This window comes from Bacteroides sp. 90-K9/2 (genome assembly GCF_047310725.1).
Lineage (GTDB): Bacteria > Bacteroidota > Bacteroidia > Bacteroidales > Bacteroidaceae > Bacteroides > Bacteroides vicugnae.
The window spans coordinates 85226-137865 of the sequence record NZ_JBCGVL010000012.1; the positions used below are offsets into that span (position 1 = coordinate 85226).

At 43.0% G+C, this 52640-nt stretch carries 28 protein-coding genes (1 of these 28 cut by a window edge); 6 read left to right on the top strand and 22 right to left on the bottom strand.

Annotated elements, in window-relative coordinates; all coding sequences use genetic code 11:
• From AAHJ11_RS20045 to AAHJ11_RS20110, 14 genes are all read right to left on the bottom strand, one after another.
• A protein-coding gene (locus AAHJ11_RS20045) for a RagB/SusD family nutrient uptake outer membrane protein (RefSeq protein WP_413580064.1) crosses the window boundary here: on the bottom strand, positions 1 to 1125 show its 5' portion. Its footprint begins 642 nt before the window's first position; the window shows 1125 of its 1767 coding nt (coding positions 1-1125); it begins with the start codon at positions 1123 to 1125; its stop codon lies beyond the left edge, outside the window.
• A 17-nt stretch (positions 1126 to 1142) separates the two neighbouring features.
• The gene (locus AAHJ11_RS20050; RefSeq protein ID WP_148365481.1) at positions 1143 to 4175 is read right to left on the bottom strand and encodes a SusC/RagA family TonB-linked outer membrane protein; all 3033 of its coding nucleotides are present in this window, start codon (positions 4173 to 4175) and stop codon (positions 1143 to 1145) included.
• 12 nt (positions 4176 to 4187) lie between these two features.
• Positions 4188 to 6026, bottom strand: a complete 1839-nt coding sequence (locus AAHJ11_RS20055; RefSeq protein ID WP_148365482.1) for a RagB/SusD family nutrient uptake outer membrane protein — start codon at positions 6024 to 6026, stop codon at positions 4188 to 4190.
• 19 nt (positions 6027 to 6045) lie between these two features.
• Positions 6046 to 9300 carry a SusC/RagA family TonB-linked outer membrane protein gene (locus AAHJ11_RS20060; protein WP_148365483.1) on the bottom strand — a complete coding sequence of 1085 codons (3255 nt, stop codon included), beginning with the start codon at positions 9298 to 9300 and terminating at the stop codon, positions 6046 to 6048.
• 28 nt (positions 9301 to 9328) lie between these two features.
• On the bottom strand, positions 9329 to 11077 hold the full coding sequence (locus tag AAHJ11_RS20065) for a hypothetical protein (protein WP_258978992.1): 1749 nt from the start codon (positions 11075 to 11077) through the stop codon (positions 9329 to 9331).
• Between the two features lie 37 nt (positions 11078 to 11114).
• Positions 11115 to 14624, bottom strand: coding sequence for an alpha-galactosidase (locus AAHJ11_RS20070; RefSeq protein WP_148365485.1), 3510 nt, complete (start codon positions 14622 to 14624; stop codon positions 11115 to 11117).
• Positions 14621 to 16720 carry a glycoside hydrolase family 36 protein gene (locus AAHJ11_RS20075; protein WP_148365486.1) on the bottom strand — a complete coding sequence of 700 codons (2100 nt, stop codon included), beginning with the start codon at positions 16718 to 16720 and terminating at the stop codon, positions 14621 to 14623. Before AAHJ11_RS20075 ends, AAHJ11_RS20070 begins: the two co-directional genes overlap by 4 nt.
• Before the next feature lie 12 nt (positions 16721 to 16732).
• Complete coding sequence (locus tag AAHJ11_RS20080; RefSeq protein ID WP_148365487.1) at positions 16733 to 17887, bottom strand: MFS transporter; 1155 nt, start codon at positions 17885 to 17887, stop codon at positions 16733 to 16735.
• 48 nt (positions 17888 to 17935) lie between these two features.
• Positions 17936 to 19537 carry a hypothetical protein gene (locus AAHJ11_RS20085; protein ID WP_148365488.1) on the bottom strand — a complete coding sequence of 534 codons (1602 nt, stop codon included), beginning with the start codon at positions 19535 to 19537 and terminating at the stop codon, positions 17936 to 17938.
• A gap of 22 nt (positions 19538 to 19559) precedes the next feature.
• The gene (locus tag AAHJ11_RS20090; RefSeq protein WP_148365489.1) at positions 19560 to 20138 is read right to left on the bottom strand and encodes an SIS domain-containing protein; all 579 of its coding nucleotides are present in this window, start codon (positions 20136 to 20138) and stop codon (positions 19560 to 19562) included.
• A gap of 5 nt (positions 20139 to 20143) precedes the next feature.
• Complete coding sequence (locus AAHJ11_RS20095) at positions 20144 to 21112, bottom strand: ROK family protein (protein WP_148365490.1); 969 nt, start codon at positions 21110 to 21112, stop codon at positions 20144 to 20146.
• A 5-nt stretch (positions 21113 to 21117) separates the two neighbouring features.
• Positions 21118 to 23520: a glycoside hydrolase family 2 protein gene (locus tag AAHJ11_RS20100; protein ID WP_148365491.1), complete on the bottom strand. Its 2403-nt coding sequence runs from the start codon at positions 23518 to 23520 to the stop codon at positions 21118 to 21120.
• Between the two features lie 125 nt (positions 23521 to 23645).
• Complete coding sequence (locus tag AAHJ11_RS20105; protein WP_148365492.1) at positions 23646 to 26282, bottom strand: family 78 glycoside hydrolase catalytic domain; 2637 nt, start codon at positions 26280 to 26282, stop codon at positions 23646 to 23648.
• 125 nt (positions 26283 to 26407) lie between these two features.
• The gene (locus AAHJ11_RS20110; RefSeq protein WP_148365493.1) at positions 26408 to 27418 is read right to left on the bottom strand and encodes a LacI family DNA-binding transcriptional regulator; all 1011 of its coding nucleotides are present in this window, start codon (positions 27416 to 27418) and stop codon (positions 26408 to 26410) included.
• 187 nt (positions 27419 to 27605) lie between these two features.
• On the opposite strand from AAHJ11_RS20110, the gene AAHJ11_RS20115 reads away from it, so the two are divergent.
• Positions 27606 to 28247 carry a carbohydrate-binding family 9-like protein gene (locus AAHJ11_RS20115; protein ID WP_148365494.1) on the top strand — a complete coding sequence of 214 codons (642 nt, stop codon included), beginning with the start codon at positions 27606 to 27608 and terminating at the stop codon, positions 28245 to 28247.
• A 132-nt stretch (positions 28248 to 28379) separates the two neighbouring features.
• Here AAHJ11_RS20115 and lpxA read toward each other — a convergent pair whose 3' ends face one another.
• The 5 genes from lpxA to AAHJ11_RS20140 all read right to left on the bottom strand — a co-directional run bounded on the left by lpxA (position 28380) and on the right by AAHJ11_RS20140 (position 38481).
• Positions 28380 to 29150 carry an acyl-ACP--UDP-N-acetylglucosamine O-acyltransferase gene (gene lpxA / locus AAHJ11_RS20120; protein WP_148365495.1) on the bottom strand — a complete coding sequence of 257 codons (771 nt, stop codon included), beginning with the start codon at positions 29148 to 29150 and terminating at the stop codon, positions 28380 to 28382.
• Between the two features lie 18 nt (positions 29151 to 29168).
• Positions 29169 to 30560 carry an efflux transporter outer membrane subunit gene (locus AAHJ11_RS20125; RefSeq protein WP_148365496.1) on the bottom strand — a complete coding sequence of 464 codons (1392 nt, stop codon included), beginning with the start codon at positions 30558 to 30560 and terminating at the stop codon, positions 29169 to 29171.
• 11 nt (positions 30561 to 30571) lie between these two features.
• Positions 30572 to 34000, bottom strand: coding sequence for an efflux RND transporter permease subunit (locus AAHJ11_RS20130; RefSeq protein ID WP_074558191.1), 3429 nt, complete (start codon positions 33998 to 34000; stop codon positions 30572 to 30574).
• 16 nt (positions 34001 to 34016) lie between these two features.
• Entirely contained in the window at positions 34017 to 35192 is a 1176-nt protein-coding gene (locus tag AAHJ11_RS20135; protein WP_148365497.1) for an efflux RND transporter periplasmic adaptor subunit, read from the bottom strand.
• A gap of 181 nt (positions 35193 to 35373) precedes the next feature.
• Positions 35374 to 38481: a glycoside hydrolase family 2 TIM barrel-domain containing protein gene (locus tag AAHJ11_RS20140; RefSeq protein ID WP_148365498.1), complete on the bottom strand. Its 3108-nt coding sequence runs from the start codon at positions 38479 to 38481 to the stop codon at positions 35374 to 35376.
• A 486-nt stretch (positions 38482 to 38967) separates the two neighbouring features.
• Here AAHJ11_RS20140 and AAHJ11_RS20145 point away from each other — a divergent pair, with 486 nt between their 5' ends.
• From AAHJ11_RS20145 to AAHJ11_RS20160, 4 genes are read left to right on the top strand one after another with little or no spacing between them, the layout of a single operon-like run.
• Entirely contained in the window at positions 38968 to 42093 is a 3126-nt protein-coding gene (locus tag AAHJ11_RS20145; protein ID WP_148365825.1) for a SusC/RagA family TonB-linked outer membrane protein, read from the top strand.
• Between the two features lie 11 nt (positions 42094 to 42104).
• On the top strand, positions 42105 to 43901 hold the full coding sequence (locus AAHJ11_RS20150; protein WP_148365499.1) for a RagB/SusD family nutrient uptake outer membrane protein: 1797 nt from the start codon (positions 42105 to 42107) through the stop codon (positions 43899 to 43901).
• A gap of 27 nt (positions 43902 to 43928) precedes the next feature.
• Positions 43929 to 46700, top strand: a complete 2772-nt coding sequence (locus tag AAHJ11_RS20155; protein ID WP_148365500.1) for a SusC/RagA family TonB-linked outer membrane protein — start codon at positions 43929 to 43931, stop codon at positions 46698 to 46700.
• A gap of 8 nt (positions 46701 to 46708) precedes the next feature.
• Positions 46709 to 48364 carry a RagB/SusD family nutrient uptake outer membrane protein gene (locus AAHJ11_RS20160; RefSeq protein ID WP_148365501.1) on the top strand — a complete coding sequence of 552 codons (1656 nt, stop codon included), beginning with the start codon at positions 46709 to 46711 and terminating at the stop codon, positions 48362 to 48364.
• A 217-nt stretch (positions 48365 to 48581) separates the two neighbouring features.
• On the opposite strand, the gene AAHJ11_RS20165 is transcribed toward AAHJ11_RS20160, so the two are convergent.
• Complete coding sequence (locus tag AAHJ11_RS20165) at positions 48582 to 49061, bottom strand: HU family DNA-binding protein (RefSeq protein WP_148365502.1); 480 nt, start codon at positions 49059 to 49061, stop codon at positions 48582 to 48584.
• A gap of 359 nt (positions 49062 to 49420) precedes the next feature.
• A complete protein-coding gene (locus AAHJ11_RS20170; protein ID WP_148365503.1) occupies positions 49421 to 49765 on the bottom strand; it encodes a hypothetical protein in 345 nt (114 codons plus the stop codon).
• A 444-nt stretch (positions 49766 to 50209) separates the two neighbouring features.
• Here AAHJ11_RS20170 and AAHJ11_RS20175 point away from each other — a divergent pair, with 444 nt between their 5' ends.
• Entirely contained in the window at positions 50210 to 51616 is a 1407-nt protein-coding gene (locus tag AAHJ11_RS20175) for an ATP-binding protein (protein WP_148365504.1), read from the top strand.
• 120 nt (positions 51617 to 51736) lie between these two features.
• Here the strand turns inward: AAHJ11_RS20175 and AAHJ11_RS20180 are convergent, their stop codons facing one another.
• Entirely contained in the window at positions 51737 to 52348 is a 612-nt protein-coding gene (locus AAHJ11_RS20180; RefSeq protein WP_148365505.1) for a DNA-binding protein, read from the bottom strand.
• Between the last annotated feature and the right edge of the window lie 292 nt (positions 52349 to 52640).

The window sequence follows — 52640 nt, forward strand, 5'->3', positions numbered from 1 at the left end:
AGCTTGATTGTAGAGATTCTGGACAGCCGAATTCAGATTGGGCTGCAGGTGATTGGCGTCTTGATAGGGATTTTCAAGATTGAGAAGGGGATAGGCTTCTGTCATATCCGCATTCACAACTTCATAAGCATCAAGTAATTCTTGGGACGGACAGGCTCCAGCATCTGTCTGACCATCAGTAGCTGGCAGACCGGCATAATTCCACATATACATCTGTCCAACTTCCATAATAGTTTCTTTGTCGTTTACTACTGGAAGGTCAGTACGTGAGTAGAAATAAACATCATAAGGAGAGTAACCGGCAGTGGCATTCGGCTGTTTCTTATAAAGTTCATAGTCGTTTGCCAGGCAGTCGTCCAAAGATTTCTTCGTGATTTCTGCAGCTTCTTTCCAGGTGATTGTTCCGTCATTGTACAGGGGGCTGGCCGCATAGAGTGCTATTTGCGAACGGATGGCTGCACAGATGGCTTTCGTCATTACATGACGGTAGTTTTCCTTGTCCAATGAACGCCACCCCCATTCTTCAACAGTGGGAATGTCGATGGCATCCTGACAATCGGTCAATATTTGACGGGCACATTCGCCGAATGTACCTCTCTTGACTTTGGTATAATCGTAGTCAGGAGTTGTTATGACAGGAACGCCTCCATAACGCTTTACCAATTGAAGATAATAGAAAGCACGTAATGTTAGTACCTGTGCTTTGAAACTGTTACGTATCTCTTCCGAGTAGACACTGGCAGTAGGGATATTGGCAAGGAAGATGTTGCAAGCGCGAATCCCTTGATAATAATGGTTGTAATTTTCCGGATTACCTTCGATGTTTTCCAATGGATTGCTGAAGGGGGATAATTGTCCTTCATTCCATTTGCGGGTAGCTCCGTTCTGTAGTTCCCAAGCATCTTTTGCTTCGTCCGTACAGCCTGCAAGCATGGTATAATTATAGTTCATTCCATAGTTTAGAATCCATCCGTAGCATTGGTTCATATAGGCATACGTTTTGCGATTAGTGGTAAACAAATCACTGTAATCTGTACGACCGTCCGGGTGATCCTCAATATCGGCGCATCCGTTCAATGCTGGCAATACAAATAGGGAGAGCACTCCTAATATAAGTTGTTTCATTTTCATAACTTTAGTCTTTAGAAATTCAAGTTAAGTCCGATATTAAATGTTCTGTAAATAGGATATGCGGTATAAGCATATTGTTCAGGGTCCAGATTGTCAAACTTAAGAGATGAAGTAGTCAGTAGGTTGGCACCGCTGATATAAAATCTCATCTTCTCCAGTTTTAGTTTACTGCTCCAACGTTTTGCCAATGTATATCCTAATACTACATTTTTTACTCGCAAATAGTTATTCTTAGAATAGAAGAACTCATTGCTTTGGAGGCTGGAAGAGTTTCCGGTGGTCAGAGCCGGGTAGGAAATCTCTTCATTGGCAGCATAACGTTCTGCTGTCCATGCATTACGGTGCAGGTCGGTGTACACGCCTTGATAGCTATTGTCGAAGATACCGCACCCACTATAATAGGCGGCTGTGCCCGACACGCCCTGCAACTGAACATATAAATCAAAGTTCCTATATTCTAATTGGATAGATCCGCCATAGGCGATGGTCGGTAGCGTTTGTGCTTTATCCATTGGGGCTTGGTCGCGTTCGTCGATATTTCCGTCGTTGTTCAGGTCCTTGTAGATAAAGTCGCCCGGACGGGGAGAAGCTCCGGAGAATCGGAGTCCGCTCTTGTCTATTTCTTCCTGACTGTTATAATATCCGTTTCCGTTGGAGTAGTCAATGAGATAGCCAAACTGCTGTCCGGCAGAATAACCGGTCTTACGATATGGATAGTAATATCCGCTGGTTGTACGATTTAACTCTTTGACATCAATCACTTCGTTTTTATTGTATCCCATGTTGCCTCTGAATGTCATATTTAATCCGCATTTTAGCTTCTTGGTGTAAGATAATTCGACATCGAATCCCTTGTTATTCATCTTACCTAGATTTTCGAAGGGCAGATAATTACTGGCAATACCTTGTGCAGAAGAGATACTATTGTCTTGGATAGCCATATTGGTCTGCTTTACGTTCCAGTAGTCAAATGTGAAACTTAATGAATTGAGCAGAGTGATATCAATTCCGTAGTTTTGCTGGAAAGACTTTTCATAGTGGATATATGGATTACCTTGCATACCTTCTACTGTTTGAGCTGCATAGTAGTTACTTAACAAATAGCCTTGCAACTGATAACGTACATCGGTAGCATACAGGAAACGTGTTGCGGATATTTGGTCATTTCCCAGCCAGCCCGCAGACGCACGTATTTTGAGGAAAGACAACCAGCCACTGTCTTTCAGGAAACTTTCGTTGGATACCACCCAGGCGGCGGATACCGTCGGAAAGAATTTAAAACGGTTGCCCGGTTTGAACTGTTCCGTACCGTCATAAGTGAAATCTCCCTGTATATAATACCGTGAACCATAACCATATTTGAGATGTCCCATCAGTGACAAACGGTCGTATGGAAGATCTCCGTTTTTCATCATATTCTCATTGAAATAGCTGATAAATGCGTCTACTTCATGCTTTTCTCCAAAAGTACGGTTGTAGTTGACAAACCCCTGGAAGTTGATAAAATAACGCATATTGGCAGTCTTACTTAGGCTTAGAGGAAGAGTGGTGTGTGTACCGAAAAGCCCGTTGCCATTGGCTGCGTAACGTGCATAGTCGGTAGAACCGTAGATTGTACCGTCATAGTTTGCTTCGTAACCTACTATTCCTTTTACGCTTAATCCTTTGGTCAGGAATCCCAGATCCAAGTTCATTCCATAGGCGACATTCAGGTTGATACCTGTCCGGTGGCTATATCCGGAACGGTTGATAAGTCCGTAAGTAGGGTATTCGTTATATTCTGTGGTAATTACCTTTCCATCTTCGGTGACAGGTCCCGGTACGGTGGGAGCCATCTGATAGATTGAATTCATAATATCTCCTGTTCCATTATACCCTTGGTTCATCCGGTCGATAGTGACATTAGTATTGAGGAAACAATTCAGATAACGGTGCAGAGTAACGTCTACATTGGCTAGGATATTGAAACGATGCAATTTGAGCGCGGGGTTATAGTTGTCGTTCTTCTCTGCGTCAATCAGGCTGTTTTGGTGAAGATAGCCGGCATTAACAAGATACTTAACCCGGTTATTACCTCCGCTGATATTGATGTTGTAACGTTGCATACTGGCTGCATCATTCATAAAGGTGTCATACCAGTCATGTCCGGGTATAGTCCCATCTGTGAATCCTGCTATTTCATATAAAGAATAAAGCGAAGTGCCACCATCATTGAGTAGTGCCTGATTACGCATCTGTGCATATTCACCTGTACCTACTGTTTTGGGGCGCTGGGTAGCCTGCTGTATAGAGAAGTCCATGTTTACATTTACTTTGGTACGTCCTATTTCTCCTCTTTTGGTAGTAATAAGAATCACTCCGGAGGAAGCCCGGGGACCATATAATGCTTTAGCTGCGGCATCTTTCAGAATACTGACAGATTCAACAGCATTGGCATCAAGTGTGTTCATGTCGAACAGTGGAGCCGGAATTCCGTCGAGCACGACCAAAGGTGAATTACCATTTATAGAGTTCAGGCCACGTATATACATCGTTGTTGCATCGTCGGCCGGTGTGCTGGTTGACTGGATAGAGGTCAACCCGGCCAAACGTCCGGTCAGTGTGGCTGAAAATCCGCTATTGGGCGTTTTTGCCAATTCGTCTCCCTGAACAGTAGAGATAGCTCCGGTATAACTTCCTTTTTTCTCTTTTTGTAGCATAGCTACTTCGATAGGTGTATCCTGACCGGCGATATCTGATACCAGGCGAAATTCAACCGGTTTGTTCAGAGTGAGTTTCATTGTCTGGTTCCGGTATCCCGGAATCTTACAAACTGCCATATTGGCTTCTGACGGTATTTCCATGATGAACTTTCCGTCTTTGTCACTGCTTGTGGTGTATTCGGGATTGTCCGGAACAGAAATGATTGCACCCTCTAAGGGTTCGTTGCTCTCATTCCGCACCACACCGGATATTACTTCTTGCACTTGTGCCCGGCATACTTCGTTGCCCGCAAACAGGCATACGATGCACAAAAGTGTGATTATTCTGTTTTTCATATACATTCTGTTTTATGATTACCATCCTGCATTTTGCCACGTCTGTCCCGTTGTGCCTTCCAATACGGCTGCTTCACTGGCAGGGATAGGATATACGTGCCATTTCTTTTCGTAACTCATTTTACTCGGCTTGCCGCCGTCTGTTCCTAAAATAATTCTTTCATAAGAGAATGAATTTCCATTCTTGGTGATTTTCATACCTGTGGTAAACTTCTCGTTTTCCATGTTCTCATTTGCTGGTGTCCAGCGGCGGATGTCGAAATATCTGTCTTCTTCGCAAGCCAGTTCTACCTGACGTTCATGGCGTACTAACAAGCGTGCTTCGTTCTTATCATTTGTAGACAAATCAACCGAGGGATCAAAGCCTGCCCGGTGGCGGATTTCATTGATCCATCCCAGACCTTCGGTGAGATGACCGCTTTCAATGGCTGCTTCGGCTGCGTTCAGATAGATTTTGCCTAACCGATAGAAACGGAAACGTCCGTCATATCCAGCCACTCCGGCTGCTTTACAGTTACCGTTCACCATTCTCTTTCTCCAATAATAACCGGTACGTGTGTTGGTATTTCCACTGGTACGGATTTCGCTGTTTCCTCCTACATATGTTTCTACAACTGCCGGTTCTTTGCCTAACAGAACTGGACTGTTATTGTAAAAAACAGTAGCCTGTAAACGTAAATCGCGTCCATTATAGGGATTTGCAGGATCATAACCACTATTGGGATTGTAATTAGGAGACAGATGCTTCTCATCATTATAAGGTTTTGACAAATCCAATATTGGTTTTCCGGTTGCTAACATATCATAGGCGTCTACTAACTCCTGAGAAGGCACAATGGTGAGTTGGGCATTCCCTAATACCGGTGCTCCGATAACATCATACAAAGGATTTGTATACGGGTCGGGCCAATAACCTTCTGTGCTTTGCCAGATTGTTTCTTTGTCACTGGGATCTGTTCCAATGTAGTTATTGAGCGTGAAGTACTCCATATAAGCATTGTTATAATACTTTTCCGTATCCGAACATTTAGTATAGAGTTCGTAGCCGTTGGCTTTCAATTGTTCCAAACAGTCTTTATTGATCGTGTAAGCCCATTCCCATAGATCCTTTCCACCATTGTTATAAGTGCTGGCAGCAAACAAAGATGCTTCGGAACGGATAGCCATTGCGATGCCTTTGGTCATTCTGATCTTTTCGTTGAGCGTTGTCAGCCTCCAGGGAAGATTGGCTGATTTAAGGGCTGTTTCGCAATCGTCTACAATGAAGCGGGCACAGTCCTCAAAGCTGGGGCGTGATAAGGTTGAAAAATCATAATCCAGCCCGTAAGGCTCCTTTTCAATAGGTACAGGACCATACCATTTCAACAGTTCCATATAGAAATAAGCGCGGAGTACATGAGCTTCCGCTACCCAGCGGTCACGATCTGTTTCGCTCGGGATGGCAGCAGTGGCTGCCCGTTGGAGGAATGTGTTGATGGTGCGGATTTGTCCCCAGTATAATTGCCAGTATCCTCCTTCCGAGTAGGTATCACCCATGTCTCTACGAACATCAAGATAGAAGTCTGTAGTAGTACAGTTACCTGATGCGGCATGTGCAAAGCCACCGCCGGAACCATCTGTGCAATCCCATGCTTCGTCACTAAGTGCCACAGGATAGTTGCTCCAGAAGTGATATCGCAAACTCTTTTTGGGCAGGTAGTCAAAACAAGTGCTGAAATAAGCTTTGGTCAGATCAGGATCTTGAAATACTTCATCCAGCGATAATCTTCCGTCAGGAGCTACATCCAATGCTTCGTTACAAGAACTGAATGTGAGCAGAGAAGCAAACATGCATATATAAATAAATCTTTTTTTCATATTGGGTTTGTTTTAGCCGTTAAAATGTAATATTTAAACCTACATTGTAAGTGCGCATTGTCGGATAAGCTGCCGGACCGTTCTGTTCCGGATCGAAGCTATCGGTTTTGAGGTGAGTCCATGTATACAGATTGTTACCGCTTAAATAGAAACGTACATTCGATGCACCGATTTTCTTGCTGATGCTTTCCGGTAATGTATATCCTACTTCTGCATTTTTCAGACGTATATAGGAGGCATCCATGATAAAGAAATCATTGGGCTGTAAGCTTGGCCCGCCACTGCTGGATAAACGGGGATATGTAATCTTTTCATGATTATTATAGCGTTCTTCGCTCCAACGTCCCATGTGCATTTTGTAAAAGTTGCCACTGCTTTCGTAGATACCGGCTCCCGAATAAGTCTTGCTGTATTGGCCTACTCCTTGCAACATGATGGAAACATCGAATCCTTTCCAATTGGCAGATAAAGAGAAACCGTAGTTGATGCGGGGTAACAGAGATGAATAGCCGATAGGAGCTTTGTCACGGTCATTGATCACACCGTCTCCGTTGAGATCTTTATAAATAAAGTCTCCGGGTTCCGGTGTTCCTACACCTTCGTAAGTCAGTCCGCTTTTGGCGATACTTTCATCACTGTAGAAGAAACCGGTTCCGTCACGGCCTTTTTCGGGATCATAGCTGTGGTCGATAATATATCCCCAGTTTTGTCCTAATGAAAATCCGGTGGTGCGGGTGCGGTATGCATAATCCTTACCTAATAGCGGTTCGTCATATTCCAAAACTTTGTTTCTGGCATAACTGAAGTTTGCATTGGCAGAAACGGATAGTCCATTCTTGAATTGCTTCTGATATCCGAGTACCATCTCAAATCCCTGGTTCTTGACTTCACCATCGTTCATCAATGGAAGGGCAGAGGAGGGCAGACCTTGAATCATAGGAGTAGTTTGAGGGATGATCAAGATGTTCTTTCTTTTTTCAACAAAGTAGTCGAACGAGAAAGAAAGATCATGGTACAAAGATATGTCTATACCATAATTTTGTTTTTCAGCTGTTTCCCATGTGATACTTTTGTTTCCTATGTAGTTTTCGGCGATTTTGTAACCTTGTCCCCAGCCGGAACCGTTGGAAGCGTACCCCAAACTAGGAGATAACCAGTGGTCTCCTTTACTGTCTGTTACTACGGAATATTGACTGATATTATCCAGATAAAGGAAGCGGGCAGGCTTTCCGTCACTGGTTGTAAATGCATCATTTCCTACTTTTCCCCAAGAAGCTCTTAATTTCAGATTCGTCAGGACTGGATTATCCTGAAGAAAGCTTTCGTTAGTTACTAACCAACCAAGAGAGGCGGCGGGGAAGAATCCGAATCGTTTGTCTGGAGAGAATTGCTCCGAACCGTTGTAACCCATATTTACTTCTACAAAATAACGCCTGTCATAATCATAGGTTGCACGTCCTGCAATACCGATTACATTATAAGGCAGTAGCAGATCACCTGATGTCTCTTTAGATTCTTTAACATCCCGCTGTGCCAGGAACATGGCAGTAATATTGTGTTTCTCAGCAAAACTACGGTTGTAGTTGATTTGCGCTTGCAGGTTCATTGTCCAATAGGACTCGGAAGACTTGGTCAGCTCGATTGGACCATCTTCATCTTCCAGGCTAGGATGCCGGTTGATAAACAGATGTTCTCCTGAAGCTAACGTCTGATAGGTATACCAGGTGTAGGAACGTTTTCCTATTGTTTTGCCGAATCCTTTGGAGTCGAAAGATACTTGTCCTTTGACAGAGAGCCCTTTGGTGATAAATCCCAAATCAATTTCCACTCCTCCGATGACATTGATTCCCGATCTGGTCTCCAGTTGATAACCCGAACGGTTGATTAAAGGATATGCGCTCAACGAATTGTTGGCAGGATCTTCTACAGATAATCCGGCTCCGATAGGGAAGGTGCGTATAGCGTCGGTGGCGTATGCACCTTCCGGAGTCAGATACATGGAAGTAGGCCGTGAAGTCAGAGCACTATTGAATACACTTGTCATGCTTGCAGAAGTCCCGTTGATCCGTTCCAGATAAGAGGAGGCATTTAAGTTGATCTTCACTGACTTATTGACTTTATAGTCAATATTTGAACGGAAGTTGTATCGGTCTAATGAAGACTGGGCATTGTAACCTAACTTGGATTTAGGTTCTACGTTGAACATACCTCCCTGATGCAGGTAGCCTGCACTTACAAAATACTGAAGTTTGTCCGAACCTCCGGAAACGTTCATGTTAGCTCTGGTCATAGGTGCATAATCTCTGAATAAGATATCTTGCCAGTTATTATTCGGATAGAAATCAGGATCTACGGGGTTACCTGTTTTCCATGAGTCGAACTTGTCGATGTCCGGTCCGAAGAACTCGGCAGAGTTCCCATCGTTAGTGAGTGCTTCATTGCGAAGTCTTACCCAATCCCATGAGTCCAGGCGTTCGGGTTTGAAGGCCATTTCCTGCATACTGAATTCTACATTGGCACTGATACGGGCAGTTCCTTTTTCACCTCTCCGGGTGGTGATCATTATAACTCCATTGGCACCTCGTACACCGAATACTGCCGTTGCGGAAGCATCTTTCAATACGGAAATATTAGCGATTTCGTTCGGATCGATGGAACGCATATCGTCTACAGCTACTCCATCTACCATGATTAATGGATTTGTACCGTTTGTGGTGGCTGCACCACGAAGGAACATGGTCACTTCGTCACGTCCCGGTTCACCGGAAGTCTGGATAGTGGTCAGTCCGGGGAGCTTTCCGGATAAAGCGGAGCTTAAGTTGGGCGATGAAGACTTCATCAATTCTTTTCGGTCGATGGAAGCAACGGAGCCAATGACAGAAACTTTTTTCTGGGTACCGTAAGCCACTACTACAACTTCTTCCAGATTCGCTACGTCCGGATGCATAATGATGCGCATGTCTTTTTTTGCAGGTACATCTTGTTTTTGATAACCTACATAACTGATCTCCAGTATTGCGTTGGGAGCAACCGATAAAGAGAAACGACCGTCTATGTCTGTAATAGTACCATTCGTTGCTGCTCCTTTTTCCATGACGGAAGCTCCGATCAGGCTTTCACCGGACTCGTCCACGACGACTCCGGAGGCTGTTATCTTGGACTGTTGCTGTATCAGGGTAGCATCTCCAATATCTGATGCATTTCCTGTAACGGGAATACAGATTCCCAACCCGAGCAACAGGCACATTTTGTATAGCCAATAACTTCTTTTCATAACTATAACGTTTAAGATTATTTTCTGTCTAATTAAATGAACTCAACATTTTGTCCTTGTCGTATCCTATGTATTCATAGCGTTCTATCCGGACACCTTGGTCTTTTGCGGTAATACAAGGACTTGTGCCATTCCATGAGCTATCCATCCACCACTCTTCTACTAATAGTTTTCTTTGAGTTGAAGAGTTGTTAGTAAATGAGAACTGAACTTTCGAAGGATCTATTGTTCCTCCGGAATAACCTAAAACAGAATAAGTGCCTGCCAAATTACGCAGATCGACATAAACGAGCGGACAACCGGATGCATTTAATGTTGTGATGGACTTGCAACGGTTTATATCCAGATATGTCAGCCCCGGATTATTGCTTACATCAATAGAGGTTATCATATACTGGTCTCCGGAAATAAACTTGGTCAATCCTGCGTTCTTAGCACTGAAAGATTGAATGCCTTTCTCATCTACCGGACCTGCTGTATAGCTGGTGCTGATTGCATATTTACTTAGGTCGATCTCTCCCAGATTATTACCGTCCAAGATGAGGCTCTTATATCCGCAGAAGTATTGCAACCCTTCCAGATTGGTGATTCCCTTGTTGCTAAGATCAAGAGTTGTGTTGTTCTTGAAGTATTCTGTATTCAGAGCTGCCACTGTCAGAACTTTATCCCCTTCGAAGACATCCGGAACCAAGGCTTTGAGGGCATTCCGTAGGTTTATATCAGGAATTTCCCCGTACTTTTTCAATGTTTTCTGATATTTTCCGTAACTGTAATAGTAGTTGTTGTTTCCATCCGGATAGTCGTGCATCCAATCGTACCCTTCCACTGTCACTCCATTATTGATGGCATCTACGATAGAACCGCTATTGCTATAGTATGAGTCCATCCACCAAGATTCCATTTTCAGAAGTCGTTCTTTGCTTGCATCGTCACTGAAAGTAAATTTGAAGTCTGTACTGTTATAGTTCAGACATCCGCCATAGATGCTGTGGTAGTTACGTACATCCAAATAGACCAGTTTGCAGTTTAGAGCAGAGAATCTTTCAATGGTATAACAGTAATACAGATCGATAGATTCTAGTTGGATGCTTCCGTCTATGTTGAGAGAAACCAATGTGCTATTCGGATGTTCTACAGTAGCCAGTTCCAGTTTAGTCAATCCTGTGTTTTGTGCAGTCAATTCGGACAGCCTGGACAGAACTTCAGCAGGAATTTCGCTTATATCATTGTTGTTGCAGATCAGTTTACGGATGTTGCTGAAATACTCGAGTCCTTCCAAAGAAGTGATATTCTTATCGCTGATATCCAGTGCGCCATCAGTGAATGTGACATACTTCGCACTGGAAGAAATCTTCTCTCCTTTGAATATATCGGGGAAGAGAGCAGAGAGGGCATTGCGCAAGTTCTCATCGGGCATTACTCCTACAGTACTGTTGATGACTCCCAATGTTCGCATTTTACTACCACGTACTAATACAAGTCCATAAGAATCTTTGTTTGCAGTAGAGGGGTATAGTACCGTAATATGGTCGGAGGATACTTCTCTGGTTTCCATGTAGATGGGCTGTTCTGTCCCTCCTGATAAAGGAGAAAGTGCCAGTACATCACAGTCAATAAAGCCATTTCCCTGAATGGTAATCTCTGTGCCTAGGGATTCTTCCGAAATGTCCGGAAGCACTACATTGGTTACTCCCAGGTCTGTGCCTAACTTTTCGTCTTCACATCCCAAAAGGAATACCATTCCAAGCATTAATAAAATGTAGAAATGTGTTTTCATAAATACTATTTGTTTAATGAATAAATAGAGTACATCGTTATTCTTGTTTTAAGACAACCACTGAATGAGGTGGTATAGAGCATTGAATTTCATCTTTTACCTTTAGAGGTTCGGCATCCGGAGGCAGCATTTGGTCTGTAACAGGCAGACTGTCTTTGGTATACCGGTAAACCTTGTAATTCCCATTGGTTTGCGCATGTTTGTTGATGAGGCTTATTGTTTTCTCCTGATCCATTCCGTTGGCAAAGACATACACCCATTTGCCGTTTGTGTTCCGGACGGCAGTTCCTGCATACCATTCCTCCGGTGTTGCTATCGGATAGATTTCAGCTCCCGGGCGTATGAAACGTGTCAACAGAGAATAGGCATAGTACTGCGGGCGTACCTCGTAATCACTTTTGATATCGTTGTAGTATGGTTCCGAAGCGTATGTCTTTTTTACATACTTCCATAAACCCAGTTGCTGCATTGCTCCGTAGTCTGCATCTTTACCGTAGTATTGGTCTATCAGGCTCCAATAACTAACACCGCTTGCTCCTGCATTGAGTAGATTGATGACTATGCGTGTCATGAGTACTCCTCGTTCATACAAGTCGATATCTTTTTGTCTGGTGGCACCTACGCATTGATTACCTCCGAATTCACCGATGAAATGGACTTTTCCAACTGAAGCGGCCAATTGAGAGTTTTGTTTTTCCCAATCCAGAATTGTGGAGTTCGGAGTTTCGTAGCCGAAGATATAGGTGTGGGAGTTGAATACGTCAGCAACGTTCGCCAGTCCTTTCGTGCAGGCTGCCAGATATTTATGCGTTCCTGTACCTCCGTCCGAATTGTCAGAAAGACTGAAATGTACTTTATGTCGTATTCCATCCTCTTTGAAACGTCTGTCGAGTACTTTACACATTTCAATATAGTCGGCGGTGGGAGCAGCTTTACCTTTGATGATATATGACCAATCTGGTTCGTTGATCGGAGTAATCTCTTTGATGCACGTGTATTTTTTGTTGTTGAGCAGGTGTTGTACAAGTGCAGAAAAGTTCTCGCTCCATTCTTCATAGTTAGTCGGGGCTACTACCCAGTTACCATAATTCCCTTCGGCCAGGAAATGTCCCGGAGGGGCTCCCCAAAGTACAAGGGTGACTTCCATTTTCTGTTCTTGTGCCATATCCAATACTTTGTAGAGTGATTGCATTTCTAAAGAGTCGAATGTGAAATTATGCCACTCGATTTTGGATGCGTCCGGATTGTCATTCTTTGGTTCATACCATTGTGGCATCACCATCACCCGTAAGCTTTGCAGTCCCATTTCTTTGACACGCTTCACAACGATGCGATCCCAGTCTTCAGCTTTGGCTCCATCATTGCGGGTCACATTTTGTGAGAGGAAGTGAGGATCTAGTTCTGCACCTATAGCACGGAGGTTTACACCGGTTTTCTTTCCTACAGAAAGTTTCTGTATGGCAGTTGTTGAACTTTGGTATTTGATTATCAGACTACTTTGCGGGTTATCCAGTGTCAGCGTGAAGCCGTTAGCCAGTTCTTTACCGGTTTTCTTTATAGCCTCTCCTGTATCTTTATTGGTGAGTATATAAGTGTGGTCAGGGTGTAGTCCTGATAAATTGACAGTATAGCTCTTGTCCGGATTGTCTTTGCGGCGGAAAGCTACGATGTATCCGCTGTCATCCGACGGGCGATAAAGTTGGTATACTAGCCAGATATTTTCTGAGGTAATGTTGTTTATTCCACTCAACGGATAGTAATCTTCATAGAAATAGGGACGGAGCTCTTTGAACTCTGCCTGGCGGTCGCGCATATCATAGATGGATTGTCCGGCTTCGGTTATTTTCCAGTTGTAGATAATAGAGGTTCCGAGGCTGGAACGGAAAGTGAATTTATCGGCACTCACAGTTCCTGTACCATGCAGGGGAAGGTATAAGTTCAATCCGTAGGTATGGCATTGATAACCGATTGGTTCTCCATAACTGTAGTCTGTTCTCCACATCGGTGCACTGCGTGAGATACTTTCGAGGTCGATACGGCGTCCGCCACTGGCACAATTATCAACCAGCAAGCCCGGAAAGCGGTTCAGCAGATATTCCCAGAAAGAATAAAGTCCTTCAATGTATCGGATTTCGCAGATACCTTGTCTGCCAGGTTCATCATTGGCAGCCCAGAAACCCTCCGGCTCTATATTGAAATCCTGGCGGTAGTAGTCTATGCCATTTTCCTCGAGGAAGTCTCCGATATATTTACTCATCCATCGACATGCCTCCGGATTTCCGAGATTAAATAGATAAGAGTCGTGCTCACCATCTTTTGTCCAGTCTTCCTGTTTGGCTTTTCCTCTGGCATCCAGCATCCATTGAGGGTGTTGCAGTGCCCAGGCTGATCCTTTCATAACACGCTCCGGTTCAAACCATACCATGAACTTGGAACCAACTCTATGTACTTCGTCGGCGATGGGGCGTAACCCTTCGGGGAAACGAATAGAGTCGACGGTCCAGTTTCCTACGGTGTTCGCCCAATTCTTATGATTGGCTACATCTGCCGAGTGATTGTACCATCCGGCATCCAGCCAGAATACTTCGGGTACTAATTTGAATTGTTCATACCGTTTCACCATAGCAATGGCATAATCTGTAGTCAGGCAGGTATATTCATTACAGGGAGTAGGATCACCGTAGTTGAAACTGGTCGATATTGGATATACGGTCGGTTTACCATCTACTTTCCAAGTGTGGTGGGCTTGCACGAAACGGCGGAACTGGTTGTGTCCTTTCATCCGGTCGGAACCGTTCCAGAATGACAGGCATACACTGGAAGTGCGGATGCTCTCTTCCGGATACAGATAGGTTTTCAAACGTTCAATTCCGGAGGTAAGCGCTACGCTTTGTTGGTCTGCACAGCACACATCGGCAAACCAGGTTCCTGTCCATCCGATGGCTACGATAACTCCTTGATTGGCCGGAGATTCAATATTGAAGAATGGCATACGCATTTGTGAAGAGCGTCCACCTTCCGGTCTCATATAAAGATTATCACCCGGAGACAAGATTGTAAGTTGCTGGCTGAAATCTGATTTGGATGCATGGCTGCCTTCGGAATGATGAAGGTTGAATGCTCCCGGATGCTGGTAGCGGAATGTGATATCAGACACTTTTACATTGGCAATCTCCGGCGTGTTTTTCTTTCCCTGGTTGGTGAAACGGAGTACCCATTCCACCGTATTGAAGTTGGTAAAGCCTTTCACTTCACATTCTACTTTTAATCCTCCGGATGGTTCACGATAAGTATAAAGGTATTTCAGAACCTTAGGATCGTCACTTTTCTGACGCGTAGCCGTATAAGACCAGCTTTTGATAAATTCCTGTGAAGGTTTACCTCCATATTCGAAAGAGAAAGGAGGGACCACACCGCGGGCAAAGTGGGTGGTTATCCATTGGCTGGTGTTTACCGGGCGGTCGCTCATGCGGGTTACCGTCTGTCCTGTTCCATTATGAGGGAACAGAAGCAGAATGAATAGATAATATAGTATTCTTTTTTTCATTCTTTATTCGGTTTTTCGTTGGTAACTTTATATTTTAGTAGTAAGGAACTATGTGGCTTTTCGAGGATCAGTGGCAATTGACTGGCCAGTTCTTTTCCCTGATAGATTTTGCTCTGTCGGCTATCCATGTCTGTCACTGTATAGTATTTTTCCGGATCCACTCCTGAAAGTCTGACGGTGATTTGTTTGTCTTTGGAGGTGGTTCTGCGGAAAGCAACGATAATACCACTGTCGTCCGACGGACGATGCATTTGATAGGCTAGCCAGATATCATCCCGTGTCATGTCTTCTGTACCCGTCAGTGGGTAATAATCTTCGTAATAGTAAGGTCTGATTTCGTGGAATTCTTTCAGACAACGTTGCATTTCGTAAACGGAGGCATTTTTATCGGTTATTTTCCAGTTATAAATCAAAGCTGTGCTGACGCTTGAGCGGAAAGAATACGGATCGGTCTGTAAACTACCTGTTCCATGTAAAGGCAGGAAGAAATTCAGGCCATACGTGTGACATTGGTAGCCGTCCGGATCGTCGTAATGATAATAATCACTCCTCCATAGTGGTGCGCTTCGGCCGATTGTTTCCCAGTCAATACGTCGTCCCCCACTGGCACAGTTGTCTATGAGCAGGTTGGGGAACCGGTTCAACAGATAATCCCAGAAGTTGTATAGTCCTTCGATGTGGCGTATCTCTTTCATTCCTGTACGTCCGGGCTCATCGTTGGCTGCCCAGTAGATATCCGGCTGCATATTGAAATCCTGACGGTAATAGTCTATGCCGTTTTCCTCGAGCATATCACCTATATATTTACTCATCCAGCGGCAGGCTTCCGGATTTCCCAGATCGAACAGTAGGTAGGTGTCATTGTTGTGTTCGGGAATGTCGAGCATCCAGTCGGGATGTTCTACCGCCCATTGGGTACCACGGATGACACGCTCGGGTTCGAACCAGACCATGAATTTAGCTCCTACTTTGTGTATTTCGTCGGCTACAGGACGAAGTCCTTTGGGGAAGCGCAATGTATCTACAGTCCAGTTACCGGCTGTGTTGGCCCAGGTCTTGCCATGTTCGAAGTCTGCAGCATCGGTGTTCCATCCGGCATCCAGCCAGAATACTTCGGGCTTCAATCCGAACTGTATGTAACGTTTCACCATGGCAATGGCATAATCGGCTGTCAGGCATGAGTATTCCGTACAAGGTGCGGGGTCCCGATAGTTGAATCCGCTGGAAAGAGGATATTCGGCAAATTTTCCGTTGATTTTCCGTGACTTGTGTGCCAGGACAAAACGGCGGAATTTATTGTGTCCTGCCATCCGGTCGATATTTTCCCAAAACATCAGACTGATACTTGGGGTACGAATTGTTTCTTGTGGACGTAAGTATAATTTCATGGTTTTCATTCCCGAAGCCATGGATATTGTACGATTATCTTGTGCGCATACATCTGCATACCAGGTGCCCGACCAGCCTACTCCTAATATGACTCCCTGTCCGGCAGGTGATTCAATGTTGAAGAAAGGAAGATAGTCCCCTTCTGAAGAGCGTCCTCCTTGTGGAGACATCTGTTTGGTTTCACCCGTTGCCAGAGTAACCGAACGTGGATGGAAATCATATTTGGAGATATGGTTTCCGTCTGCATAGTGTAACTTGAATTTTCCTTTAGAAGCGTATTGCATGGCAAGGTCCACCACTTTCACTTGTTCCAGAGTGGGAGAGTTGCTCGTACCTTTGTTGGTGAAGTTCAATACCCATTCGGCAGCCTGATAACTGGGATAGCCTTTTACGGTACATTCTACTTTCAGTCCGTTGGTAGGATTGTAGTAGGTAAAGAGATACTTTATCACATCCGCTTCTTCGGATTCTATCTTTTGCTGGGAATAGTCCCATTGGCGGATAAATTCTGCGGAAGGTTTCCCGTCACATATAAACGAGAACGGAGGTGTTTTTCCTTTAGCGAATTGTTTCTGAATCCATTTTTCGATTTCAGGAATGTGTTTGGAGATTTTAGCCGTCGTCTGACCCACGGCTATGATGCTCCACACACTCATAATCAGTAATGAGAACAGGAATTTCGATTCGATTTTCTTGAAATGTTTCATTAGAATATAGGTTTATGTGGTTTTTACTTTTCTCATTATTCCGATCAGATAGCACCATACAATGGCAAGTACTATAATTGCAGATAACTGACTGTGGAATGAATCAGTGATTACCCCTAAAATAGGCGGGAGGACGGCACCGCCGGATACACCGACGATAAGAAGTGCAGATACTTCGTTCGCTTTCTCGGGAACACGTTTCAAAGACAGAGAGAAGATGATGGAAAACAGATTGGCATATCCTATCCCGAAAACTGCTACACATCCGAGGATAAACCAGAGATTAGTGCTAATGGTCATCAGTATCAATCCTGCGAGAGCTATCCAGACGCTATAAATATAGAATTTGCTTTCTGAATATTTCATCAGTAGGAGACCACCCAAAAAGGCTCCTACAGTGCGGGCGAAGAAATACACACTATTTCCCATTCCTGCATCTGTCAGTGGTAGATCGCAACGTTCCATCAGGAATTTAGGGAAAGTCATATTGATACCTACGTCTACACCTACCAGCACGAGAATACCGATAAAGAAAGCAAGAATGTATTTGTCTTTGAATAATTCAAGAGTGACTTTGAAAGAAATGTTCTTCCGTTCCTGTTGTTTTTCTTGTATAGGCGTAAGCCATAGCCATATCAAAGCGAGCAGTGACAGTCCGGCATAAATGGGGAATATCATTTTCCATCCGAAAAAACTACCAGTCACCCAAGCTGCCAGGATAGGACCGAGGAATGAACTGACTGCTTTGACAAATTGCCCTAGGGTTAATGTACCTGTCAACTTATCGTTTGCAACGACATCCGTTACTAATGGATTGAGTGAAACTTGCAATAGAGTGTTACCGATACCTATCAAGGCAAATGCGATTAATATGGCGGTAAAGTCGTATGCAACGAGTGGAAGGCACATGGCTAATACATGGAATGCGAAGCTAAGTAGTACGGTTTTCTTGCGTCCGATGCGATTCATTAACATTCCGGTGGGAATAGAAAGCACCAGGAACCACAAGAAACAGGATAGAGAGATGAGATTAACCATCGTATCGGTGAGATGGCTGAAATCATTCTTCACATAGCTCGTGGTTATTCCGACAATGTCAACAAATCCCATAACGAAGAATCCGAACATGACGGAGAGCATTTTTACTATGGATATTTCTTTTTTCATTCGCGTACTTTTGATGATAAATTACTTGGTTGGTGGGTATATATACTTCTATTTTTGTACTAATACCCTGATTGATGAACGAGATAATTTAAGTTTTAGGTTATTCTCTTGCGTGTTGACCGTTTCTGTTGATTCTATCAGATTATCACCTTCCGGTAGGCGTCCTTCCATGTATTTGTAGACATTGTATTCTCCATTGGCACCTTCTTTATCATTTTCCAACTGTATCATCTTGTCTTTGTCTGTAGCGTTGGAAAGTACATACGTCCATTTTCCCTCTGTGTTGAGAAAAGCACTTCCGGCTATCAACTCGTCGCCGAGATCCAATGGATATACTTCGTCGCCCTGACGGACAAAACGTGTCAACAGACTATATGCATAGTACTGAGGACGTACCTCGTAGTCTTCCTTGATTTTGGCATATACATCAGGATCTTCGGTATAAGCGGATTTTAGATATTTCCATAAACCGAGTTGCTGCATTTCCGAATAGGAGGCATTGCGGTTATAATATTGATCGATCAGACTCCAGTAGCTTACTCCGCAAGCACCGGCATTCAGGTAGTTCAGAGCAACGCGGATTAGCTGTACCCCTCGCGTATATGTGTCTATACCATATTGGCGGGCGCTTCCGTATCCAGGGAAACCGAATTCTCCAACAAAATGTCTTTTACCTCCTGCAGAAGCTATATTTTGACGTTCCCAATTTACGAGAGTCGAATTAGGGGTGTTGTAGTCAAACTTGTATACATGAGAGTTATACAGGTCGGCTTCATCGTTTGTGAAAGCGGAAACACAGGCAGCGATATATCCGGGTGTACCATCTGTATTGTCAGAAAGGTTGAAGTGTACCTTACTACGTATTCCATCTGCTTTAAACTTGGCATCCAGTGCTTTCACCATGGGGGCGTAGGTGTCCTGCCAACCCATGGTTTCAAAATCACCTTGCCACATGATGCGGCCGTAACCTGGTATATGACTGTCAGGTTCATTGAATGGAGTAATTTGATTGATACAGGTATAATGCTTTTCTTCAATCAGGTATTTCACCATTGTGGAGAAGTTTTCTGCAAATTCTTCATAGTTGTCTATACCGGCAATCCAACCCGGATTAACGTTATAACTTCGTGCATCACACAAGAAATGCTTTTGACCATTGTTAATGCCTGATAGTAAGTCGATATTGGTAATGGCTCCCCATACGACTAATGTCACTCCGATATTATTCTCCTGGGCCAGATCCAATACTTTATATACAGACTGCATTTCTTCCGAATCAAAAGTGAATTTGCTCATATCCGCGACATTAGGATCGTTGTTGTCATTGGAGGGTTCCCACCATTGTGGCTGCATCATGATTCGGAATTGCTGTACTTTCATTTTCTTTACCCGTTGTACAACTATATTTTCCCAATCTTCAGCCTTTGAACCATCATTGCGGGTGATGTTTTGTGAGAAGAAGTGCGGATCCATCTCGACACCGATAGCATGAACCGGAGTTCCTGTTGAATTCCCTACTGCAACAGGATAATAGTTGCAAGCCGGACAATCGTCATATTTGTTATAATCATCCGAGCAGGCGGACATTCCCCAAAGTGTGCAAACAATGCTCAATAGAGTTTTACTGATATGTGTCATTTTCATTGCCATATTGATTAAATTTAGTAGGTTATTATTCAAAGCCTAATTCTGCCTCAATTGCCTGAATCAGAATGTGGATAACTTTGATGTGAATTTCTTGTATTCTGTCAGAATGTGCTGCTCGTGGGGCGCAGACTGCAATGTCTGCTAGTCGTGACAGTTCATTCTCTCCTTTTGAAGTCAGCGCTATCACTTTCATTCCATTGTTGTGTGCTTGTACGGCAGCTTTCAGTATGTTCTCGGAATGTCCGCTTGTGCTGATGGCCAATAATACATCTCCTTTACATCCCATAGCTTCTATATAGCGGGAGAAGATCTCGTTGAACGAAAAATCATTTCCCACACAGGTCATGTAAGCCGGGTCATTGATTGCAATTGCCGGTAGCGGGATGCGGTTGTTGCGGTAACGTCCGGTTAGTTCTTCTGCAAAGTGGGTGGCGTCACATAAGGAACCTCCATTACCGCAGCTGATAATCTTATTTCCGGCTTTTAATGCTTCAGCGCAGGTAGAGGCTGCCTGTGAAATTACCCCGACTGTTGTTGCTTCCTCAAGAAAACTCTCCAACGTTTGCCGAGCCTCTTCCAGTGTTGTTTCAATAAGCTCTTTCATAATAGTTAATCGGTTAAGTTCGCGGCTACAGAAAGAGCTGCATAATCTCCTATCTGCTCTCCCAAAGCGGCTGGTTTCACTTTACATACTTTGTTTGCACAGGATAATGCCTCCTGATCGATTATCTTTTGCATGATGGGTTCCATCATATTTTTATTCCGAGTATAGATGCCACCTATCACAATGACTTCCGGATTCAAGATGTCGATTACTATGGATAATCCTTTTCCCAGATAAATGGCAGACGTCTCATATATGCTTTGGGCTAATTTATCACCTTTGGCAGCTTCTTCAGCCACTTTTCGGGCAGTAAGCTGATCTAGTTCCTGTAAGGTACACCATTCAACTTTCTGTCCGGTCTGCAATTTCTCCATCACATACATTTTGGAGAGTTGAGCAATACCTCCACCGCTGGCAAATCCCTCAAAAGAGCCCTTTTTACCGTAACCTACCGGACCGAAATCCGACAGGCGGATGTGTCCCAGTTCTCCGGCATTGTCATTGGTGCCTGTATACAGTTTGCCATTTAATATTAATCCTGCTCCCAGTCCCGTACCGAATGTGAGAAAGACCATATTCTTAGTTCCTTTTCCTGCCCCGAACTTCCATTCGGCCAAAGCACAGGCATTGGCATCATTGTGTAGACTGCTTTTAATGCCCGTCTTTTTTTTCACCATTGCCACAATGGGGATGTTGTCCCATCCCGGTAGGTTAGGGGGAGACATCACAATGCCTGTTTCACTGTTGAGAGGACCTCCGCAACAGATTCCAATCGCTTTTGTGTTAGTAGGGGTTAGCTGGTGAAGGTTCATCATCTTTTCGGTTTCACAGAGAATTCTGGCTATTGTTTCGTCGACTGTGGTCGTATCAAATTTCTTTTTGTCGATGATATGTAGCTCGTCGTTTTCTTTGATACCGTAGATGATGGCGCATTTGGTGCCTCCTACGTCAATTCCTAACAAGTTCTCTTTCATAAATATTATTTTTTAGCGTATAATCCGATTTTTTGTAACAGCCGCTTGTATTCTTTCAGGTTGAAAGGTGCCTTGCCGTATAGGTAATGATTCATGAATTTCTGATTACCGATCTGGTATTGGATCAGATAGATTCCCTGACCGCTTTCTTCCGGTAGTGAGGCTATTCTGACCTTTTGATTGGCTGGAATACGGAAAGTGCTCTCATAGATTTTACGTCCCGAGGATGCATCTGTTACCGTTACATTACCACTTTGTACGTTGCGTGTGTCATTCGTTCCTATCAGTGGGTAATTTCCGCCTTCCGCATCATTGATTAGTACGCAAACATCCTGTTGAACATTCTTGATGAAATAATATGCCATCTTCTTTGAATTGTAGTAGTCAACAATCGCATCAGAGATCACCGGCCATCCATCCCGCAGGTTCCACCAGATAATACCAGTCTTGTCCTCAAACTTCTTTCCACGCCACATTTCTATAAAATATTTCATAGCTTCTGCCTGTACGGATTGAGAAGCGAATATAAAATCATCCAGTTTGGAGGGAACTTCACCAAAAAGTAAACGTACCTGATTAATCATAAGATTATTGCGATCGAATGTCTTTCCCCATTCTGGGAATCTACGAACAGATTTGGTAACCCATTCATCATTCCATTCATGATTTTTTGTCCAGGGATATACGGCATCTTTCGTCATCATTTTCTGGAGACTTTCTAAATTAGGGCAGCCGTGATAGCCGATTTCACTGACAAAGCAGCAGGTAGCATCCGTATAGAATTTGTCTTTGTAATATCCTCTGGGACCCCATAAATGGTTTTCCGGTAAATATTGGTCAGCACTTCCTCTTTCATATACCGCTTGGCTGTAGTAAGGAGAGCTAGGAAGATAAGGGCGGGTAGGATCAAACTCATAAATAACTGCCGGAAGGACCTTACGGCTCACTACATCCAGATTCGGATTAATATTAAATGGTTGCAAAGACCAGCGCAGTGCACAATCGTCTTCATTATTTCCTGACCATAAGACGAGTGATGGATGATTGCGTAATTTGCACACAACGGAAATGGCTTCTTTTTCCAATGCTTGTGTAAATGAGCTGCGTTGAGGATAGAAAGTGCATCCCATTGTAAAATCCTGCCATACCATAATGCCGTTTTCATCGCATAAATCAAAGAAATGATGATCTTCATACACGTTGCCACCCCAACAACGTATCATATTGCAGTTTAATTCTACAGCCATGCGGATAGATTCGTCTACGAAAGAATGATCCCGGCTATGGAGTGCATCCATGGGCACCCAATTGGTTCCGTGGATAAAAATAGGTTCTCCATTGACAATGAAACAGAACTTACCCGGATGATCCGGTGGGAGGTTGATGTCTGTAATCTCTAGTTGAATCGTGCGGAGACCTACCCGTTTATTATCTGTTGATAAAATAGTGCCGTCAGAATCTACTAACTCTACTTTTGCATCATATAAAGCCGGTTCTCCATATCCTTTTGGCCACCATAAATCAGCATTCTTGATTTCCATTATATATCGGAATGCTGGGGAAACGACAACAGAGCTTCCTTTATATATTTCTTTCCCATGGCGACTTAATGTATATACGGCTTTCACTTTGTCGAACTTTTCGAAAGGTAGTTTTACTTGTACATCAGTATATAAGCGTACATTTCTGGTAGCAGTGTCTACATTGGCGACCATATAGTGAACATCTGTGAGACGTGCCGAATTCAATACGCGTAATTCTACATCTCTCCACAAACCTGCACTGACTAATCGTGGCAGAATGTCCCATCCATAGGTGTGGGGAGCTTTTCTGATGAATACGGATTCTTCAGACGGGAAGTTTCCAATACTGAATGTCCCTAACAGATGTTTTTGTCCTTCGATAACAGATGAACGGAGTATCACTTGGAGTTGATTACTTTCTCCTGCTTTTATTTCCTTAGTTACATCAAAAGCATGTTCAATCATCATATTTTCTGCTTTGCCAATGTGCTTTCCATTCAGCCATATATCGGCCAGACAGTCTATTCCGGCAAAAAAGAGTTGATATTGTTGCCCTGATTTTAGTTGTGGCGCTACGAATGATTTGGAATAACACCATTGATAGCCTTCCCATTTGCGTAATTCATTTACATTACTGCCAATCATCGGATCTTTGATTAAGTTGGCAGCCATTAGGTCCAGTTCTACATTACCGGGGACTTGGGCTGGTAGATGCTTTACTTCAGCGAGTTGCATGTCCTTGGGCGAAGTTATAGGTTCTTCAGGTTGCATCCAATAAGAGAGTTCCCATGTTCCATTTAAGGAGATGGAATTACCGGAATCGGCAAAAACACCACTTGTACAAGTGAGAAATATCAAAAATAGTAGTGTACTGATTTTATTCATTGTTAATAGATTTAATTGATGGTGTGACAAAGTAACTAGTGCTGTATTTTTATAGTATTACATAACGGTCTCATTTTTACTTCTTTGTGTATATCTGTATTAAAACCTCCTTTCTTTTATTTCCATTAAAACGTGAGTTGATGTTCTCCTGACCCTAAATCTATCTTTCTACCATTACATTCTATTGTTGCATTCGTATTGACTGGGATCGTGACTTTGAGAATCACCTGTTCTTCTTTACGTTCCCATTCAGAACGGATGATTCCATTTACAGATTTATATTCGGCTTTTACCCAGTCAAGACCTTTTACGAAATGAGGTTGGATAAGAATATGTTTGAATCCGGGTTCCTGTTCATCATAATTAATGCCTGCCAATACATTGTACATCCATGCATTAATGTCTCCAAGAAACATGTGATTTACAGAGGCGTCTCTAAACTCCGGTGAAAGTATCCATGTTTCTGCCAGTGTAGTGAAACCTTGTTTTATCCAGTTACCCCAAGATGGAGCTTCTTCTTGTGTGGCCATCTGGTATGCTAAGTCAGCATATCCATATTTGGAAAGCATCCGCAGGACTGTTTTACTGCCTAAAACTCCAAAATCGAGCAGATTATTATTGGCTTTTATCATTGTAGAAAGATTATCTGCAACCTGCTGTTCGTATTCTTTAGGAACGATTCCAAGGTATAAGGCGACTCCTTGTGCCGCTTGCGATCCATTGGCATAAATAGCTTTGGATGTATCGAAGTATTTGTGATTGATAAGCAATTTCAATTCTTCTGCTTTCTTTGCATAACTACTGCCATCTTTTCCTATGAGCTCTGCAAATTTAGCCATATACAGATTGTCTAAATAATAATAACAGGTAGTGGTGAATTCTGTAGGGGTTTGTGTCTTATGGAATACCCAGTCACCAATTCCGTAAGTTACAGTTCCTTCCACATCTTCGCGTCCTGCAAGGTAATTAAGGTATTTAGTACATACAGGCCATAGTTTTTCGATGCTTCTTGTATCTCCATAATAGTGGTAAATTGCCATAGGTACGATAAACATGGCAGCATCCCATACAGGACCTATCCAGTCATCATAGCCCCATCCGGAACTCGGAATGATTCCCGATATACGTCCTTCTTCATTTTGATTATCAATCATATCATCCAGCCATTTTTCATAGAAAGTAATGCCATCGAAGTTTAATAATCCTAAATCCATTGTTATGTGTGCATCGGCAGTCCATCCATTTTTCTCTCGTTGGGGACAGTCAGTCGGGATACTCATCAGATTTGATAAGTATGATTGATTAGCAGCTTTCCATATTTTATTTAATAGTTCATTTGAACAACTGAATTTGCCAACAGGAGGAACAGCCGTATGTATGAATTGTGCGGTTAAGCTCTCTTTGGTAAGTTTCACAGGACGGTCTGAACGAACTTCTACATATTGAAATCCATGGTATGTAAAATCTGGAGTGAATGTACCTTGTTTTCCGTCCAATATATAAGTGTCTGTTTGAAAAGCGAGGCCAGGTAGTGGTTTGTAGTAAATATCTAAGTTGCGTATTTCCAAGCGTCCGTTATTTTTTAGCAATTCGCCGTGTTGCATACTGACTTTAGTGCCTTTCTCGCCATTAACAGAAAGAGTACAGACGCCTGACATATTAACTCCAAAATCGTATACATAGACTGTATCACCAAAAGAACGCATATTGATTGGAGTGATAAATTGTTCCGTTTCAATGGCAGGCATGTTTTGTGATACTAGTAGGGGAGAAGGGGCAGCTACCTGAATTGCATTTGTCCATTTAGAGTCATCAAAACCCGGTTTATTCCATCCGGCAATTGCAAGACGCGCATCATACGTATCGCCACTATAAATATTGTTTTGTATATAAGGACCGGTAGTCGCTTTCCAAGTAGAATCTGAGTGGATAGTTTGCTTTTCTCCATTTTTATATAATATCTCCATTTCGCAGATCATTCTTGAGCGGTTACGCCAGCGGGCTTGCTCATAGCTCCATGTTGCTACAGGAGCTGCTTCATTATAAAATCCGTTTCCAAGCACTGCAGATAGTACGTTTTCTCCTTTAAGCAGTAGGGGAGTTACATCGTATGTGTTATACAGATTTCTTTTATCATAATGAGTGAAACCCGGATTGAGATGTGAAGATGTTACTGATTCACCATTCAATGTCATTTTATAGTATGCAGCGGCACTTACATATAATCTTGCTTGCCGTATCTCATCTTGAGCGATAAATGACTTGCGCAACATGGGTGCTGGCATATAATCTTTATCATGATTATCAGTAATCCATGCTCCTGTCCAGTCACTTTGATTGAGTTGAGCTGTTTCAAAACTGGATATCGGAGAGGTAATCTTATGTCTCTTTGTTTTATCCCATGCTATTACTTGCCAATAATAACGAGTTCTGGATTTTAGTTTTTCTGGTCCTTGATAGATCGCATGAGGAGTATTAGAGTAAATTGTGTCAGATTGCCAGCTATTATCGGATGTTTTTCCCAAGTCTTGTTCCCGAGTGGCTATATATAGCTGATAACTGTCTTGAGAAAACTCTTTTCCATCTTTATTATTGGTTGTGTAATTCCAGGTAAAACGCGGGGCTGGTGAATCAATACCGAGCGGAGCGACTTGGTATTCACATCGCATATTTTCAATATCAATATTGTTGCTGTTACATGCCCATACTAGTAGTCCTAATAGAGCCAGCATGTATTTTTCATTTTTAGTTTGGAACTTCATAATCCTGTTTCTTTTTGTTAATAATCAAGGAGTGTTTTTCTCTTTTGTTACATCTGTTAATTTAATATCATTATTTATTTTCACTAAACCGGTTAAGTAATCAGGGAAAAAATATAAAATGACGATTAAGGTAATGAACACGGCAGGACAAGTGTTTCTACTTCTTTCTTGCCATTGGAATTTTCAAGGCGATACTTAATATCGCCAAGTAGAATCCTTACTGCATTTTTCCCAATCTCTTCTATTGGCATCCTTGCAATGTTCATATTGGGGGCTAAGACACGGAATGCGGATACTCCATGAATACAAGCTAGTTCATATCCATTATTTATATTGATTCCTTTTTCATAAAAGTAGCGGAATGCTTCCAAAGCTAGAATGTGTGTTGTGAAAAAGAAACCATCTACATCAGGTACTTTGCCGAAGATCTGATCCAGTGCCTTGAAAACATTCTCTTCATAATCCACAAAAGTCACTTCTCCGTATAAATCAGGATCAACGGGTAGATTGGCCTCGATTAAAGCTCTGGCATATCCTTCTCGCCTCATATTCATTGTGCGGAGATGGGGATTAGTCGTGATAATAGCTATCTTGGATGCTCCATTGTCAATCATTCTTTTAACCAGTTCGTAGCTGCTTCCTTCGTTGTCAATAATGATATAGTTTGTCTGCATTTCGGGAAAGTAGCGGTCGAATAAGACTAGAGGATAGCCTTCTTTGACTAGATTCTGTATTTCAATTTTGGAAACTTTTGTGGGGGCTACTATAATCCCGTCCACTTGTTTCGCTTTGAACAATCGAATCATCCTGTTTTCTCTTTCTATTTCTGATTCGGAACTACAAATCATTAATGAATAGCCTTGTGCTTCTGCTTCCATTTCTATAGAACGGGCAACTTTGGAATAGAAGGAGTCTGTAATGTCTGGTATAATTAGTCCGATAGTGCCTGATATGCCTGTATTCAGACTTCTGGCCAATAAGTTTGGTTGGTAATTCAGTTGCTTGGCACATTGAAAGACTTTTTCCTGTGTAGCGAGACTAATGCCTTTTTCATCCCCTTTACCAGAAAGTACCCAAGAGACTGTAGTCTTGGATAATTTTAAGGTTTCTGCTATGTCTTTAAGGGATGTTTTCATAAATAGTATTTGTTTAATCGGTTAAGTGACGGCAAATATATAAAAAAATATCTCATTATATAATATTTGATATATATTTAACTAATAATTGCAATATGATAGGATAATTTGCAGTTTAAAAATAACATGGAAATAAGGCGTAAACCAAAGAAAGTAACTATATTTGTATCATTCAAACGAAAGATATATGAAAGTAAAGAAAATTAGTGCGGCTAACGTGGAGGCTTGTTCGCTTCCTAAATTATTCGATGAAGAGAAAATAGATTTTCAGCCGATCCAGTGTGTCAATTGGGCTGAATATCCTTACAAACCTAAAGTGAATTTTCGAATTGCTCACACACAGAACTCAATTTTACTACATTTTAAAGTGAAAGAGGAGAGTGTGCGTGCCAAGTACGGGGAGGATAATGGTTCTGTATGGACTGACTCCTGCGTGGAATTCTTTTCTATACCAGCAGGTGACGGGATCTATTATAATATAGAATGCAATTGCATCGGAACGATCTTGGTGGGTGCAGGTCCTGTCCGTAACAACCGGGAACATGCACCGAAAGAAGTGACTGCTCTTGTACAACGCTGGTCTAGTTTGGGTAATCAGCCTTTTGCAGAACGTATCGGTGAAACGGATTGGGAAGTGGCTCTTATTATTCCGTATTCTGTGTTCTTTAAGCATCAGATCGATTCGCTTGATGAAAAGGAGATAAAAGCTAATTTCTATAAGTGTGGAGATGAATTGCAGACTCCTCATTTCCTTTCATGGAATCCGATAGAGATTCAACAGCCGGATTTTCACCGTCCTGATTTCTTCGGTACTTTGGAATTTGAATAATGAATTGAATCTCTGGATTGAAAGATAAATCACCAGAGCATCATCTACCTATAAAAGCGTCATCCATCTATAAATAAGAAGGGTGACGCTTTTCTTTGAGCATCACCCTTTCTTTATAGTAAGTTCTTTTGTCTATTTCACAATCCCTCTTTCCGAGCTCTTTACGAAATTTACAATGTTCTCGATCTCTTCACTCATAGGAACCTGATCGACAATCTTTTGTACAGCATCCTGAACACTGAAATTACCCTGATAAATCAAACGGTATGCATTGGCGATGTGGCGGAGGATTCTTTCTGATGTATTGTGATGTTGGGAAAGAACTACAGCGTTCACACCGTGATATGCTACAGGATTTCCGGACATAATAACATAGGGAGGTACATCCTTGGATATACGGCACCCACTTTGTACCAGTGTCCAGCTACCTATGTGACAATATTGGTGCAGGGTTACATTACCGCTTAGAATAACGCAGTCATCTAACGTACATTCTCCTGCGATGGTAGTACCTATACCTACTACACAGTTATTGCTGATTTGTACATCATGGCAGAGATGTACTTTATCCATCAGGTAGTTTCCGTTTCCAATTTTGGTAGCATTACCGGCAAACGTAGCGCGGCTGATTACTACATTCTCACGAATATCGTTGTTGTCACCGATAATCAGGCTACTGTCTTCTCCTGTATAGTGGAAATCTTGCGGTTCCGCTCCCAAAACAGCGTTCTGATGTACCTTGTTTCCTTTTCCCATTCTAGTACCTTTCAGGATACTGGCGTAGGACATGATGACACAGTCATCTCCGATTTCCACATTCTTTTCAATGTAGGCAAAAGGCTGGACTGTTACGTTCTTGCCTAACTTTGCTTCAGGGTCTACATAAGCTAACGGACTAATCATAATAGTATATGTTTAAAGTTATTCTTCTCTTCCACCACCCAATGCCTGGTAAAGGCTTACTACGGCCTGCATCTGATCAAAGCAATCGGAAACCTGAGAGATTTGTGCACTCAGGTAAGACTGTTGTGCTGACAGTACTTCCAGATAGGTTGAGGTCCCTAAGTTAAACAATTCTTTTGTATCTTCCGAAGCTTTCTTTGCAGATTCTACCTGCATTTGGCGTGATTCTACTTTTTCACTGGTCTTTTGGTATAAACTTAACGCATTGCTGACCTCACTTCCGGCATTCAGAAGTGTTTGTTGGAAGGATAGTTTAGCTTGTTCCTCCTGTGCTTTCGCTGCTTTCAGCCGGGCAATGTTCTGTCCCCGGTAGAATAGAGGCTGCGTAAGTGAACCAATGGCGGAAGCCAACAGCTTTCCCGGATTGATAATTGCGCTACCGGCACTGTTGGTCCATCCGGCAGAGCCGCTAAGCGTGATTTGCGGATAGAATGCGGCACGTGCCGAATTAGTATTGTAATAGCAGCTTGCCAATGACATTTCAGCAGCTTTTACGTCCGGACGGTTGGATAGCAACTGGATAGGTACACCTGCGGAAAGTTCCGTCGGAAGTACTTGTGCCTCCAATACGCCACGTTTGATGGCGTGCGGAGCTTCGCCCAAGAAAGTAGACAGGGCATTTTCCGTCTCACGTATGCTTTGTTCAATGTCCGGAATAGTGGCAAGTACCTGCGCGTAAGCAGCCTTGCTCTGTTCTACACCGGCCGAATTGATATTGTACATAGCAGAGTTTTTCATCGCTTCCATTGTTTCGGCATTCTGTTTCAGAATTTCAGCTGTGGCTTTGGTTATTTCCAGCTGGCGGTCTAACATCATTAATGTATAATACATATTGGCGATGTTGGAGACAACCTGTGTCTGCACAGCCTGACGGTAAGCTTTCACTTGCTTCAGAGTAACTTGTGCATTTCGTTTGGAGTTGAGCAACTGACCGAACAAGTCGATCTGCCAGCTAGCTGTAACGGGCAATGAGTACGTTTTTGTTGCTGCGTTTTTATCAAAACTACTGATTGTTCCTTGCGGTGATAACCCCAGTGACGGAGCATAAGCCAGACGTGCAGACATCAGGGATGCTTCTGCTGCTTTCACATTCTGAGCGGCCGACAAGAGGTCAGTGTTTTGTTTCAGTCCCGCTTCGATGAGAGACTGGAGTTGCGGGTCGGTGAAGACTTCTCTCCACGGCAGATTACCGAAGTTGGCTGTATCCGAAACCAGTGTATCATTATTCGCTACCGGATCGCGATACAGGCCGGAAGTGGTGATATCTTCGGGTCTGTCATACGACTTATAGATGTGGCAGCTGCTCAAGAGAGCAGTTGCACACAACATATATAGAATCTGTTTCTTCATATCGAATTTCATTATTTAGCGTATTGTTCAATCTCTGTTACAGCATCTGTATTGTCAATATCTTCCCATTCCATCGGTTTTACTTTCTCTTGCAGATATTGGAAGATTACGAACAAGGCAGGAACGATGAAAATCTGGCAAATCATACCGATCAACATACCACCGATAGAAGCAGTACCCAGTGTACGGTTACCGTGAGCACCTACACCAAAGGCAAACATCAACGGAAGCAATCCGACTACCATTGCCAATGATGTCATCAGGATCGGGCGGAGACGGGCACCGGCGCCCAATACGGCTGCCCATGTGATACTCATACCCATCTTGCGGCGGTCAAGGGCGAACTCTACAATCAGGATGGCATTTTTCGCCAACAGACCCATCAACATGATCAACGCAATCTGCATATAGATATTGTTGGACATTGTCCCCAGAATCATCTTCAACATCGAGATATTACCGATAGCACTTACTCCGTTCACAAACAGGAAGCTGCCTAGCAGACCGAACGGAACGGACAATAATACGGCTAACGGAAGTATGTAACTTTCGTATTGTGCACTCAGCAACAGATAAACGAATACGAAGCAGAGGATGAAAATCAATCCGGTAGCGCTTCCACTGCTCTGAGCTTCTTCACGCGCCATACCACCCAACTCGTAGGTGTAACCGGTCGGAAGATTCTGCTTGGCTACTTCTGCCAGCGCAGCCAATGCCTGTCCGGATGTATAACCACTGGCAGGAGCCACCATCACTTTCATGGAAGTGTAAAGGTTGAAGCGGCTGATGATATCCGGGCCATACACTTTATCAATCGTAATGAATTGAGAGATAGGAGCCATTTCACCGGCACTGTTACGAACCTTGATATTCTTCAAAGATTCCAGATTCTTACGTGATAACGGGTCCGACTGAATCATTACACGATACATCTTACCAAAACGGTTGAAGTTGGATGCATACAGACCACCATAATATCCTTGCATAGTGGTAAGGATGTCGCTCGGGCTGATGCCTGCCTTCTTACAAGCTGCCGCGTCAATATCAATCATATATTGCGGGAAGTTCGGGTTGAACGTTGTTTTGGCAGAATTGATTTCAGGGCGGGCTTCCAGTGCGGCGGTATAGTCGTTGACTACATCGAAGAACTTGTTCAAGTCACCGCCCGTCTTATCCTGCATATTCACCTCAATATCCGTAGATGCTGAATAACCCGGGATCATCGGCGGAGCAAAGAACAACACCTGTGCTTCCTTGATGATCTTCTGTGCACGCATATATAAGGACCCCACCACAACGTCAGAGTTTTGTATCATCGAACGTTCATCCCAATCTTTCAGTTTGATGATGAAAGAACCGTAGGACGGTCCCTGTCCACCGATGAAACTGAAACCGGAAATCAATGTGCGCGAAGATACGGCCGGATCAGCGGCAATCAGGCTGTCTACACGTGCCAGAATCTCTTCCGAGCGGTCTTGTGACGTGCCCGGCGGCAAAGTCACAGCTCCCATCAGTGTACCGGTATCTTCGTTGGGCACCATACCTGTCGGAGTGGTGTTCATGAAGAACATAAGCAATACAATAGAAGCAACGACCAACCCCATGGACAACCATTTCTTCTGGATGAAGAACAGTACGTGCTTTTTATATCGTTTCAGGATAGATTCATAGGTATCGTTGAATCTGTTCTTGAATTTATTCGTGCTCATTCCGATTAGTGCCAAAATACTAAGAAGTATGAGGATGGCGGTAATCACCGGATTGATACTGAAGAATCCGAAAATCATACCGAGAATGGCAACAAGTGTGAATGTGAGTGTGATTCCCGGATGCAACATCTTTCCGATTGCTTCGGTATATCTGTTTATCATTGTTGTATGAGCCGTCTTGTAGGCTGTTTTCATACGCTCCTTCAATGGAGGAACTTCTTCGGAACCTTCCTGCTTGTGCGGTTTCAGAAGAACGGCACACAAGGCGGGGCTTAATGTCAAAGCGTTCAGAGCGGACAGACCGATGGCGATGGCCATAGTCATACCAAATTGGCGATAGAATGTTCCCGCCGTTCCACCCATGAAACTTACCGGGATAAATACGGCCATCATGACCAGTGTAATGGATACGATAGCACCGCCCAATTCGTTCATTGCGTCGATGGAAGCCAGACGGGCGGAAGTATAGCCTTGGTCTAGCTTGGCGTGTACACCCTCGACGACCACAATGGCGTCATCGACCACAATGGCGATGGCGAGTACAAGCGCACATAACGTCAGCAAGTTCAAACTGAATCCTACTAAGGACAGGATAAAGAATGTACCGATAAGAGCTACCGGGATGGCAATGGTCGGAATCAATGTAGAACGTAAGTCCTGCAGGAAGATATATACTACGATAAATACCAGGATAAATGCCTCGATCAATGTTTTCAATACCTCATGGATAGAAGCGAACAAGAAGTCGTTGGCATTCATGGATACGTTTATCTTCAAACCGGCAGGCAGTGATTTGGACGCTTCATCCAGCAACACCTGAATGTCGCTGATGGTTTGTGTCGCATTTGTTCCTGCCATCTGATAAACGATACAGGTTACAGCCTTATGTCCGTTTACACGGTTGGTAAAGTTGTATCCCAAACGGTCCAGTTGGATTTCTGCAATATCGTTCAGGCGAAGCACTTCACCGTCGGGCAAAGATTTGATGACGATATTTTCGAATTCCTCCGGTTGTTGCAGACGTCCTTTGTAGCGGATGGTATATTGGAAAGTCTGGTTGCTGCGTTCACCGAATTGTCCCGGAGCAGCTTCCACGTTCTGTTCTGCCAAGGCTGCGGATACGTCGCCCGGAACCAGCTTGTATTGCGCCATTACGTCCGGACGTAGCCAGATACGCATAGAGTAGTCCTGTCCCATCACAGAGGCATCACCCACACCCGGTACACGCTGAACTTGCGGAATCAGGTTGATCTTAGCATAGTTTTCGATAAATGATTCTGTATATGTATCACTTTCGTCGTAAAGAGAGAACACCACTAGCATGGAAGTCTGGCGTTTCTGAGTTGTCACACCGACTTTGGTTACTTCGGCAGGCAGTAATCCCTGTGCCATAGAAACACGGTTCTGCACGTTAACGGCAGCCATATCTGGGTCTGTTCCCTGTTTAAAATAGATGGATATATCACCTGCACCGGTGTTGGATGCGTTGGAGGTCATATACATCATATTTTCCACACCATTGATTTGTTCCTCTAGCGGGGCAATCACGGAATTCAATACGGTCGACGCGCTGGCACCCGTATAAGTGGCCCTTACCGATACGGTAGGAGGCGCAATGTCCGGATACTGGGTGATTGGCAGTGTTGCCAGTCCGATAGCACCCAGAATGACTATCAAAATAGAAATAACCGTTGATAGTACCGGACGGTTAATAAATTTATCTAACTTCATACGATTATCTAAATTATTAATTGAAAGCTGTAGCTAAATTACCATCGTGCTGGTCTTTCAAATGCTGTTGATAGTTCGCTTCTTTTTGAGCAGGTGTGATAGGCTGTATGCTCTGGCCATCTTTCAGACTCTGCACGCCTTCGATTACAATTTTATCTCCAGGATTCAGACCTGAAGTTACGAGATATTCTTTTCCGTTGTCTAGATTGAAGATCTTGATTTCTGTATATTTCACCGTGTTATCCGGTTGCAAAACGTAAACGAACTTCTTATCCTGAATTTCTACTGTTGCTGATTGCGGTATCGTAATCACATTTTCCATCGTGTAAGGAATCAGTACGTTTGCTGTTCCGCCACTGCGTAAGATGTGTTCTTTGTTCGGGAAAAGGGCACGCATACTTACCGAACCGGTTGACTGGTCGATCACTCCTGTAATTGCGTCTACTTTACCCTCGATGCTGTACTCTGTACCGTCGATCAGCTGCAATTTGATAGCTGGAATTTTGCTGATTTCTTCTTTGATAGTACCTCCGGTTTTAGTCATGGCCAACAGCTCTTTTTCTGTCATGGAGAAATATACATATACTTCATCAATTTCAGAAACAGTAGTCATCGGAGTAGAGATGGAAGGGCTTACCAATGCTCCCAGACGATACGGAATATCGTTGATTACACCGTCAGAAGGACTCTTCACTTGGGTGAAAGAGAGATTCTGCTGTGCAGTGGTAAGCTGTGCTTTTGCTTGTGCCAGTTGTGCCTGTGATTGCGCCAGCGTATTTTCTGCCATTGACAAGTCGTAGTCACTGATGATGTTCTTCTTGTTAAGCTCACGCTTATTGTCTACCGTCATTTGTTGAGTGCTGACAGCAGCTTCGGCTGTAGCAACGGCAGCTTTTGCTGTGCGCACTGCAGCTTCGTATTGTGTAGGATCAACAATGAACAATACTTGTCCCTTACGGACAGTTGCTCCTTCATCCACGCATAGTTTCGTGATGAAACCCGATACCTGCGGACGGATTTCTACGTCTTGTTTACCTTTGATTGTAGCCGGATAGGCAGTTGTTAAATTGGCAGTCGTCTTTTGTAACTCTTGTACTGCATATTCAGGAACCTTTCCTGTTCCATTGCCCTTATTGCCACAACTAGACAAGAGGGCTACGCAAAATGCAAATAAAACAATTCTACTTTTCATACTTATAAATATCTGTTTTTTAATTTAATGCGTTTGTTCCCAGTGTGCTGTTCATTCATATAGTCAAGGGTTTTAAGGAAGAAAAGCCGGAAACTAATTTAGGCAAATTAGTTTCCGGCTGCAAAAGTACTTTAAATTCGGTATTCTTGTTCTCTGATACCGTGTTTTTTAACTATGTTTTTTACTTTAGTTTATGATATACAGGAGTCATAATAAAACTTAACTCATAATCTTGGTAAGGAAGACGGTATTTTTCCAGTGGTATAGCTCCCCAACTGTTGACACAGGCAAGACCTGCTTGCGCCTTGTCGATACAGAAATTGGTGAAGTCCGCCTTTTCTACTTCCGGTGAGTGACGCTGGTCTTTACCGTCACCGTCATCCAATGATTCGATGGTATAATTCAGTGCAGAAGCAGAGAAAGGAGCATCCGATACGAATTGTAGTCCGTTGCCGCTGATATTCAGAAGTCTCCACCAACGGATGTCCGTTTTTGTTCCGGTTTCCTGCGGGCGGATGTAAGGATAGAATTGTTCTTCTACCGTTTGGCGGTATTTGCCCAACATGGCTCCGTGGTTACGGTCGGCATAGTTCTCTCCCGGACCACGGCCGTAGTATTCTACCTCGTTGAAGTTGACAGGCATACGCATTTGCATACCGAAGCGGAACATTTCAGAAACCTTCTTGCTCTTGTCTGCCACCATCTTTTGAGTAACCTTCACTGCACCTTTATTATTAATGGTATAAGTCAGCGACAATGTTCCACCTATCGACTTCATGTCATATTCAGCACGAACCACTGCCTGATCGTTTTCAATCGCGTGTTTCAGAGAAGTCAGTTTCAGTTCCGGATTCTTCCATGCAGCGTATTTGTGTTGCAGTCCGGCTCCGAAATCATTGTCGGTCGGTGCACGCCAGAAGTTAGGAGTCAGTGTGCTGCCGTCTTCCATCATTTGCATACCGTTGACGTCGTAACGGCAGAGGTAACCGTCCTGTTTGTTGAAATCCATGGAGAAGTTCTCACCTTTCACGATCAGGTAATTGCGGTCGTTATCCAAAATATCGGGTACGATAACCGGAACGTTGGAAGCCTGTTGGTTTTCCAGTTTCAGTTCCGGTGCTTTGTAGTCGCGGATGCTTAACTGGTCGTAAGCGATAGTCGTTCCTGCCGGCAGCAGTGTTTCGGCAGCTTTCAGTTTGTAGCTCACATTGAGCAATAATTCCTTGCAAGGGCAGATATTCTTCACGTCAAACGGAATTTGCACTTTGACGGTTTGCTGGGGCGCAACTTTCAGGTCGGGCACGATGCCTGTTTGCACTACTTCCCCGTTTGCCAGTAATTGCCATTCCATATAGTATGCAGAGAGGTCGCGGAAGAAGTTCTCATTGAAAATATTGATTTCACCTTTGGCAAGATCCGCAGGAGTAGTCCATATATCCTGATAGAAATAAGCAACTTCATAAGCATGTGGATTAGGCACGCGGTCGGGGCTGATTAAGCCGTTGTCGTTGAAGTTATTGTCCGAAGCGTCGTATTTGTTGAAATCGCCGCCATAACCATAGATACTCACTCCGTCTTTATTTTTCCAGTGGCAGGATTGATCTACGAAGTCCCAAATAAATCCACCCTGATATTTCGGATATTTACGGATGATGTCCCAGTATTCTTTGAATCCGCCTTCCGAATTACCCATTGCGTGTGCATATTCGCATTGGATTAACGGTTTCTGGATATTACCTTCACTATATTTGATACAAGCGTTGTAGTCATAATACATTGGGCAGAAAATATCGGTGAATTCGCTGGTTCCTGCCTGTTCGTATTGTACGGCACGCGTCTTGTCTTCGTTCTTGATCCAAGTGTAGCATTTCTCAAAGTTCGGTCCCATGCCGGCTTCGTTACCCAGTGACCAGAAGATGATAGACGGATGGTTGTATCCGCGTTGTACATTGCGTTGGTTACGTTCCATGTGAGCTTTGGCATAACTCGGGTTCTTTGCCAGTGTCTGATCGCCGTAACCCATTCCGTGAGATTCTACATTGGCCTCGGCCACTACATACAGACCATATTGGTCACAAAGGTCATACCAACGGTTGTCGTCCGGATAATGGCAGGTACGCACAGCGTTGATGTTCAGTTCTTTCATCACTTTGATATCCTGTAGCATACGTTCGAGAGAAACGACATAACCACCGTCCGGGTCCATTTCGTGACGGTCGGCTCCTTTGAAGAGTACCGGTTGTCCGTTTACGAGTATCTGTCCGCCTTTCAGCTCAATCTTGCGGAAACCTACTTTAACGGGGATTACTTCTACTACATTATTGCCGTTTTTCAGTGTAGCGGTCAGCGTGTAGAGGTTAGGTGTCTCGGCAGTCCATTTAGCCGGATTAGAGACAGACAAGGTTGTATTTAATTTGCCCGAACCCTTCAAGTCGGCAGTCGCTACACTGTTGCCTTGAGTATCTGTCAAGTTTAAAGCTACTGTGCCGCTTCCTTTCAGGTCAACGGCTATATTCAGCATACCGTCTTTATATTGGCTGTCCAGATCGGGAGTGATACGAATGTCCTGAATGTATTTTTTGTCGCGTGCGTAGAGATAACAGTCACGTCCTACGCCGGAGTAGCGGAAGAAGTCCTGATCTTCCAGATAACTGCCGTCGCACCAGCGGAATACCTGGAAAGCGATCACGTTTTTACCCGGTTTCAGATAGTTGGTCAGGTTGAATTCAGCTTCCAGTTTACTGTCTTCGCTATATCCTACGTAGCGTCCGTTCACCCAAAGGTACATATTGGAAGTTACCGAGCCGAAATGTGCAAAAATCTCTTTGCCTTTCCAGTCGGCGGGAAGGATAATTTCTTTGCGGTAAGAGCCTACATGATTGTTTTCTGTCGGCACCTGCGGAGGATTGTTTTTGAATTGGCTTCTCCATGCATATCCTACGTTGACGTAGATAGGATCACCGTAACCGTTCAATTCCCAAACGCCGGGCACCTGAAGGTCGTCCCAACCTTTGTCGTTGAAATTAGTTTGATAGAAGTCAGTCGGGCGTGCATCTGCATGTCTCACCCAGTTGAATTTCCAAGGACCGTTCAGGGTCATGAAATTCATTGAATTTTCTTTGATGCCGGCTTTAGCTTCATCAGCCGATGCGTAAGCAAAGTAATTAGCGTGCATGGCGGAGCGGTTTACGGAATTCACTTCCGGGTCTTTCCACTCATTGAAGCTTTGTGCTTGAATTGCTGTCAGTCCCAATGCAGCCAAGCAGCAAGAGAGTAGTTGTTTCTTCATGGGTTTTTTGTATTAGGTTTGAATTTCGGGAGTCAAAGATAGGGAATAATTTGATTAATGAAGGAGAATAATAAGTCTAATTAGGTATGGCAATAGTTCAATTTTAATTTATTTATGAACTATCCAATGAAGGCTGATAATGATATGTGGAGTTGGTATAGATTTACGATGAGAGAAGAACTTGGTAAATTAACTTTTTGAAAACGACTTTTCGAGTATGGTAAAATCAATAAGAAACGATGAATAGGCTGTATTTCTCTAGTGTGATGCCCTGATATTATGGATAATACAGCTAGATTTAAAGCTTTACATTTCTTGTTATGTACTATTTTGTATCTTTTTAGTATGATAACTGTATCTTAAAAACTGTCATATTCACTTAATTTGCGACAAGTGTTTTTAACAAACCTATTTCAAATTCTTAAATTTATTATTATGAACAAACTGACGAGACTAAAAAGATGCAAAAGGTGCATCAGTACGTTAATGCTTATGTGTTGTTCGCTCTTGGTATGGGCGCAAAATACAGTGACGGGAACTGTATTGGATGAATCTAACTTAGAGGTGATTGGTGCTAATGTAAAAGAAAAAGGCACGGCTAACGGTGCTATTACCGACATGAATGGTGTTTTCCATTTAAAAGTAGGCAATCTTCAAAAGGCAGTTCTGCAGATTTCGTTCATGGGATATGAACCTCAAGAAGTGCCATTAAATGGTCGCAAACAACTGAAAATTATTTTAAAAGAAACGGCAAATGAACTTCAGGAAGTTACAGTTGTGGCCTATGGTACACAAAAGAAAGAAACTCTGACAGGCGCTATTTCTGCTGTAAACAATGAGGCGCTGATACGTTCGCCAAATGCAAGTGTGGCCAATTCGCTGGCGGGCCAGATTACAGGACTCTCATCCGTCCAGACTAGCGGTCAGCCGGGGCAGGAAGACCCTAAGGTGTTTATTCGCGGAGTGGGGTCTTTGACAGAAAGCGCTTCCTCTCCTTTGATTTTAGTGGATGGTATAGAACGTTCATTTTATCAAATGGACCCGAATGAAATAGAGAGCGTGACGGTTTTGAAAGACGCTTCTGCTACTGCCGTGTTCGGTGTGCGTGGTGCAAATGGTGTAATTTTGGTGACTACACGCCGTGGTAAGGAAGGCAAAGCGAAAATCTCCGTGAATTCTTCGGTTGGTATCCAGATGCCTACCCGCATGCTTGAAATGGCAGACAGCTATACGTATGCTACTTTGAGGAACGAGATTATAACGAATGATAAACCAAATGCTACCGAAAATGATTTGGTTTTTGATAATTATGCAATTGAACGGTTCAGGTTGAATGATGAACCTGTTATGTATCCCAGTATCGACTGGAGAAAGTATTTGCTAAATAAAACGTCTGTGCAAACACAGCATAACCTGAATATTTCCGGAGGAACAAAAGATATACGTTACTTTATATCTTTAGGTTTCTTATATCAGAATGGCTTGCTGAAACAGTTTGAAGGAGTGGGGTATGATAACAATTATAAATACAAAAGATACAATTATCGCGCGAATTTAGACTTTAATGTAACTAAGACTACCACGTTGAAGATTGGTATCGGTGGCATTGTAGGTAACCGGAATGAGCCGATGATTAATGATGCGACTAATTCGATCTGGACACTGATTAATCAGACAACTCCGTTCAGCAGTCCGGGTGTACTTGACGGACAACTCATAGTTACTCCCGAAGAACGTTTTGATAATAAAATTAATCTGGGCAACAGTGCTTTGCCTAAGTGTTATGGGACGGGTTACTCAACTGCTATTAATAATACGATGAATCTGGACCTTCTGTTGAATCAGAAGTTGGACTTCATAACCAAAGGGCTGTCGGCGGAAATAAAAGGTGCTTATAATACGAGTTATGGCTTTACCAAAAAGCGTAAAGGGCAAGTGGAACAATTTATGCCTTTCTATCAGTCTTCTTTGGAAGACCCGTCGCTTGGTTATGATTCGCCGGATTTCAACAAGAATATTGTTTATAAGATCAAAGGAGAGAACAAGAGCTTGCAATATGAGGAAACTTCTTCGCGGGCACGAGACTGGTATCTGGAAGCAAGTCTGAGATATAACCGTAAATTTGGTTTTCATAATGTCGGGGGATTGTTCTTATACAATCAGAGCAAGAAATACTATCCCACCCAATGGGTGGGAGTACCGTCTGCTTACATCGGTTTTGTAGGGCGTCTGACATATGATTACAAATCCCGCTATATGGCAGAAGTTAACTTCGGTTATAATGGTTCTGAGAATTTTGCTCCGGGTAAGAGATTCGGTGCGTTTCCTGCCGGTTCTATCGGTTATATTCTGTCGGAAGAGGCTTTTATGAAAAAACAGAAGGTGGTTGATTATCTGAAATTCCGTGCTTCTGTCGGCTTGGTCGGAAATGACAATCTTGGAAATAACCGCTTCTTGTTCCTGCCGGATTCTTACGATGTGAATCTGAGCGGAGTAGATGGATGGAATAACAATAAGTATGGATTCAACTTTGGTTATAACAGCAAGGCGTTAATTCTGGGTGCATTGGAGAAGCGTCTGGGCAATCCGAACGTGACTTGGGAAACTGCGCTGAAACAGAACTATGGATTGGACGTTCATTTCTTGAAGAGCCGTCTGAAAATCTCTTTGGATTATTTCCTCGAAGAACGTAAGGATATTCTTATCAATCGTAAGACAATACCTTTATTAACGGGGCTGACTTCATCCATTCTACCTGCCGTAAATATGGGTAAAGTGAAAAACCATGGATATGAAGTAGAAGTGAGGTGGAATGACAAGATCGGGCAGGTTCAGTATAATGTTCAGGCAAATGTTTCCTATTCAAAGAATAAGATTGTTTTTCAAGACGAGGTTGAGCCTAATGAGCCTTATATGTGGCGGACAGGAAATCCGGTCGGAACGCTTTTCGGATATGTGGCGGACGGTTTTTATACAGAGGCGGACTTCGGGGAGAACGGCAAACTGTTGGCAGGTCTGCCCGATCCGGGTGTGTCTGTGAAGCCGGGTGATGTGAAATACCGGGATTTGAACGGTGATGAGGAAATTACTTCCGACGACCAGACTATTATTGGAAACCCGACTCGTCCGGCCTATACATTCGGATTGAATTATGGTATTAATTACAAAGGCTTTTTCCTGACAATGAACTGGACTGGTGCTGCACAGCGCTCTTTGTTGCTGGACGGGGCTTTCAGAGAACCTTTTGGAAATGGTAAAATCCGTGGTTTGATGCAGTTTCATGCAGATACGCGCTGGACGCCGGAAACTGCAAACACAGCTACTACACCGCGGTTTACCGAGACAAATGCAGTCTATAATATGCGTTCCTCCTCTTTGTGGGTGCGAGACGGTTCTTATTTGAAGCTGAAGAATGTGACGATAGGATATAACTTCACAGATAAGAAGATGTTAAAGAAGCTGGGTATTCAGCAGTTAGGTATAAAACTGACCGGTTATAATCTGTTGACCTTTGATAAGTTTGACATCATGGACCCTGAATGTAATCCGAATAATGCGGATTCTTACCCTATCATTAAAATATATAATTTAGGTATTAATCTAACCTTTTAATAGTGCTGACAATGAAAAACTATAAAAAGTATATAGGCTGTCTTTCTCTCTTTGTATTGACACTGATAGGGTGTGAAGACCTTAAATTTGGAGAGAAATTTCTGGATAAGCCGATAAGTAACGAACAGAATATCGATTCTGTTTTTAACAAAAAGGTATATGCTGAGCAGGCGTTGGCGGAAACTTATCATTCTTTACCGGATTATCTGCCGATGCAAGGACGTCTGGGATATGGCGTTTTGGAGATGCTTACCGATCTGGGTGACTGGACGAAAAAGGGGGCACCTAAATTTTATACAGGGACGGTGGACGGAACAAATACATATCTGGAACATCTTCCATATCGGTTGGATGTTGCCAGTGCTACAATAGGAGTAGGACCGATTTATGGTATCCGGAGAGCCTACATCTACATTGAAAATGTGGATAGAGTGCCGGATATGACTGCGGATGAGAAAGCGATAGGAAAAGCGGAAGCGCAAGTAATCATTGCCTATCATTATTCTCAAATGCTCCGTTATTATGGTGGCATGCCGTGGATAGACCATGCATATACGGCAGAAGATGCGATGAAATTTCCCCGTATGACAGTGGAGGAAACTGTACAGAAGATCGTTGGACTACTGGATGCGGCAGCCTCTGTACTACCTTGGCAGGTTGATGCAGATAATGACGGGCGCATGACGGCTGCTTCTGCTTTAGCGTTAAAGTCCAGAGTGCTTCAATTTGTGGCGAGTCCTTTATTTAATGCTGATAAACCCTATTTGGAAGGAGATGCTTCGTCTCAATTCCTTACTTGGTATGGCAACTATTCACCAGACAGGTGGCAAAAGGCGTTGGATGCCGGATTAGAATTTATGCGGGCTAATAAAAAGAACTCGGACGCTTATCAGTTGGTGAATACAGGTAATCCTCGCGATGATTTTGCAGCAGGATATTTCAATCGCCATAACGGTGAAGTCTTGATTTCTTCCAGAAGATTCACCACCTATGCTACGGGAAAGCTTCCGTTTGCCCAAGTACGTTACGGGGTCGCTTCTCCTACATTGACCTATGTCGATATGTTTCAGATGAAAGACGGAACAGAATTCGATTGGAACAATCCGGATCATAATAAATTTCCCTTCTTTGATAAGGACGGAAGCCCCAGAAGAGATATCCGCTTGTATGAAACGGTTGCTGTGAATGGAGATAAGTTTAAGGGCGCCCAGAAAGTGCAGATTTACGAAGGAGCCACCCAAGCGCCTTATAAAGACGGACGAATGAGCTACAATGGGGTTGCTATGAGAAAATTCATACGGAACTTCAATGACGAAGTGAATGGTAAGTTTTATTCTTGCCCGTTGATTCGCCTTCCGGAGGTTTATCTGAATATGGCCGAAGCGATGAACGAACTGAATAAGGCGGAAGTCCGTGATGAGTTTGGCAATACAGCTTATGATTATTTGAATAAAACCAGACTGCGTGCAGGTATGCCTGCGATATCGGCAACAGATGTTCCGGCCGGCAAACCGTTGCGTGAAGCGATATTACGCGAAAGAGCCATTGAATTCGGCTATGAAGAAGTACGTTATTTCGATCTGGTACGTTGGAAACGCTCAGATATATTTACCGGACAATTGTCACGTCTGATTATTAAAAAAGCGGCCGGTGAGCCAAGCGGCTTTTCTTATACCGTATCTCATGCAATGGCGGAAACACGCCAGTATGCGAAACCCGAAAAGTGGAACGACAAGTATTTCCTGTTACCTCTGCCTGTAGATGAGATAAACAAGAAATATGGATTGATTCAGAATCCGGGTTGGTAATAATCAAATCGTTGAATAATAAGAAGAATGATTATGAATAAATCACTTTATATCGTAGCTTTCTCGTTGGCATTTGCCACTACGGGTATAGCGCAAAATAATGAAGGACAAGATAAGGTAATCGATCTGGGCACGCAGACGACAACCGAATTACGGAAGACACAGGCTGTATCTACCATTTATTCGGATGAATTAGATAAAAATGCCACCACTAGTCCTTATAATGCCATTTATGGTCTATTGCCGGGATTGAGTGTGATGCAGAACACTAGTTGGGGCACAGATAAATCTCGTCTCAACGTGCGGGGGCGCGGTTCTTTGAATGGAGATACGCCTTTATTTGTAGTAGATGGTTTTGCACGCCCTCTCGAATATATCAACCTTTCGGAGATAGAATCGATATCCGTTTTGAAAGACGGTGCTGCTACTGCTCTCTGGGGAGGCAGAGGTGCTAACGGAGTAGTATTGATAACTACCAAACGTGGTATATATAACAAGAAAGATATAAAAGTAGACTACAAGTTCGGTTTAGGCTTGCCTGTCGATCAGCCGGAATTTGCCGATGCTTATACCTATGCCAAGGCCCGTAATGAAGCATTGAGATATGATGGCTTGCAACCGGATATGGATGAAGCCTCTTTCCTGTCCGGAGCCAATAGCGATCTTTATCCGAATGTGGACTGGCAGAAAGAAGCGTTACGCAATCATACGACCAGTCATCAACTGGACATCACTTTCCGCGGAGGTGGCAAGCGGCTTCGTTATTTCAGTGTCCTCAATTACAAAAATGATATGGGACTGCTGAATAGCAAGTATACCGATTATACAGATCGTTATAACTCCCAGATGAAGAAATACTTCCTCAATCTTCGCATGAATCTGGATGTGGATATCACAGACGCGACGAAATTGAAATTGAGTATGCTCGGTATGCTGCGAGAGAGCAAGCGTCCCACTACATCGGAAGCGACTTTGTTTGAGCAGATTTTCAACACCCCGTCCGCTGCATTCCCCGTGCAGACAAAGAATGGGTTCTGGGGTAGTAATAATGTGCTGAAAACAAACCCGATAGCCAATCTGGCGGACGTAGGTTATTATAAACTGAATCAGCGTATGTTGCAGGCGGACTTGCGGTTGGTGCAGGACTTGTCTGTATTGACACGCGGGTTGAGTGCGGAACTCGCTATTGCTTATGATAATAATGCGACCTATCAGGAAACAGCCAAGAAAAGTTTTATGTACCAGACCATTGAAAAAGGTACAGACGGAGAGCCGGTTTACACAAATTACGGTAACCCTAACGATGAACTGGAAATCAGCAACAAAGGATTGGCCAATCAATACATACATGCCAATTTTGAAGCGAAGGTCAATTATCACCGGACATGGGATAAGCATGATTTTACGGCCAGTGCTATGTTCCGTCAGGAATCAATGACATTGACAGGAGCTAATAATAGTCGTTACCGCCAATACATCATCGGAACTGCAGGTTATAATTTTGACAACCGTTATATGGTGGATATCGTAGCCAACTGTTTTGGCAGCAGCGTGTTGGGGAAGAACGACAAGTATCGTGCATATCCCGCCATATCTGCCGCCTGGATACTTTCGAACGAGAATTTCATGAAAGGAATTTCCGCTTTCGATTATCTGAAACTTCGCGCTTCTTACGGACGTTCCGGATATGATATTTATGATTATGACATGGATAAGCAATATTGGATAGGAAGCGGTTCTTACTATTTTCAGACCGGAAATACTTCTGCCGGGAGCAGTCTGAAGGAAGGAGTGCTTGCAATGGAACAACTGGATCTGGAAGTTGCGGATAAATATAATATCGGTTTGGATATGAGCCTGTTTAAGGGACTGACTTTTTCTATTGACGGCTTTTATGACAAGCGTACCAATATCCTGATTGACGGAAGTGGGCTGATTTCATCTGCAATCGGCGTTACTATTCCCAAAATGAATGCAGGGAAAGTGGAAACAAAAGGAACGGAGCTCTCTGCTATGTGGAAAAAGGAATACAAGGACTTCAACTACTATATCGGAGCCAACTTCTCCTATGCTAAAAGTAAAGTCATAGAAAATGGTGAGGGATATCAGCCGTATGGCTATTTGTCTAAAAAAGGTTACCCTGTCGGGCAATGTTTTGGCTGGGAGGCTATCGGTTATTTCAGAGATGAGGCGGACATTAAGAGCAGTCCGGTACAGAAATTCTCGGAAGTACGTCCAGGTGATGTCAAGTACAGGGATTTGAATGGTGATAACGTGATTGACAACAATGACCAGAAGGCGATAGGATATTCCACTGCCATACCGGAGATTTATTATGGCATTAACTTGGGATTTGAATATAAAGGTTTCGGTGTGGATGCTTTGTTTCAAGGAGTAGGCCATTATAGCGTGATGTTGAATACTGCTAGCGTATATTGGCCGTTGAGGAACAACACGAATATTTCCAGCTGGTATCTGAACGACAGAATCCGCTGGACGGAAGAAACGAAAGATATCGCAAATGTTCCCCGCCTGACCACGCTGGATAATGCCAATAACTTCAGAAACAGTACACAGTGGTTGGAGAACGGGAGCTATTTCAAACTTCGTAACCTGAATGTCTACTATAACCTTCCTTCTTCTTGGGTGAAGAAAATGAGAATGGAGAAGATTCAGGTATATGCGAGAGCTAATAATCTTTTTTCGCTCGATCATGTGAAGTATATGAATTGTGAGGATTTGAACATCAATTATCCGGATATGACTTCCGTTTATTTCGGGTTGAATATTAACTTCTAAAATGTGAGATGACCATGAGAAAATATATCATACTATATACAGGTTTGCTGCTATCCGTATCGGGGTGTAGCTTGCTCGAACTGGACGAATCGACAGGCTTGGACAGAGAAGAGGCCTATTCCTACTTTAGCAATGTGAAAGGTTTGGCTACCTATGTTTATAGCCAGTTGCCCGGAGATCTCGGAGTGCTTGACGGGGCTTTGAGGGAGTCTGCGACGGATAATTCTGTTTATGTCTGGAGTGATAATAGTGTTCATGACTTTTATAACAATGCCTGGAGCCCCAACAATGCAGTTGATAATATGTGGTCGAAGTGCTATGGAGCTATCCGTTCTGTCAATTCATTTCTTGAAAACTATTCACAGGAAAGACTGGAGCGCTTCCGCTGGAATGACACGTATGAAGAAGACATTGCCAAGGCTACTATGTATCGTGAAGAATTACGGGTGCTGCGGGCTTTCTATCTGTTCGAACTGGCTAAACGATACGGTGATATTCCGCTCTTGACACGTACATATGCATTGGATGAAATCAACGATGTGGAAAAGACTTCTTTCAATGAAGTGATAAAATATATCTGCGACGAATGTAGTGACGCGGCCAAGACACTGCCTGTCAGTCATCAAGACTTTTGGGCGGAGACGGGACGTGTGACCAAAGGCACAGCGTTGGCATTGAAATCCCGCGCTCTTCTTTACGCGGCGAGTTTGTTGCATAATCCCGCCCGGGATGCTGATAAATGGAAAGCGGCTGCCGATGCGGCTTATGCTATCATAAAAGAGAACTGGTACAGCTTGCCGAAGACGAATGCTGATCCTCTGTATGACAAGAATGGTGGGAACGATGTGTTGAAATCTCCGCAATTAATTTTTGAACGTAGAAATGGGGAAAGCTTTGATTTTGAAGCAAACAATTTACCTATCAGTTATGAAAAGGGTAAAACGGGTAACGTGCCCACCCAGAATTTGGTGGATGCTTTCCAAATGACCAATGGAAAAGACTTTGATTGGGAACAGATTGCGCCGGGGCAGAATCCGTATGAAGGCAGGGACCCGAGATTTTATAAAACAGTACTTTGCAACGGTGATACATGGATGAACTCGACTATCCAGTCTTATGAAGGAGGAAAAGACGGTGCCGGAACAGCTGGAGCAACTACCACAGGTTATTATTTGAAGAAGTATATGAATGAGACTGTCTCTCTAGCTCCTTCCAATGAGAAAAAGAAACCGCATCATTTTATTATATTCCGTTATGCGGAAATTCTCTTGAACTATGCGGAAGCAATGGATGCTTGGAAAGACGCCGATTATACGGATAATGATCATCCGTTGTCTGCACGTACGGCACTGAATCAGGTGCGTGCTGCTGCTGATATGCCTGCCATTGCGACAAGTGGCGACGCGTTTACTGAAAGTGTTCGTCGTGAAAGACGAGTGGAACTTGCGTTTGAAGATCATAGATTTTGGGACATCCGCCGTTGGAAGATCGGCGATAAAACCAAAGCTATTTATTGCATCAAGATCATTATGGAAAACGGCTCTCCTGTTTATAAGAAAGAATTGCTTGAAACACGTAATTGGGATGATAAGATGTACTTATATCCTATACCGCAGGCAGAGTATTATAAGAATCCTAATTTAGGTCAAAATACAGGCTGGTAACTATGAATAAGCGAACCCTAAAAGTTAGACAAAAACTTTTAGGGTTCATGTTTATGGAAGGAAGTTCTGGGAAACGCTTGAATATAGCGAGTCAGGCAAAGACTGGAAAACCTATGAAATAGATTCCCAAAGAGTCTGGGCTCCACGAGACGAAGGTGGTGTCCTCTTTCTAAATCCTAACATTGTTACTTGCTATGTATGCTTTCTTGTTCCGGTTTTATGCTGCAGGATCGGGAGCTTCACCGCTACCGCCTTCATCCGGATTTTCCGGTTCATTGCCCCCTCCATTTCCTGAAGAGGTGCTGCCGCCATTGCCTTCCGTCTTGTAAATGCTTACGTTATTCAGCATATCCTTAAATTTATATCCCGGAGTAAATACTATTTTCACTCGGCGGACGGTATCGGCATCCACATCTTTTTCCTCATCCTGACTTTTACAGTTCATGCCCGGACGAAAACAGCCGAAATCACCTAGTTGTACAGACAATCCTTTGTTGAGGTTCGTGTTCAACGCGTCAATCAGTGCGTCAATCACGTGTTTCACCGCACCTTCGGGAATCATACCGAACATAGATACTTCTTTGCATAAATCTCTGAAATTTACCGTATTGGTAATCACGTTCTGTGCTACATACTTTTCAGTCTTTGTTTTGTCAAAGCCGAAAACTCTTTTCTTGACAACATACTTTAGTGCCATAATCTTTCTTTTTTTAATAGTTAGTTAATCTGTTTTATTATTGTTTTGTGATCACGATGCAAAGATATGGTTTCCAAAATTAATGGCCAAGCTAAAAAAGAAATGTGCGTTAATAAATTAATTAATAAGTGGAAAGCTGCTGTATTGGGGATTTTATGTAAAAAAGATTCGGAAAAAAAGTAGAAGAAGAGGATGCCGATTGATATATTGGGGTATCAGGGATAGTGGGAGGCATCCTCTTCGAAGATAGAGCGAAAGGCCTACTTTCACAAGCAGTCTTTTTCGCTTTGCTATCTATCTTCTATATGTACTGGTTAGGGTTATATTTTGAATATATTGGTTAGGATTATGATTCTGAATTATTCCGTGTCTTCTTTGGTTCGCAGACTGACTAACTCTGTCCACTTATTTATACTTAAGTCGATCCCTCCTCTCTCCAAATATTGGAGGGCGGTTCTAAAATGGCGGATCACTTTTTCTGTATCATTTGTTGTTCTATACTCAAGTTCTCCAAGTGCATATTCAAGACGTGCCATTTGGATGTAATCTAATAAGGTATAGTTTTCGTCAATGGATAAAGTTGAAAGATAGTTTAACAAACAGAATGCTTTTTCTCGTTCTTCATCTGATAAGTCGGAGATGGGGCGGTGCGCGATGGGGTGTTGCATTAATAGGATAATGTTTTCTTTCAGGTCGTCGTACATATCTTTGTTATGTTTGTCGCATCATTTCCCTGTGGTGCGCGGTTAAAAAAAGAGAGCGTGGGAAACTACCACTGTATGCGAACATAAGGTATCCAGCTAAGACCCTCCAACAACATAAGTGATAGCCCCACGCCCATTTGAGTATATAAACAAATTATATATACGGAAGTGTGCGCGAGACCTGACATCACTTATTGCCATTCGTTGGAAAGTTTAGCTGAATTTCTATGTTCGAATGCAATAAATAATCGTTCTCAATAAAAAAATAAAGTCTTCCTCTCTACGTATGAAAGGAAACCGCTACAAAAGTAGCAATAAATATTGATAAAGCAAGTGATCTTATTCTATAATTTCATAGATAACTTTGAATCAATAAAAGTTAGTTTGAATATGATTCATTGTTATGGATAAATGACTATTTTTGCATTATATTTATAGATGTCTATGACAAATACAGAAACCACCATACAATCACTCATCGATAGCGGAGAAGGCTATAATGTAGAGTTCAAAGTTCGTGTTCCTTCAAAGGTTCGTGAACTAACAGAGGAAATTTGCGCTTTTGCTAATGCCGACGGAGGATATTTACTCATTGGTGTAGATGATAACGGGCAGATTATTGGCACAGATTTAGAGAATGACAAACGTTCAGCCATTCAAGGCTCTATCAGTGAAATATCTCCGGCTCTTCATTGTGATATGTATGCGGTGAATATCGAAGATAAGACAGTTTGGGTAATTGATGTTCCGTCAGGGAAAGATAAACCTTATATATTTTCCGGTTCTATCTTTGTGCATGAGGGAGCAAACTCACAGAAACTTCGTACTGTTGAAGAAATGCGCAGCTTCTTTCAGGAATGCAATAAGATATTCTTTGATGCTATTCCTTGCTTATGGTTCAATATCTACACAGCTGCAGACGAACAAGCAATAAAAGACTTCCGCACAGAAGCAAGGTTAAGCCCATCAACTGCTGACAAGCAGATATTTGAGAATTTGGAACTGTTTACAGATAAAGGAATAGCCAAGAACGGGGCAGCCATGTTCTTTGGAAAACAACCTGAACGGAAGTTTCCACACGCAGTAACAAGATGTGTCCTTTTCAAAGGAACAACCAAAGTATATATCATAGATGATAAGACCTTTGGCGGTCCACTATACCAGCAATATTTGCAGGCTATGGTATGGCTGGAAAGCAAACTACAAGTCGCTTATAAAATAGAGGGAGCAGGACCGAGAGAAGAAATTTGGGAAATTCCTCTTACGGTATTTAAAGAAGCTATTATTAACGCCCTCTCTCATCGGGACTATTACGAACAGGGAGCAACCATTACTATAGAAATGTTTGATGACCGAGTAGAGGTTTCTAATCCCGGAGGACTTTTGCCTATCGTAGCTAAAGATTTCGGACACAAGAGCATGACACGCAACCCATTAATCTTTGGATTGTTTACCCGTATGCATTTGGTTGAAAGGGTGGCATCCGGCATTCCCCGTATGCAAGAAGCTATGAAAGAAGCCAATCTTCCTGAACCTGAATTTCATACGGACGGAATGTTTACGGTAGTGTTTAAAAGGGCTGTCAATATCAAGCATAAGACAGAAAATGTCCTAAGCCTGTCCCAAGCTTGTCCTAAGCTTGAAGCGCGGTACATACCTATAGCAGAGCAAATTATTTCGTATTGTTCAGAGCCTCGTTCTATTCAAGAAATAATGGAAGTTGTAGGACAAACAAACCGAAGTAGATTCAAAAAGAATATTATGAATCCTTTATTAGAGGCTAATATTCTTACAATGACTATTCCCAATATTCCCAATAGTCCACTACAACAATATGTAAAAACAACTTAAGTAGATGACAAAAAATAATCATATCTCCATAGAAGAGATATTCTTAAATAAATGATTAAAGATTCATCATCTTGGGTGGTTGCCAGATAGAAGATGAGAACTGTCTCATTCTTCCATTATTTACTTTTCTGTCTTTTTTGCATATACTACCTGTTGGCCTGCTCCATAACGAATCAGCACACCGCGTTCGATAAAAGCATTCAGTTCTTTCAAAGCCCGTTGTTTGTCATGCCCTGTCAATCGGCAATAATCTGCACGGGTCAGACAGGGAAATCGTTGGAGGTGTTCGTTGATGATAGCCAGACACTCTTTTTCACTGTGCCCTTTCCCGTTAGGACGGGTGAACGATTTGCCGCGCTCCGGTCTCATTTGCTGGCCTACTTCTTTTTTGAACTGTTTGCCTGCCCGGAAATTGATGTTTTTCAGGCTGATGGATTGTGCGTGTACATCTTTCTTTTTCATCACTGGAGGTCCTTGCAGAGAGACGGAAAAATATCCGATATCTCCTAGCTCCACAATCCATCCGTTTGCAAGCAGATCTCTTAATTCATTTTGAAAAGACTGCATGGCACCTACCAATAAGCTACGGCTTATTCCGGTGAATTTGTGAACACGATCCAGAAATTCTTCCTGATCGATTGTTCCGTTGAAAACAACACGGGGATGAAGTGGCTGTTCTTCGCCTTTCTTCTGAATGTCGGGCGTGTCGTAAAGGTCGTAATGTATACTCATAATCAGAATTGTTTTATACCGGTACTTTTATTTATCCGATTGCCTGTGAGGATTTGTTTTATTAGCTATTCTTACTTCGTATGACTATAGTCTTTCTTTCGTATAACTATAGTCATACGCAAGGGAGACTATAGTTATCTTTTCGAATAACTATAGTTATACGAAAAGATATCAGGCAACAAACAGGGCAGACGCATTATATTTTTTACTATCCCACTCCTGTTTTCATTCTATTTATATAATTGATTATTAACTTATTAATTCTTTCTTATTTCGACTATTTTCCTTATCT

Excerpts from the sequence above, each read along its gene's own strand:
- AAHJ11_RS20180 (WP_148365505.1), bottom strand. The coding sequence starts at position 52,348 with ATGAGTATACATTACGACCTTTACGACACGCCCGACATTCAGAAGAAA.
- AAHJ11_RS20095 (WP_148365490.1), bottom strand. The coding sequence starts at position 21,112 with ATGAAAGAGAACTTGTTAGGAATTGACGTAGGAGGCACCAAATGCGCC.
- AAHJ11_RS20175 (WP_148365504.1), top strand. The coding sequence starts at position 50,210 with ATGACAAATACAGAAACCACCATACAATCACTCATCGATAGCGGAGAA.
- AAHJ11_RS20100 (WP_148365491.1), bottom strand. The coding sequence starts at position 23,520 with ATGAATAAAATCAGTACACTACTATTTTTGATATTTCTCACTTGTACA.
- AAHJ11_RS20065 (WP_258978992.1), bottom strand. The coding sequence starts at position 11,077 with ATGAAAACACATTTCTACATTTTATTAATGCTTGGAATGGTATTCCTT.
- AAHJ11_RS20145 (WP_148365825.1), top strand. The coding sequence starts at position 38,968 with ATGCTTATGTGTTGTTCGCTCTTGGTATGGGCGCAAAATACAGTGACG.
- AAHJ11_RS20115 (WP_148365494.1), top strand. The coding sequence starts at position 27,606 with ATGAAAGTAAAGAAAATTAGTGCGGCTAACGTGGAGGCTTGTTCGCTT.
- AAHJ11_RS20050 (WP_148365481.1), bottom strand. The coding sequence starts at position 4,175 with ATGTATATGAAAAACAGAATAATCACACTTTTGTGCATCGTATGCCTG.
- AAHJ11_RS20165 (WP_148365502.1), bottom strand. The coding sequence starts at position 49,061 with ATGGCACTAAAGTATGTTGTCAAGAAAAGAGTTTTCGGCTTTGACAAA.
- AAHJ11_RS20070 (WP_148365485.1), bottom strand. The coding sequence starts at position 14,624 with ATGAAAAAAAGAATACTATATTATCTATTCATTCTGCTTCTGTTCCCT.
- AAHJ11_RS20140 (WP_148365498.1), bottom strand. The coding sequence starts at position 38,481 with ATGAAGAAACAACTACTCTCTTGCTGCTTGGCTGCATTGGGACTGACA.
- AAHJ11_RS20155 (WP_148365500.1), top strand. The coding sequence starts at position 43,929 with ATGATTATGAATAAATCACTTTATATCGTAGCTTTCTCGTTGGCATTT.
- AAHJ11_RS20075 (WP_148365486.1), bottom strand. The coding sequence starts at position 16,720 with ATGAAACATTTCAAGAAAATCGAATCGAAATTCCTGTTCTCATTACTG.
- AAHJ11_RS20085 (WP_148365488.1), bottom strand. The coding sequence starts at position 19,537 with ATGGCAATGAAAATGACACATATCAGTAAAACTCTATTGAGCATTGTT.
- AAHJ11_RS20170 (WP_148365503.1), bottom strand. The coding sequence starts at position 49,765 with ATGTACGACGACCTGAAAGAAAACATTATCCTATTAATGCAACACCCC.
- AAHJ11_RS20160 (WP_148365501.1), top strand. The coding sequence starts at position 46,709 with ATGACCATGAGAAAATATATCATACTATATACAGGTTTGCTGCTATCC.
- AAHJ11_RS20110 (WP_148365493.1), bottom strand. The coding sequence starts at position 27,418 with ATGAAAACATCCCTTAAAGACATAGCAGAAACCTTAAAATTATCCAAG.
- AAHJ11_RS20150 (WP_148365499.1), top strand. The coding sequence starts at position 42,105 with ATGAAAAACTATAAAAAGTATATAGGCTGTCTTTCTCTCTTTGTATTG.
- AAHJ11_RS20125 (WP_148365496.1), bottom strand. The coding sequence starts at position 30,560 with ATGAAGAAACAGATTCTATATATGTTGTGTGCAACTGCTCTCTTGAGC.
- AAHJ11_RS20055 (WP_148365482.1), bottom strand. The coding sequence starts at position 6,026 with ATGAAAAAAAGATTTATTTATATATGCATGTTTGCTTCTCTGCTCACA.
- AAHJ11_RS20080 (WP_148365487.1), bottom strand. The coding sequence starts at position 17,887 with ATGAAAAAAGAAATATCCATAGTAAAAATGCTCTCCGTCATGTTCGGA.
- AAHJ11_RS20135 (WP_148365497.1), bottom strand. The coding sequence starts at position 35,192 with ATGAAAAGTAGAATTGTTTTATTTGCATTTTGCGTAGCCCTCTTGTCT.
- AAHJ11_RS20060 (WP_148365483.1), bottom strand. The coding sequence starts at position 9,300 with ATGAAAAGAAGTTATTGGCTATACAAAATGTGCCTGTTGCTCGGGTTG.
- AAHJ11_RS20105 (WP_148365492.1), bottom strand. The coding sequence starts at position 26,282 with ATGAAGTTCCAAACTAAAAATGAAAAATACATGCTGGCTCTATTAGGA.
- lpxA (WP_148365495.1), bottom strand. The coding sequence starts at position 29,150 with ATGATTAGTCCGTTAGCTTATGTAGACCCTGAAGCAAAGTTAGGCAAG.
- AAHJ11_RS20090 (WP_148365489.1), bottom strand. The coding sequence starts at position 20,138 with ATGAAAGAGCTTATTGAAACAACACTGGAAGAGGCTCGGCAAACGTTG.
- AAHJ11_RS20130 (WP_074558191.1), bottom strand. The coding sequence starts at position 34,000 with ATGAAGTTAGATAAATTTATTAACCGTCCGGTACTATCAACGGTTATT.